The sequence below is a fragment of the Chryseobacterium sp. OV279 genome, from assembly GCF_900128945.1.
In the GTDB taxonomy this organism is placed as follows: Bacteria; Bacteroidota; Bacteroidia; order Flavobacteriales; family Weeksellaceae; genus Chryseobacterium.
Genome location: NZ_FQUD01000001.1, coordinates 1,036,933 through 1,082,215, shown reverse-complemented (window position 1 = coordinate 1,082,215; position 45,283 = coordinate 1,036,933). Strand labels below are relative to the sequence as shown.

The 45,283-nt window shown below is 38.2% G+C and carries 40 protein-coding genes and 2 tRNA genes; 27 read left to right on the top strand and 15 right to left on the bottom strand.

Annotated features, from left to right (window positions below; translation table 11 throughout):
- Positions 1 to 159: 159 nt before the first annotated feature.
- Positions 160 to 1,455 carry a hypothetical protein gene (locus BUA72_RS04875; RefSeq protein ID WP_072922007.1) on the bottom strand — a complete coding sequence of 432 codons (1,296 nt, stop codon included), beginning with the start codon at positions 1,453 to 1,455 and terminating at the stop codon, positions 160 to 162.
- A 280-nt stretch (positions 1,456 to 1,735) separates the two neighbouring features.
- On the opposite strand from BUA72_RS04875, the gene BUA72_RS04870 reads away from it, so the two are divergent.
- The 8 genes from BUA72_RS04870 (at position 1,736) to BUA72_RS04835 (ending at position 10,660) form a co-directional block, all read left to right on the top strand.
- Positions 1,736 to 3,073, top strand: a complete 1,338-nt coding sequence (locus BUA72_RS04870; protein WP_072922006.1) for a peptide-N-glycosidase F-related protein — start codon at positions 1,736 to 1,738, stop codon at positions 3,071 to 3,073.
- Between the two features lie 313 nt (positions 3,074 to 3,386).
- Positions 3,387 to 3,857 (top strand): DinB family protein, encoded by a 471-nt coding sequence (locus BUA72_RS04865; protein WP_034728833.1) that lies wholly within the window; start codon positions 3,387 to 3,389, stop codon positions 3,855 to 3,857.
- Between the two features lie 7 nt (positions 3,858 to 3,864).
- Positions 3,865 to 4,434, top strand: coding sequence for a hypothetical protein (locus BUA72_RS04860; protein ID WP_139259513.1), 570 nt, complete (start codon positions 3,865 to 3,867; stop codon positions 4,432 to 4,434).
- A 24-nt stretch (positions 4,435 to 4,458) separates the two neighbouring features.
- A complete protein-coding gene (rlmB, locus tag BUA72_RS04855) occupies positions 4,459 to 5,223 on the top strand; it encodes a 23S rRNA (guanosine(2251)-2'-O)-methyltransferase RlmB (RefSeq protein ID WP_410493279.1) in 765 nt (254 codons plus the stop codon).
- Between the two features lie 97 nt (positions 5,224 to 5,320).
- Positions 5,321 to 6,370, top strand: a complete 1,050-nt coding sequence (locus BUA72_RS04850; RefSeq protein ID WP_034728829.1) for a DUF6263 family protein — start codon at positions 5,321 to 5,323, stop codon at positions 6,368 to 6,370.
- A gap of 161 nt (positions 6,371 to 6,531) precedes the next feature.
- Positions 6,532 to 6,759, top strand: a complete 228-nt coding sequence (locus BUA72_RS04845) for a hypothetical protein (protein ID WP_047450362.1) — start codon at positions 6,532 to 6,534, stop codon at positions 6,757 to 6,759.
- A 31-nt stretch (positions 6,760 to 6,790) separates the two neighbouring features.
- Complete coding sequence (locus BUA72_RS04840) at positions 6,791 to 9,331, top strand: YfhO family protein (protein WP_072922003.1); 2,541 nt, start codon at positions 6,791 to 6,793, stop codon at positions 9,329 to 9,331.
- A gap of 27 nt (positions 9,332 to 9,358) precedes the next feature.
- Positions 9,359 to 10,660 carry a glycosyltransferase family protein gene (locus BUA72_RS04835; protein WP_072922002.1) on the top strand — a complete coding sequence of 434 codons (1,302 nt, stop codon included), beginning with the start codon at positions 9,359 to 9,361 and terminating at the stop codon, positions 10,658 to 10,660.
- 155 nt (positions 10,661 to 10,815) lie between these two features.
- Here BUA72_RS04835 and BUA72_RS04830 read toward each other — a convergent pair whose 3' ends face one another.
- Positions 10,816 to 11,460: a hypothetical protein gene (locus BUA72_RS04830; protein WP_072922001.1), complete on the bottom strand. Its 645-nt coding sequence runs from the start codon at positions 11,458 to 11,460 to the stop codon at positions 10,816 to 10,818.
- Between the two features lie 118 nt (positions 11,461 to 11,578).
- Between BUA72_RS04830 and BUA72_RS04825 the strand changes: the two genes are divergently transcribed.
- Entirely contained in the window at positions 11,579 to 12,556 is a 978-nt protein-coding gene (locus BUA72_RS04825; protein WP_072922000.1) for a YpdA family putative bacillithiol disulfide reductase, read from the top strand.
- A gap of 425 nt (positions 12,557 to 12,981) precedes the next feature.
- Here the strand turns inward: BUA72_RS04825 and BUA72_RS04820 are convergent, their stop codons facing one another.
- Positions 12,982 to 14,151 carry an MFS transporter gene (locus BUA72_RS04820; protein WP_083544153.1) on the bottom strand — a complete coding sequence of 390 codons (1,170 nt, stop codon included), beginning with the start codon at positions 14,149 to 14,151 and terminating at the stop codon, positions 12,982 to 12,984.
- Positions 14,152 to 14,468: 317 nt separating this feature from the next.
- Between BUA72_RS04820 and BUA72_RS04815 the strand changes: the two genes are divergently transcribed.
- From BUA72_RS04815 to BUA72_RS04805, 3 genes are all read left to right on the top strand, one after another.
- A complete protein-coding gene (locus BUA72_RS04815) occupies positions 14,469 to 15,347 on the top strand; it encodes a helix-turn-helix domain-containing protein (RefSeq protein ID WP_072921999.1) in 879 nt (292 codons plus the stop codon).
- Positions 15,348 to 15,435: 88 nt separating this feature from the next.
- Positions 15,436 to 17,376 carry an oleate hydratase gene (locus BUA72_RS04810; RefSeq protein ID WP_072921998.1) on the top strand — a complete coding sequence of 647 codons (1,941 nt, stop codon included), beginning with the start codon at positions 15,436 to 15,438 and terminating at the stop codon, positions 17,374 to 17,376.
- 325 nt (positions 17,377 to 17,701) lie between these two features.
- Positions 17,702 to 18,361, top strand: a complete 660-nt coding sequence (locus BUA72_RS04805; RefSeq protein WP_072921997.1) for a hypothetical protein — start codon at positions 17,702 to 17,704, stop codon at positions 18,359 to 18,361.
- A gap of 76 nt (positions 18,362 to 18,437) precedes the next feature.
- Here the strand turns inward: BUA72_RS04805 and BUA72_RS04800 are convergent, their stop codons facing one another.
- Positions 18,438 to 20,111, bottom strand: coding sequence for a glutamine--tRNA ligase/YqeY domain fusion protein (locus tag BUA72_RS04800; protein WP_072921996.1), 1,674 nt, complete (start codon positions 20,109 to 20,111; stop codon positions 18,438 to 18,440).
- Between the two features lie 157 nt (positions 20,112 to 20,268).
- On the opposite strand from BUA72_RS04800, the gene BUA72_RS04795 reads away from it, so the two are divergent.
- The gene (locus BUA72_RS04795) at positions 20,269 to 21,399 is read left to right on the top strand and encodes an alpha/beta hydrolase (protein ID WP_047449265.1); all 1,131 of its coding nucleotides are present in this window, start codon (positions 20,269 to 20,271) and stop codon (positions 21,397 to 21,399) included.
- A gap of 457 nt (positions 21,400 to 21,856) precedes the next feature.
- On the top strand, positions 21,857 to 22,036 hold the full coding sequence (locus BUA72_RS04790; protein WP_047449268.1) for a hypothetical protein: 180 nt from the start codon (positions 21,857 to 21,859) through the stop codon (positions 22,034 to 22,036).
- Between the two features lie 15 nt (positions 22,037 to 22,051).
- Here the strand turns inward: BUA72_RS04790 and menC are convergent, their stop codons facing one another.
- Both menC and fbp read right to left on the bottom strand, forming a co-directional pair.
- Positions 22,052 to 23,056 (bottom strand): o-succinylbenzoate synthase, encoded by a 1,005-nt coding sequence (gene menC / locus BUA72_RS04785; RefSeq protein ID WP_072921995.1) that lies wholly within the window; start codon positions 23,054 to 23,056, stop codon positions 22,052 to 22,054.
- Positions 23,056 to 24,072 carry a class 1 fructose-bisphosphatase gene (gene fbp, locus BUA72_RS04780; protein WP_034728811.1) on the bottom strand — a complete coding sequence of 339 codons (1,017 nt, stop codon included), beginning with the start codon at positions 24,070 to 24,072 and terminating at the stop codon, positions 23,056 to 23,058. The genes menC and fbp overlap by 1 nt, the downstream gene beginning before the upstream one ends.
- A gap of 325 nt (positions 24,073 to 24,397) precedes the next feature.
- Here fbp and BUA72_RS04775 point away from each other — a divergent pair, with 325 nt between their 5' ends.
- From BUA72_RS04775 to BUA72_RS04750, 5 genes are all read left to right on the top strand, one after another.
- A complete protein-coding gene (locus BUA72_RS04775) occupies positions 24,398 to 25,636 on the top strand; it encodes an aspartate kinase (protein ID WP_047449274.1) in 1,239 nt (412 codons plus the stop codon).
- 22 nt (positions 25,637 to 25,658) lie between these two features.
- The gene (locus BUA72_RS04770) at positions 25,659 to 27,500 is read left to right on the top strand and encodes a lysophospholipid acyltransferase family protein (protein WP_072921994.1); all 1,842 of its coding nucleotides are present in this window, start codon (positions 25,659 to 25,661) and stop codon (positions 27,498 to 27,500) included.
- A 107-nt stretch (positions 27,501 to 27,607) separates the two neighbouring features.
- Positions 27,608 to 27,680: transfer RNA gene (locus tag BUA72_RS04765), tRNA-Phe, on the top strand.
- A 433-nt stretch (positions 27,681 to 28,113) separates the two neighbouring features.
- Positions 28,114 to 28,998, top strand: a complete 885-nt coding sequence (locus tag BUA72_RS04755; RefSeq protein WP_072921992.1) for a tetratricopeptide repeat protein — start codon at positions 28,114 to 28,116, stop codon at positions 28,996 to 28,998.
- Positions 28,999 to 29,127: 129 nt separating this feature from the next.
- A tRNA-Phe gene (locus tag BUA72_RS04750) sits at positions 29,128 to 29,200 on the top strand.
- 49 nt (positions 29,201 to 29,249) lie between these two features.
- Here BUA72_RS04750 and BUA72_RS04745 read toward each other — a convergent pair.
- The 3 genes from BUA72_RS04745 to BUA72_RS04735 all read right to left on the bottom strand — a co-directional run bounded on the left by BUA72_RS04745 (position 29,250) and on the right by BUA72_RS04735 (position 32,228).
- Positions 29,250 to 29,918, bottom strand: coding sequence for a hypothetical protein (locus tag BUA72_RS04745; RefSeq protein WP_072921991.1), 669 nt, complete (start codon positions 29,916 to 29,918; stop codon positions 29,250 to 29,252).
- A 10-nt stretch (positions 29,919 to 29,928) separates the two neighbouring features.
- On the bottom strand, positions 29,929 to 30,948 hold the full coding sequence (locus BUA72_RS04740; protein WP_072921990.1) for an alpha/beta hydrolase: 1,020 nt from the start codon (positions 30,946 to 30,948) through the stop codon (positions 29,929 to 29,931).
- Positions 30,949 to 31,106: 158 nt separating this feature from the next.
- Complete coding sequence (locus BUA72_RS04735) at positions 31,107 to 32,228, bottom strand: helix-turn-helix domain-containing protein (protein ID WP_072921989.1); 1,122 nt, start codon at positions 32,226 to 32,228, stop codon at positions 31,107 to 31,109.
- 399 nt (positions 32,229 to 32,627) lie between these two features.
- On the opposite strand from BUA72_RS04735, the gene BUA72_RS04730 reads away from it, so the two are divergent.
- The 5 genes from BUA72_RS04730 (at position 32,628) to BUA72_RS04710 (ending at position 36,157) form a co-directional block, all read left to right on the top strand.
- Entirely contained in the window at positions 32,628 to 33,212 is a 585-nt protein-coding gene (locus BUA72_RS04730) for a Crp/Fnr family transcriptional regulator (RefSeq protein WP_047450371.1), read from the top strand.
- Between the two features lie 66 nt (positions 33,213 to 33,278).
- Positions 33,279 to 33,974: an alpha/beta hydrolase gene (locus BUA72_RS04725; protein ID WP_072921988.1), complete on the top strand. Its 696-nt coding sequence runs from the start codon at positions 33,279 to 33,281 to the stop codon at positions 33,972 to 33,974.
- Between the two features lie 173 nt (positions 33,975 to 34,147).
- A complete protein-coding gene (locus tag BUA72_RS04720) occupies positions 34,148 to 35,323 on the top strand; it encodes a thioredoxin family protein (protein WP_072921987.1) in 1,176 nt (391 codons plus the stop codon).
- Positions 35,323 to 35,946: a DUF3575 domain-containing protein gene (locus tag BUA72_RS04715; RefSeq protein ID WP_072921986.1), complete on the top strand. Its 624-nt coding sequence runs from the start codon at positions 35,323 to 35,325 to the stop codon at positions 35,944 to 35,946. Before BUA72_RS04720 ends, BUA72_RS04715 begins: the two co-directional genes overlap by 1 nt.
- Positions 35,947 to 35,950: 4 nt before the next feature.
- Positions 35,951 to 36,157 carry a hypothetical protein gene (locus BUA72_RS04710; protein WP_072921985.1) on the top strand — a complete coding sequence of 69 codons (207 nt, stop codon included), beginning with the start codon at positions 35,951 to 35,953 and terminating at the stop codon, positions 36,155 to 36,157.
- Positions 36,158 to 36,261: 104 nt separating this feature from the next.
- Here BUA72_RS04710 and BUA72_RS04705 read toward each other — a convergent pair whose 3' ends face one another.
- Entirely contained in the window at positions 36,262 to 37,458 is a 1,197-nt protein-coding gene (locus BUA72_RS04705; protein ID WP_072922488.1) for an exo-beta-N-acetylmuramidase NamZ family protein, read from the bottom strand.
- Positions 37,459 to 37,462: 4 nt separating this feature from the next.
- Here BUA72_RS04705 and BUA72_RS04700 point away from each other — a divergent pair, with 4 nt between their 5' ends.
- Together BUA72_RS04700 and BUA72_RS04695 are read left to right on the top strand one after the other, a co-directional pair.
- Entirely contained in the window at positions 37,463 to 38,692 is a 1,230-nt protein-coding gene (locus BUA72_RS04700; protein WP_072921984.1) for an ABC transporter permease, read from the top strand.
- A 223-nt stretch (positions 38,693 to 38,915) separates the two neighbouring features.
- Positions 38,916 to 39,899 carry a PLP-dependent cysteine synthase family protein gene (locus tag BUA72_RS04695; RefSeq protein WP_072921983.1) on the top strand — a complete coding sequence of 328 codons (984 nt, stop codon included), beginning with the start codon at positions 38,916 to 38,918 and terminating at the stop codon, positions 39,897 to 39,899.
- 65 nt (positions 39,900 to 39,964) lie between these two features.
- Here BUA72_RS04695 and BUA72_RS04690 read toward each other — a convergent pair whose 3' ends face one another.
- From BUA72_RS04690 to BUA72_RS04680, 3 genes are read right to left on the bottom strand one after another with little or no spacing between them, the layout of a single operon-like run.
- Positions 39,965 to 40,492: a hypothetical protein gene (locus BUA72_RS04690; protein ID WP_072921982.1), complete on the bottom strand. Its 528-nt coding sequence runs from the start codon at positions 40,490 to 40,492 to the stop codon at positions 39,965 to 39,967.
- Between the two features lie 44 nt (positions 40,493 to 40,536).
- Positions 40,537 to 40,839 carry a chaperone modulator CbpM gene (locus tag BUA72_RS04685; protein WP_047449309.1) on the bottom strand — a complete coding sequence of 101 codons (303 nt, stop codon included), beginning with the start codon at positions 40,837 to 40,839 and terminating at the stop codon, positions 40,537 to 40,539.
- 3 nt (positions 40,840 to 40,842) lie between these two features.
- Positions 40,843 to 41,760, bottom strand: coding sequence for a DnaJ C-terminal domain-containing protein (locus BUA72_RS04680; RefSeq protein WP_072921981.1), 918 nt, complete (start codon positions 41,758 to 41,760; stop codon positions 40,843 to 40,845).
- A 93-nt stretch (positions 41,761 to 41,853) separates the two neighbouring features.
- Between BUA72_RS04680 and BUA72_RS04675 the strand changes: the two genes are divergently transcribed.
- On the top strand, positions 41,854 to 43,053 hold the full coding sequence (locus tag BUA72_RS04675; RefSeq protein WP_072921980.1) for a dicarboxylate/amino acid:cation symporter: 1,200 nt from the start codon (positions 41,854 to 41,856) through the stop codon (positions 43,051 to 43,053).
- A gap of 202 nt (positions 43,054 to 43,255) precedes the next feature.
- Here the strand turns inward: BUA72_RS04675 and BUA72_RS04670 are convergent, their stop codons facing one another.
- Positions 43,256 to 43,639, bottom strand: coding sequence for a DUF779 domain-containing protein (locus BUA72_RS04670; RefSeq protein WP_034728787.1), 384 nt, complete (start codon positions 43,637 to 43,639; stop codon positions 43,256 to 43,258).
- Between the two features lie 317 nt (positions 43,640 to 43,956).
- Positions 43,957 to 44,991 carry an alcohol dehydrogenase AdhP gene (gene adhP, locus BUA72_RS04665; protein WP_034728785.1) on the bottom strand — a complete coding sequence of 345 codons (1,035 nt, stop codon included), beginning with the start codon at positions 44,989 to 44,991 and terminating at the stop codon, positions 43,957 to 43,959.
- Between the last annotated feature and the right edge of the window lie 292 nt (positions 44,992 to 45,283).

Below are 45,283 nucleotides of genomic sequence, written 5' to 3'. Positions count from 1 at the left end.
TTTCATGTCAATGGTCAATTTTGCTCCGCAAGTCAATGGTGAATGGTTCACTACTGGTAAAAATTCACTATTGACGATTCACAATTCACTATAAATTGTCAATGGTGAATGATTCTCTGCTGGTAAAAATTCACTATTGACGATTCACCATTCACCATACTAAAGCTTAGTAATCTTAATGGTAAAGACATTTTCCGGCATATCAACTGTTTCTTCATAAGCTCCGACGTTGATAAAATATTCAGTTCCTGCCGTCGTGGTGAAGGTATAGGTTTCTGCAGCTCCGCCACCACCGGCGTCTACCGCTTTCACACAGGTTAAACTGGTGCAGGTACCGCTATAAACATCCATCTGCGGATCATAAGTACTGCCTGAAGGCATTGTGATTCCCACGGTAAACTGACCGCCGTCTCCTGTAAATTTAAACCAGGTCCCGTCATTCATTGCATCGGCACATGAGGTTATGAATCCATTATTATTAGTAGCAGACATTCCATCACTTTGTGTGTATTCATAAGGGAAAGCAGCGGCTGCTAAGGCTCCCGAACAGGCATCATTGGCCGGAATCGGAGGAATGGTTTTAAATGTAATATCAGCACATCCTAAAGACTCAAGGCCGGCTGAAACGGCAGTCACTTTGAAATAATAGTTCGTATCACGGTTAAGGGCAGTGGATGGCGTAAAATTAACTCCTGTCACAGACTGCTGATTAATAATATCTGTTCCGCCGGGAGTTGTTCCCAGTGAAATTTTATAGGAATCTGCTCCTGAAACCGCTAGCCATCTTATATTCGGAAGCAGCGGTACAAACTGGGTTCCGTTTGTAGGATAATTCACAAAAGGACATGAAGGCCCCGGCTTAGGCGTTAGACCTGAAATAGTAACTGCAGATTTGTAATCCGCTCTTATTCCTCCGGGTGGCGTTGCAGGATCAACTACCGCACGGTCTCCCTTGTAATAAAGGGTAGAGTAAGGGATATGAGGATACACACGAAACGCTTCATCAAAATTATTAATATCGATACTCGGCGAATTTTCCTTAGCAGCGATCACTAAATTATCTGTGTTATTATAGGCAAATGGTGTTGTGAAAGCCACTTCTACTTTATTATTGGTTTTGGTCACAGTCCCTGTAAAAACCTGAGTCAGCTGTGCCGCCGGAATCCAGTCTGTACCGGATATAAACGCTGTTTTTGCGGTATGTCCTACATAAACGGTCCAGTCCGAGGAATCATTGATCGTGGCAGACGGATCCAGATAAAAGGTAAGACCTGTAATATTTCCTGCAGCTGTAGCATTTAACTCCTGTTTAGGGTAGATCTGCTGAACGTAGGAATAGGAAAAAAAACTGCTTATGGGTGCCGTTCCGACATTGGTGCTTGTGATGTTTAAATTGATCTGGGCATTAAACGCCGAAACTATCAATAACAAAGATAAAAGTAAAATTCTTTTCATAATTAATAAAGTCATCAATAACAATGATGCTAATTTAATAATAAAGTTTTGATATTTATAACAAATATGATTATTTCACTCATTGGATTAATTATTTAAATCATTATCACTAAAACAGTGTATAAAAACAATTCAATAAGAATATTTGATAAAAACAATTCACAAGCATTTGTAAATAATTTACACAATTAATAAAAAAATAGCGTATATTTTAAAATTAACCAACCAGAAAACAACTTTAAATAGATATTTTAATATATTTGTAACAAATGCCAATCATATGTATAAAAAGCTATTTTTTGCGGGTCTTTTTTTCGCCGGTCTTTTTAAATCACAGACAACCAACAGAATGAATCTGATTTCAGATGCCGTTTATTATGACGGTTATGCTGCTACGGTATCTGATCCGGTTCCTGCAGGTCTTATCAGGCTTGGAAACACCAGATATGCAAGGAAACTTACAGATGCTGAACTCAATTCCTTTAAAGCAAAAATTGCCATGAGGGTGAGCATAGGCGCTCTTTGTGACAACTATGACCGTCTGGGAAGTGTTTATTTAGCCATGGTTCCGAAAAACCAGCCTACTTATACGATGAATGATGCGAATGTAAAAAGAATTGAAGTTGGCAGATACATTACCCCATTCATGAGTAAAAACCGTACTCCTAATGAGGTTCCTTACACCTATGACTTAAGTAATATGTACAATGTATTTCATGATGCCGCATTACGCACAAGCTATGATATGTATATGGAACTGGATGTTTTCGGTGTTCCTTACGCAGCACAGACACAGGTTGCAGGATGCGCAGGAAGGATTGATGTTTTCTCAGGAAATCTTACTTTTTTTTCAACAGATTCAGGAGCTACCATCACCGACCACAACTCTATAGTTCCTATATTAACGTATAAGACATTAAATAACTATAACAGCACGGATGTTCCCGGTGAAACGGTCAGGATTGTGAATTTCAACCTTCCGAGTGCCGTTACCAATGCCCGTTTCTTTGTCATATCCACTCCTCATGGTGCCAACAGTGGCGGTGAAGAGTACGTAAGAAGACAGAATTATACGTATATGGATGACGTGCAAATGCTTACTTATACTCCCGGAGGGATTTCCTGCGAACCATTCAGAGTATACAATACACAGGGTAACGGAATCTATGGGGCAGCGGTGAAGTCATTTGCAGAATGGACTTCATGGAATAACTGGTGTCCGGGCAATTCAGTTCCGATCAGAGGATTCAGCATGCCTAATTTAACCGCTGGAAATCATACTTTAAAGCATACCATTCCGACAGCCGTTTTCAATCAGCAACAAGGAGATGTCTACTTATCTGTTTATATGCAGGGCAAAAGCAGTGCAGTACTGGATGTAAAAGATATCAAGACCTTGGATGTGAGCATTTATCCCAACCCTACTTCAGATTTTGTGAATATAAGATCCAAATCGGATGTAGCTTCAGTCACTGTTTTCAGTATTGAAGGAAAAAAATTAACCGAAACCCGCGGAGAAAATAAAATAGATATTTCAACCTATCCTGCAGGAGTCTATTTGCTGAATATTATTCTAAAAGACGGAATAACTTTCAAACATAAGATCATCAAAAAATAGATATACTTAATCTTATCTAAAAACATACATCTCCTTTGAATATTTTTCAGAGGAGTTTTTTTTCGGGATGCGGGTTTCGTGGTTCGAAGCACCCAACAACCAGTAACCGCCATTATCAAACTTCAACTTAACTCTCAAACCCAAAAACGCTCCGACTCTAAAACCCTCAAACCCTCAAACTCGAAACCCGCACCTAAAAACCCGCATTCACCTCTTTTTTCGCCATTTAAGAACATTTAATTTAATCCTTTATCCAAAAAATTGTCACTTCCAGTTTATTAGACTATTTTTGGTGATTAAAAAATTTTGTAAAATGAATTATCATTTTCAAGCACACAGACAGGTGAGAAAGAACCTTTTAGGCATCTTACAGAACACTTCGCACGAAGATCTTCTATTGATTCCTGATGGTTTCAACAACAATATGTACTGGAATATTGCACATACCGTTGCTACCCAGCAGCTGCTGCATTATTATCTGAGCGGAAATCCCTTCAGAATTGATAAATATTGGATCGAAACCTACAAAAAAGGTACTCTCCCTAACCTTAATGTACAGAAATCTGAAGTGGAAGACCTTGAGTTTTTACTCACTGAAACTTCAAAGATTTTGATGAAAGATTATGACAGTGATTTCTTTTCAGACTACACACCGTATACTACAAGTTTCGGGATGGATCTGAAAAGTATTCAGGATGCCATCATCTTTAATAATATGCATGAAAGCCTGCATTATGGCTATATCATGGCGCAGAAAAGAGCAATATTGGGCGAAAAATATTAGTATTTTGATGAAGAAAATTTTCTTTTTACGGTTTCTCCTTTTTGGATTACTCATCTTCAGTATGGTGAATTGTTCCCCTAAGAATGAGACAGTAAAAACTCAGTCTGCTGACAGCCTTACCAAGCCATCAGCCGATACAGTTTCAAAGATTCATCAACCGGAAATAAAAGCCCCTGAGAACTGGAAAGACATTTTCAAATCTGTTCCAAAAGAATGGACGATGCTTACCAAAAAAGACTCAGGATATATTATCTACATTCCATGTGATTATCAAAACCAAAAGATAATTTTGAGTCACGAAGGAAAATATGCATTGGAGCATATCATTGGGCAGGATGCTTATTATTTTGAGATCAAAAATATTACCAAAAAAGGAAGTACATACCTTTTTGAGCTGCATGAAGAAAGTGCAGAAAAAGGGCAGGAAAATGTAAATTATACATTGGATATAAAGGATAACAACCAGGCAGTATGGAGTGTTTATAATGACGCAAGAAAATTAACGGAGATCACGACTACGGATTCAGGCTTTGAAAACAAGTACAAAACAGTAGAAGAACCTCCCTGCCTTGACTAAGTTTAACAACAGAAAAAATAAATTTTGACAAACGAAAACAAAAAAGACGATTTCATTTTCGGACTTCGTCCTGTAATAGAAGCTATTGAAGCGGGAAAAACGATTGATAAGATCTTTGTGCAGAATGCACTTCAGGGTCCTATTTATGCTGAGCTAAAGACTATTTTAGCCAAACATAAAATTCGTCCTAACTATGTTCCGATTGAAAAACTGAACCGTTTTACAAGAAAAAATCACCAGGGTATAGTTGCTTTTATTTCAGATGTTCCGTTTCACAGAGTGGAAGATATTGTTCCGCAATTGTTTGAGGAAGGAAAAACGCCTTTCCTTTTAATTCTTGACAGACTTACGGATGTGAGAAACTTCGGAGCGATTTGCAGAACAGCAGAATGTGTTGGGATAGATGCTATTATTATTCCTGAAAAAGGAGGAGCACCTATCAATTCAGATGCTATCAAAACATCTGCAGGAGCACTTTACAATATCAAAATCTGTAAGGAACCAAATCTTGCCCATGCGGTAGATTTCCTTCAGCAAAGCGGTATTTCTGTATTTGCAGCGACTGAAAAAGCTCAGAAACTGATCTATGATGTGAACTTCACGGAGCCTTGTGCCATCGTGATGGGGAATGAAGAAACAGGAATTTCTAAGGAAGTGATGCACCATTCAGACGAAAAAATAAAGCTTCCGATCGAAGGAAAAACACAGTCACTGAATGTATCTGTAGCATGCGGAGCTATTTTGTATGAAGCGGTAAGACAGAAAATCGTAGCGGCTCCAAGTGTGTAATCAGTAAGGGCAGAAGTGTTTTATGATGTCGTTTATGGTATCGTTATTGATACACAGAACGGAAATATCAGTAAAATTTAAACTTAAAAAATTTCAAATGAAAAACGTAGCAGCATTAATGCTTATCTCATCTATAGCTCTAGTATCTTGTAAAAAAGAAACGGCAACCATCACTAAAGTAGATCCTAAAACAGGAAAAACAGTTACGGTAGAAGTTCCTGCCGATTCTGTAGCTAAAGTGGCGGAAAACCCGGCGATCAAAGATTCTGCAGGAGTTTTCACTCAGACGTTCAAACTGGAAAAAGGAAAGACTTATCCTCTTACCACTTACCAGAGAGACGTAAAAACGATGGAAGATCCTCAGGGAAAATCAATCACAGCAACGAGTGAGTCTACAGATGAAATGAATTTCACGGTAAACGATATCAAGGGAAATGTATATGACATGACGCTTAATCTTGTGGCTAAAAGAAATTCACAAAGTGCACAGGGTAAAACCATCATCGTAGATACCAAGCAGGCTATTCCAAAAGAAGATGACCTTAAAATGATCTGGAATATCAACAGAGCACTTACGGGTAACAAGCTTAACATGAAAATGGACACTAAAGGAAATGTGATCTCCATTACAGGTTTTGATGCGGTATACACAAAAGTAACCACTGCGGTAGGAACTCTTGTTAAAGATGCTAATCAAAAAGCAAGCGTTGTAGCCAGTCTTAAGGAAACTTTCAACGAAAAAGTATTGAAAGAGCAGCTTTCTAAAAACTTAACGATCATCCCTAAAAAAGGAGCGAAAATCGGAGAGAAATGGACGACTACTGAAAATGCAGATGCAAGCGGAACGATGAAGGTAACTTCAAATTATACATTAAAAAGTGTAGGAAACGGAACTGCAGAAATTTCTGTGACAGGAGGAATTCCTAAGAAAACAGAAAAGAAAACGCAGGGGCCTATTACGCACAGTCTTAGCAGCGAGCTTGCTCAGAACGGTGTGATTAAGTTTGACCAAAGCACAGGATGGATTGCCAACCAGAATATTGATGTAAAAACAACTCAGACCGAGACGATTTCAGACGGAAAACAGTCACAGTCTATGAAAAGCATCTCAAAATCTTCTGTGATGATCAATCCTTCTGCAAAATAATTGAATTAAAGACGTTTTAAAGTCTGAAGATTTAAGATTGAAAGGGTATTGGAGTTTGAGAGGCAGTTGTTATCATTGGTAATTACTTTCAGGATTATTTTATACCCTTGAATTTTAAACTTTATGCATTAAACCATACACTTGAATTTAAATTAGAAATTATGAAGTACATTCTTGAGTTAGTACTCTCAGCCATCGTTATTTTCTTTGTCTGGAATATCCTGAGAAGGGTGTTCTATAAATCTTTTTACAGTTATAGATTTAATAACAATAAGGATAACAGGCAGCAGCAGGATCTCAACAACTCGAATAAGAATAAACAGAATATCAACTGGGATGCAGAAACAGTTGACTATGAAGAGGTAAAAGAAAGTAAAGATAAAAGGTAAATATTCCAAGAAATAAAAGATAATAACCAGCATGGCTAAAAATAAAAACTTAATTTATATTGCAATTTCACTCGTTGTATTTATAGTTTTAGCATTTTTATACTCCACCCCTGTTTTTTCAGGAAAACAGCTTTTTCAGCATGATATCGTACAGTACAGAGGAGGCGCAAAAGAACTCCTCGACTACAGAGCCGATACCGGAAACGAAACCTACTGGAGTGATTCCATGTTTGGCGGAATGCCCACCTATCAGATGGGAAGCCAGTTCAAAGGGGACATCATCAAAAAGATCGACAGCAACCTGAACTTTCTGCCAAGACCGGTCAATTATCTTTTCCTCCTTTTTGCAGGATTTTTCTTCCTTGGAATGGTAGCCGTCAGAAACTGGAAATACGCTTTACTGGGCGCCACTTTCTTTGGCTTATCCACCTATTTTTATATCATTATTGCGGCAGGACACAACGGTAAGGTCAATACCATCGAGTATTTCGCACCGCTTCTTGCCGGAATAATATTGGTTTATATCCGCAAACAATATATCTGGGGATTCATTGCAACTACCCTGTTTATGGGACTTCAGATTGCAGCCAACCACCCGCAGATGACATATTATCTCTTCCTGGCCTTAGGATTTTTATTCCTTTCCGAGTTGGTAAGAGCAATCCAGAAAAAAATTCCGATGAAGCATTTTCTGATTTCATCCGGAATTATCGCGGCCTCATGTGCAATAGGGGTCGGGATGAACTCTCAAAGGATTATGGCCAATTCCGAGTACATCAAAGAAACGGTACGTGGAAAACAGATCCTTACCAATGACAGCCATACTTCAGGAGAAACAGGACTGGATAAAACCAGTATTCTGATGTGGAGCTACGGAAAACTGGAAACTCTGAATCTTTTCATTCCAAGATTGATGGGTGGCGGAAGCCAGGAACCTGAAGCTAAGGAAATGATGAATAGAGTTCAGGAACTTATTCAGGAAAATGTGGGCTCGCAGGCTGAAATGGACAGAATTTCAAAAGGATTCAACGGCGTTACCTATTGGGGAGACCAGCCGGGAACTTCAGGACCTGCCTATCAGGGAGCCGTCGTATGTTTCCTTGCTTTATTAGGATTCTTCTTCGCATGGAAAAAATACCGCTACTGGATTCTCGGAGCATCCATTCTGACCGTTCTGCTGGCGTGGGGAAGCAACTTTATGCCGCTGTCTGACTTCTTTATCGACTATGTTCCTTTTTACAGTAAATTCAGAGCACCATCCTCTATCTTAGTCGTTGTGGAATTATTATTCCCTCTGATTGCTATTATCGGGATTTACAGATTCTTTACTGATGAAAAATTAACGGAGGAATACAAAAAGAAAATCCTTCTCTATGTAAGCGGAGGAACTTTAGGGTTTCTTCTGATTCTTCTTCTTTTTGGAAAATCACTGCTTGGTTTTTATACAGACGGTGAGAAGACCTATTTCCCTCCTTTCCTTTTGGATTATCTATCTGAAGAGCGATTCAAATTATTCAGAATTGATGCGATAAAAGCATTGCTATATGTAGCTATAACGGCCGCAGTTCTTTTCATGACCATGAAGAAGAAACTGAGCCAGAATATCGCTTTGATCATCATCGGAGCGGTGAGTTTGTTCGATCTTTGGACGGTCAACAAGCGTTATCTGAATGATGAGAATTATGTAGATAAAGTATTCGCTGAAAATCCTTTCCAGACAGAAAGTTCAGATCTTCTGGCGGAAAAAGTTCAGGGAAATCCGAATTTAGAATCGATCGTGGCCAATGTGAACGTTAATAAAACGCTTGAAACCATTGCCGAAAGAGATAAAACACACTACAGAGTTTTCAATAACATTTTAGGAACATTCAGCGAGACAAATACGTCTTATTTCAAATCTTCAATCGGAGGCTATCATGCCGTAAAACTGAGAAGATATGATGACGTGATCAATGAATATTTCCAGGTTATGGATTCTGTGAAAGTACCGAATATCCTTAACCTTCTTAATGCAAAATACTGGGTAATGGGCGGTCCGGACAAGCCTCAGGCCATGCCGAATGCCAAAGCCAACGGAAATGCATGGTTTGTTAGCGATCTTAAATTCGTGAACACGCCGGATGAAGAAATCAAATCTATCGGGGTCATCGACAGTAAGAAAACAGCTGTGATGGCAGCAGAAGATAAAGCCTATTTCACTGGGAAAACAGTGCAGGCAGATTCAACGGCATTTATCAATTTAACGAAATATCAGCCGAACGAACTGGAATTCAAATCTCAGTCGAAAACCCCTCAGCTGGCTGTATTCTCTGAGATCTATTATCCTCATGGCTGGAAAATGTTTGTAGACGAAAAGGAAGTTCCTTATATCAAGGCAGATTATCTTTTGCGTGCCGTACACGTTCCTGCAGGAACTCACAACATCAGAATGGTCTTTGAACCGGAAGTAATTGAAAAAGGTAAATGGCTGTCGCTTCTATGCTTCGGACTGTTTATCGCACTGAGTGCATTCGGGATCTTCTGGACGAATAAAAATAAGAAAAAAGAACAGCTCGTTGAGAAAACTATTTAACGTTTAAAAGTTTATTGTTCAAGGTTAATGGAACAAAAAAAAATACTAATCATCACCTATTACTGGCCTCCTGCGGGAGGTCCTGGTGTTCAAAGATGGCTGAAGTTTGCAAAATATCTGCCCGAATCCGGCTGGAGTCCGGTGATCTACACGCCCGAAAATCCAAGTTATCCCCTACTCGATGAAAGTCTTTTAAAAGACGTTCCGCAAAATATAGAGATTGTAAAAACCAAAATCTGGGAACCTTATCAGCTGGCTGAAAAGCTGAACAAAAGCAATAAAAAGTTCAAAGCCGGTCAGTTTGACGTCGGTAAAAACCAAAACTGGAAATCCAGACTTTCGATCTGGGTGAGAGGAAATTTCTTCATTCCGGATGCCAGAGTTTTTTGGGTTAAACCTTCCATTAAATTTCTAGAACAGTATTTAAAAGAAAATAAAATAGATGTGGTCGTGACTTCCGGGCCGCCCCACTCTCTTCATATGATCGGTCTTGGCCTGAAAAAGAAATTCCCGGACCTGAAATGGATCGCCGACTTCCGTGATCCGTGGACAGAGATTTCCTATTACAAACATTTAAAACTCACCAAAAGTTCCGATAATAAACACCGTCAGCTTGAAAGTGCCGTTTTTAAAACTGCTGATATCACTCTGGCGACAAGCTATACCGATGCTGAAAACTTCAGAAAAGCGGGAGCCAATGCTGTTTGTATTACGAATGGATTTGATGAAAGTGATGCTTCTTCTTCACCTATTGAAACAGCGAACGGACAAAATAGTAAATCTTTCACATTAAGCTATATCGGAGTTCTCGAGCAGTTAAGAAATCCTGAAAATCTTTGGAAAGTTCTTGATGAATTAGTCAAAGAAAATAAAGAGTTTGCAGACCATTTTACTCTGAAATTTGCGGGAAGGGTTGACGATAAAATTCTTCAGTCCATAGAAGATTCAAGCCTGAAAAACCACATCCTGAATCTGGGCTATATCTCCCATGACAAAGCTGTGGAAGAAATGGCGAACTCCAATCTATTACTGATCACCAATTTCCCGAATGAGTCTTCCAAAGGCATTATTCCCGGGAAAATATTTGAATACCTGGCGACCGGAAAACAGATTATCTCTTTCGGTCCGGGCGAAGCAGATGTTTCGAGAATACTGGAAGAAACTGCCTCAGGAAAGCACTTCAGCTATGAAGACTCCAAGGCTGTTAAAGATTTTATCCTTGAGAAATATGAGCTTTGGAAAAAAGGAGATCTGCTTGAAAATACTCAGAATATAGAGCAGTTCTCAAGAAGAAATCTGACCAAAAAGCTTGCTGAGATTTTGGGTTAATCTGGAACAAAATAAGAACAAAAAATATAATAGATGCTTCGACTCCGCTCAGCATGACACTTAGTAAACTTTACCTTACATATTAGAGATGTCATGCTGAGCGAAGTCGAAGCATTCTTATGATAAACTTGCGTTATTTAATGATAATTAATTCACTAAATCGTCCACTGATCATTCACAACAGCCACCAGATACTGTTTCCCCTGAAATTCTTCAAAGACAAAACGGATGGTTTTCCAATCCATATCGCTATTCTTTTCAGTGCCTTTTATATAGTTTTCGGTGAAATCTTTGCCTGGATAAATTTCTTTTAAATTATTAAGTGAATTTCCGCCAGCCTGGAATTTGTTTAATGAATATTGTGATCCTGTAAAATCTTTGGAGAAGACCCATTTCGTTAGATAATCATTGATGCTGGCTTTATACGGATCTCCTGAACCGTCCTGAGCACCCCACGTAAATAAGGTCTTTGTCGGCTGGAATTTCTCGAAATCTTCTTTGGAAAGATGTTGATCTTCCTTAGGGTTTATAAATCCATACATTGAAAAACTGATTCCTTTTTCGGGATGAATGAAGGAGGCAAAGGTTTTATAATCTTTACTTTTTAAAGCCTGCAGAATTAAATCATTAGCTGCTTTTACAGCTGCTTCATCTGTTTTCTTCTTTTGTGCTGTGTTTTCAATATTCTTTTCCTTGGCCAGAGCCATAGAATCTACCACGTTGGGAACCGGTTTTTCCGGAGTTTTCTTACAGGCCGTCAACAGAGTTAATGCGAATATTGGAATAATAAGGTTCTTCATCTTTTCAATTTTTTAATGCTGAAGAAACACCAAAACTGGTGCCAATACAATCGTCTTCATAGATAAGTTCTGTTGTCTATTTTTCGCTTCATATCGTGGTTTTAAGTAAATTTGTTCTATGGAAATTTTAGACATCCTCATCATCGGAGGCGGCCCCATTGGTCTTAACTGTGCCCTTGAAGCCCAGAAAAATAATTTAACCCATCTTATTATAGAAAAAGGAACCATCGTCAATTCCTTATACAATTACCCTTTATATATGCGTTTTTTCTCCACTGCTGAAAAACTGGAGATAGATGGTATTCCGTTCATCTCTACAGCGCCAAAACCAGGCCGGCAGGAAGCTCTGGAGTATTATCAGGGAATTGCAAGGCAGAGGGAAGTCAATATCAACCTCTATGAAAGAGTGATGAAAGTTTCCAAAAGCGGGGATGTTTTTGATATTGAAACCTCAAAAGCGGCTTACAAGGCAAAAAATGTCGTTATTTCCACAGGATTTTATGATATTCCGAATCTGATGAATATTCCCGGAGAAGACCTTCCAAAAGTGAAACATTATTATACAGAACCTTATCCTTACGCAAAACAGAAGGTGGTTGTGGTAGGATCAAGCAATTCCGCAGTAGATGCCGCCTTGGAAACATACAGAAAAGGGGCTGATGTAACGATGATCATCCGTCATTCTGAAATTTCAAAAAGCGTCAAATATTGGGTAAAACCGGATATCGAAAACAGGATTGCAGAAGGAAGTATCAAAGCTTATTTTAATTCTGAAATAAAAGAAATCACAGAAAACACCGTCATTTTTAAAGATGAAAATGGGCAAACTAATGAAATTAACAATGATTTTGTCCTGGCACTAACAGGATATCTCCCTGATTTTGATTTCCTCAAAAACTCAGGCATAGAACTGCAGGGTGACTGCCTAAACCCACTTTATCATCCGGAAACCATGGAGACCAATGTCCCGAATCTATATCTGGCCGGGGTTGTTTGTGGAGGAAAGGATACGCATCTTTGGTTTATTGAGAACTCTCGTATTCATGCGGAAATGATTGTGAGGAATGTTGTTTTGGCGAGAGAACCAAGAGCCTAGAAACAAGAACTAAGATTTTATGTTTTAGATATCAGATGTCAGACGTCAGATTTCAGACATTTTTGTTATAGTATAAAAAGCTGTATAATTAAAAGAATATTACCACTCAAATCTAAAGTTAGCCTTGCTAAAATTCTTTGATTTTCTTGCGCCTTACATATTCGCATAGCTTAAAAACCTTGCGCCTTTGCGTTTCCAAAAAAAAGTTGAAATCGCAAAGGCGCAAAGACATTTAAATATATTACGATGTTAAGGCTCAAGGATTTTATCTCCGATAAAATTGATTGGCGATAGACACTTCGTTAACCATTATATATTAGATATGATTACAAAACAATCAGATATGGTATACTTGTTTACAGACCTTCACAACTTTCAGCTTCAGACTTCCAGCTTCCATCCAAAAACTCCAAAACTCTCAAACCCTAAGACTCTCCCACTCTCTTCTTCAGCATCCACGGGATTACAAAATAGAACCCAATTGCAATACCTATTGCCAATACACCGGTTGCTATCCATAGTGTATTGAAGCCTAGCTTATCTGCAGTCATCGTTCCCACATATGGCGTAATGATAAAGGCTATAGCAACGGATATTCCATTCATTCCCATGTATGCTCCTTTGTTGTTTTCACCGGAGCGTAATGCGGTTATCGTAGACATAAACGGCAGAGTCCAAATCTCCCCGATACACAGCAATGTCATAGAAACAATAAGAGTAAGGATGGAATAATCAAATGCTAACATGGCATACGAAAGACCACACAATACAGTTCCAATAAGCAGCGTAAAGGCCAGACTGAAATACTTCTCCGCGATCTGTACAAAGCCCATCTCAAGCAGCACAATAAGGAACCCGCTATAACCAAGAATATACCCGATATTTTGTTGACTTAAATGCGCCGTATCTTTATAGAAAATAGTCAACGTACTGAATAACTGAAAGAAACAGATGGCAAACAGCATACAGAAGAAACTGTAAAGCATGAATTTACCGTCGCGGTATGGGGAATTTTCTTTCTTTATAGCAATGGCTTCTTTTGCTTTTTTCGGTTTTAATGAAGCTTCTTTGTTCCGTTTTCCGAAGAACCGGATATACATTAAACCAGCCAGCAAGGCGGCCAGGGCGTTACTGAAAAATAAAAATTCATAAGAAATGGCAGATAATATTCCTCCCAGCGCCGGGCCTATGGAAAATCCAAGGTTGACAGCCATCCGGTTGAGGGAGAAAGCTCTGGTGATATTTTCAGGTTTAGCATATTTAGTGATCGCCACAGAGTTCGCAGGACGAAAAGTTTCGCTGACGATACTTTGAATCAGAATAATAGCAGCCAGCCCCACTTCTGTTTTAAAAAGCGGAATCAGACAGAACAGAGGCACGCTCAGCAGCAGACTTAAACTCTGCACACGGTATTCTCCGATTTTATCCGTAATCAAACCTCCAAGCCATGAGCCCAATACGGAACCTATTCCGAAAAAGCTCAGAATGATTCCTGAATTTTCTATGCTGAAATGGAGATGACCCGTCATGTACACTCCTAAAAAAGGAAGTACCATAGAACCTGCACGATTGATGAGCATCACCAGCGCCAACATCCAGCTCTCTTCTGAGAGTCCTTTGAAAGAACCCGTATATACGCTAATTAATTTCACAATATTATTTTTTGGGGGAGAAAACCTAGTAAGATGCAAATTTAGGGAAATTGGTCCGGAAAGCCCTTTAAAAGGTACTTTTTTTATCAATCACCTCAATAGAGGCAAGAATATGCCAGGTTGGGATAAAATCAGCAAATAATCCAGTATAATCGGGCAATCAACTTTTATAATTTTCGTAAATTGCAGTAACAATGGGATTTTTGACCTTAAAATTCCAAAATAATAAGTAAAATTTAAACCTAATCAATACGTAAAAAATGATAACCTACGAGAATTTACATGATACGCTATCATTTTACAGTATTGACTGCCGGCAGTCTTATTATATATCTTCCGGAAATCCTATTTTCAATTTCCCCGAGACACCATTCCGCATGGATTATTATGCTTTGTGCATTTGTACAGCCGGAGACATAAGCATTGAAATTGATAATAGGAAATATCATGTGGATGCCCATAGCTTTCTGGTTGCAGCTCCATCTACCATTGTCAAGTTTTTGGAAACCAGCGAAGATTTTAAAATGAAACTCCTCTTTTTTGACAAAAATTTCCTGATCAAAAACATTTCCAATCCTTTTATCATTGAAAAAATGAATCTGTTTTCAAACGGTTCTTACAGCATTGTCAAGACCAATGAGAAAAACTCAGCCCTATTGCAGAACCTTTTGGATTATCTGAAGAAAAAATCCAGAAAGCAGGGAAAATTTACCGAAGAAATTGTCCGTACCATTATTTTCAATCTGCTTCTGGAAACAGCGGATATTATGGAAACGGAAAATGACAGCTGTATTGAAAAAGAAGAAGGCAAAAAAGATATTTTTCTAAAGTTCAGTCAACTGATCCGGGAAAATATACGGAAGGACCGGACGGTTCAGTTCTATGCCGACCAGCTTTTTGTTTCCAGCAAATACCTTATTGAGGTCATTAAAAAGGCAAGCGGCAAAACCCCTCATCAGGTCATCGACGAAGCCCTGTTGAAGGAAGCTTACGTGATGCTGGGCAGCCCTGAAATAACGATTTCGGAGATTGCTTTTGAGCTGCAGTTTAATTCCGCATCAGCTTTCGGTCGCTTTTTCAAAAAACAGACGTCCATCTCTCCTTCCGAGTACAGAAACCGGGAAAATATTCAGTCGTAAGAATTTGGGGATAGTAATTCTGACATTAGGGATATATCTTGCATAATGAATAGAGGTACCTTTATACTGTTAATTAAAACAATACATAATGAGTACGATCAATTCAAAATTCGACCAGGTTTTAAATGCTTCTGAACAGTTCGGAAAAATAAACCACGAACCGGATTCCAGTAAAGAAGTTCAGATTAACACTCCTGAAAAGACGATGCCTTTTTCAGACCAAATCGGAAACTATCAGCGTAATAAAGGAATTCCCTTAAAATCCTATGAAAACAGTAAAATTTATATTGTAGGAAGTGGTATCGCAGGAATGTCTGCCGCTTATTATTTCATCCGTGACGGACGTGTTCCGGGAAAAAACATTATTTTCCTTGACCAGCTTAATGTTGAAGGAGGTTCACTGGACGGTGCCGGAAATGCAAAAGACGGCTATATCATCAGAGGTGGTCGTGAAATGGATATGACCTATGAAAACTTATGGGATATGTTCCAGGATATTCCTGCCCTTGAACTTCCCGCGCCATACAGTGTTTTGGACGAATACCGTCTGATCAATGATAATGACCCGAATTATTCCAAAGCGAGACTGATCCACAATCAGGGAGAAATCCAGGATTTCAGTAAATTCGGACTTGAGAAAAAGGACCAGCTGGCCATCGTGAAACTTTTATTAAAGAAAAAAGAGGAGCTTGATGACCTTACGATTGAAGATTATTTTGCGGAATCATTCCTTAACAGTAATTTCTGGTTCTTCTGGCGCTCTATGTTCGCTTTTGAAAACTGGCACAGTTTATTGGAGCTGAAACTGTATATGCACAGATTCCTTCACGCTATCGACGGAATGAAAGACTTCTCCTGTCTGGTATTCCCGAAATACAATCAGTTTGACACCTACGTTACGCCTTTAAAAAACTTCCTTGTTGAAAAAGGAGTGCAGATCCAGTTTAATACTTTGGTTAAAGATCTCGATATTCATATCAATACAGAAGGAAAAACAGTGGAAGGCATCATCACGGAACAGGATGGCAAAGAAGTGAAAATCCCTGTCGGAAAAGAAGATTACGTGATTGTCACCACAGGATCTATGACCGAAAGTACATTCTATGCCGACAATAATACCGCTCCCGAAATCACACTAGATAACAGCAGTGCAGGACAAGGCCCGGGATGGATGCTATGGAAAAACCTGGCCGCTAAGTCAGAAGTCTTCGGAAAACCTGAAAAATTCTGCAGTCACATTGAAAAATCCTCATGGGAATCTGCTACGCTTACATGCCGACCTTCTGCTTTTACGGAAAAATTAAAAGAATTATGTGTGAACGATCCGTATTCCGGAAGAACAGCTACCGGAGGAATCATTACAATCACGGATTCAAACTGGGTGATGAGTTTTACTTGCAACAGACAGCCGCACTTCCCTACTCAGCCGGATGATATCTTGGTAGTATGGGTATATTCCCTTCTGATGGACAAAGAAGGAAACTACATCAAAAAAACAATGCCGGAATGTACCGGAAATGAAATCCTTGCAGAGCTGTGCTATCATTTGGGAATCACAGATCAGCTGGATAATGTGGTGGAAAATACGATTGTCCGTATTTCATTTATGCCATACATTACTTCTATGTTTATGCCAAGAGCTCAGGGCGACCGTCCGAGAGTCGTTCCGGAAGGCTGTACCAATTTAGGACTGGTAGGACAGTTTGTGGAAACGAATAACGATGTGGTCTTTACTATGGAAAGCTCCGTAAGAACGGCTAGAATTGCAGTATATAATCTTCTTAACCTTAATAAACAGGTTCCAGATATTAACCCGCTACAATATGACATCAGACATTTATTAAAAGCTACCCAAGCTTTGAACGACTACAAACCATTCATTGGGGAAGGTCTTTTAAGAAAAGTATTGAAAGGAAGCTACTTTGAGCATATTCTGGTAGACCGTCCGGAAGAAAAAGAAGACCATGAATCTTTTATTATGGAACAGTTCGGTAAATTTCATGACTGGATCAAAGGAGTGAAAGGATAAGAGGCTGGAGGTTAGTATATGACATTAATTTTCAATAGTTTTTCGAAAATTTGATGAAACAGTCTTAAACAGTCAATAAAACCGGACAGATTATATCAGTCCGGTTTTTATGGGTCTAATATTTAAAATCGGAGCGTTATCAGCTTATTTTCATTCGGGGTATCTGTCTGGTGTAAGAATTAAATTAAATCTTGTTTCTTAATTTTATTGTTTTTAATTAGTCTAAATAAAGTGATATGTATCATATGCAAAACTATCTCCTTCCATTGGGATTTATACTCTTATGGACTACATTTGCGGCGTACATTTTTAAAACTATAGTCCCATGAAAAAAATTAAAATCATCTCACTTGCAGTTTCTGCATTCACTTTTTTATTTGTTGCTAATTCATGCAGCACAGACAGCGTAACGATGTCTGAAGACACCAACATTAATATGACATCACCATCCGCTTCAAAAAATGCAGGTGAAGGAAGTCAGATCTATTACTTGACCCCGGAAGATTTAGCAAAATGTCGTCTGGCTAATCTTACCAATACGCCTGTTTACAATAATCAGCTGCCGGTACATCACCCTACTATAACTACTCCAAAATGGTATTCGCAGACACCTAACAGCAATACTTCGTTGCCGGCAGACGATTGGTATTTTGTTGCCCTGCAGAAACACATCACCACTGAATATTTATTATCGCCGGATCTGATCAAATTCAATACCTCAAAGATTGTTGATCTTGAAAATGATCCTGCCATTAATAAAGCAACCATCAATATTTATCCTAACCAACCATATTACGATTTCGTTCCTCAAACCTATATCAGTGCTGCTACTGCTACAGCAGTAATGCATGTGCTGTTTTTGAGAATAGAAGAGTTTATGAGAGCCTACAAAAAACCTATGGTAGGTATTACTCTTTACATTGAACATACGATGTGCGGAGGATATGCCGGAATGAGTGCAAAACTGTATTACGGAGATATCTAAGTAACTGTACTGACAAATAAAAACCCAGCTGAACTATTTCAGCTGGGCTTTTTATGTTTTTTATTCCGGATAAAAATTATTCCGGTTTGAAAGAATCTTTCAACGTTACAGTACGGTTAAATACCAGATTAGAATCCGTAGAATCCTGGTCTTTTGTAAAGTACCCGATTCTCTGGAACTGAAGTGGCTCACCTATGGCTACATCTTTTAAGCTTGGTTCAGCAAATCCTTTAATCGTAGTTACAGATTCCGGATTAATGAAGTTAAGGAAATCTACATCCTTTTCTGCATCCGGCTGCTCTACTGTAAAGAGTTTGTCATAAATTCTCACATCTACCGGAATAGCATGAGTAGCAGATACCCAGTGAAGTGTACCTTTTACTTTTCTCAGACTTTCTTCCGTTCCGCTTCCTGACTTGCTCTTTTCATCATAACTGGCGTAGATCGTAGTGATCTCACCGTTTTCATCCTTTTCAACTCTTTCCGCTTTGATAATATATGCTGATTTCAAACGAACTTCTCCGCCTAATTTCAGTCTGAAGAACTTATTATTCGCTTCTTCCTTAAAGTCTTCTCTTTCAATATATAATTCTCTTGAGAAAGGAACTTCTCTTGTCCCTGCATTTTCCTGTTCAGGATTATTTTCAGTTTCAAGCCATTCTTCCTTGCCTTCAGGATAGTTTTCAATCACCAGTTTTACCGGATCTACCACTGCCATTACACGTTTCGCCACCTTGTTCAAATCTTCACGAACACAGAAATCAAGCAATTGGATCTCGATCAGGTTTTCTCTTTTCGCAACTCCTACTTTTTCAATGAAGTTTTTAATGGATGTCGGCGTGAATCCTTTTCTTCTCATTCCTGAGATCGTAGGCATTCTCGGATCGTCCCAACCTGTTACCGCATTTTCAGCAACCAGTCTCTGTAATTTTCTTTTAGACGTGATCATATAAGAGACATTCATTCTTGCGAATTCTCTCTGCTTCGGTGCTATTTTAGATTCATCATATACCTGCTCCAGATACCAGTTATAAAGTGGTCTGTGGTTTTCAAATTCCAATGAACATAATGAGTGTGAAACTTGCTCCAGATAATCGGATTCACCATGCGCCCAGTCGTACATAGGATAAATTTTCCATGTTGTCCCTGTTCTGTGGTGAGGTCTTTTCAGGATTCTGTACATCACAGGATCACGTAAGTTCATATTCGGAGAAACCATATCGATCTGCGCACGAAGAGACATTGCCCCTTCTTCAAATTCTCCGTTCTTCATTCTTTCGAACAGATCAAGGGATTCTTCTACCGGACGGTTTCTGAACGGCGACTCAATTCCAGGTTCTGCCGGATTCTTTCTCTGCTCAGTGATTACCTCAGACGGCTGCTCATCTACGTAAGCTTTTCCTTCTTTGATCATCTGTACGGCCCATTCATAAAGCTGCTGGAAGTAGTCGGATGCATATAGCTCTTTATCCCATTTGAAACCCAGCCATTCAACATCTTTCTTGATAGAATCTACGAATTCCTGCTCTTCTTTTTCAGGGTTCGTATCGTCGAAACGAAGGTTTACGGGAGCGTTGTACTTTTCACCCAGCCCAAAGTTGATGCAGATGGCTTTTGTGTGGCCAATATGCAGGTATCCATTAGGTTCAGGGGGAAAACGGAAACGAATCTGATCTTTATTCAGTCCGTTTGCCATATCATCTTCAATAATTTGCTCAATAAAATTGAGTGATTTTTTTTCTTCTTCCATTATTAAATTAGCTTTTATTGTATGCAAAAAAAGTTTTACAAAGTTAAGGAAAATTTAGGGCTTACGAAAATGATAATTTAAAAGCAAAACTGATGATAATTCAATATTTTTCATTAATTTAGTTAAAACTAAAAACCGTTTGTAAAAATTACTGAATATGGCTGTTTATATCCTAAGCAATCGTAAGATCGTCCGTCATAAGGGCGAAAAAGTAGACTCATTTTCTAATGATGAATACTCTATTCCCAATTTCAGAATCGCAAAATGTGATTTTGACACCTATAAAGAGCCTACTGCAGCAGCCAAAAAGAAGAAAGACTACACCAACAGGAATATTTTAAACTACAAATTATTCTCTGAGCCCGAAAAACAAGGCTATCAGGATGTCCTGGAAGTTTTACAGAACGAAAAAGGCATTAAGAAATCTACGCTTACAGCCAATAACCTCGGCGGAACCCAGCGAATGTTCTATGAACTCTATAAGAATATGTCGTCTACAAAAGACAGAAGTGATGTTTTGATCTTCATCCATGGTTATGCCTATGATTTTGATGATGAATTAAAAGCCATGATTGATCTTAAAAAACTGTTCATCGATAATCCGGCATCACCGGTAGAGCATATTCTGTTCGTAAGCTGGCCTGCTTCAAGCAGCATTGTTCCTCTGACTTATTTTGACGATAAGGCATCAAGCATCAATTCAGGATCTTCCCTGATGAGACTTTTCTATTTTTACACTCAGTTTTTAAAAGATATTTTTTCGAACCGTGATCTGGCTCCCTGCAATCAGAGGATACATCTGATGGCGCATTCCATGGGAAACAGAGTGCTTCAAAGTATGCTGTACAGCTTAAAAAAGGAAAATATTCTTCGCGTAATCGATCAGGTCCTTCTTTTAAATGCGGATGTCACCTATAAAGTGTTCGAAGATTCGGAAGACTCATTCAATAAACTTCCGCTGCTCGCCAATCGTGTTTCTATCTATTTAAACAGGAAAGATACGATATTGGGAATTTCACAGTTCACCAAAAATATTCTGACGCCGAGATTGGGTAAAAACGGACCGGGTGATATTGAAAAATTCAAAGATATTGTCTCCATTATTGACTGCACTTTTGTGGAGGATGATGTGCTCAACAGCTTTAAATATGAAGTAGGAAATCATTGGGGATACCTTTCCAGCTCAATGGTACAGAAGGATATTTACCAGAATCTATATGGTGTAGACCGGAACTTAATCACCGGAAGATCAAAGGATAACGAAAATACATTCACAATTATTTCTTAACAATATATTAAAAAACAGACCATGAAATGAATCATATGTTAAACTTTAAACTTGTGTTTAAATTGGCACAAAGATTGTAAATTTTCATTAAACAGAGAAATACAAATTTCATCATGAAAAGAATAAAAAGCAAGTTTTCTTATTTATTGAATTATATTAAGAAAGCAATTTTCGTAAAAGACGTGATTTAATTGACAAACATTAACCCTTTAAAAAACAAAAACTATCCGACCATAATACTACTTTAGACTATCTTCGAATACCTGTTGACTTCCATTTTCCCATATGGAAGCAAAATTATTTTTTATATACAATCTATGATTCTCCCTGTAAAGAAAATGATATCACATAATCAACAAGTCCCCGGAAGGTGAATTTAGTTAATTTAAGTTAAATTCTTGCGTAATAAAAAAAAGAGATTGAAATTTACTTCACTAAACAAATTAAAATCTTTATTATGAAAAAGTTAAGCGACAACATGAGAAAACTTGAAAAGGGAGAATTAAAAACAATTAAAGGAGGGCTTGTTCCACTGGGCTGCAACAGCTGGGATCCAAGAAAAAGATGCTGCAGATCATGGGATGCTGAACACTCAAGCAATCCAACTTGCGAAGACGCTCCTCCTCCATTTGCATAAATATCAATTCATCCATTATATTTTGAACCACAACAGCTCATTTCTGAGTTCCAAAACTGATTCAAAATTATTTACAAATAAAGATCCGGTGCCCAAACCTTGTGGCATCGGACTTTTTTTTGTGAAGGTATACTGTGCGATGGCATTCAGCCCAATATTACTTTCCAGGGCGGAAGTGATCCACCAGCCGATATTCTGTTCTTCTGCCAGAGAAATCCATTCGTCTGAACCTGCAAAACCACCAACCAATGCTGGTTTTAGAATAATATATTGTGGCTTGATGGTTTCCAAAAGTATTTTCTTTTCAACAAGATCTGTAATTCCGATCAGTTCCTCATCTAAAGCAATAGGAGTTGGCGTTATCGCACATAATGATGCCATATCAGCCCAATTACCTGCTTTTATCGGCTGTTCAATAGAATGAATATGAAGATCGGCAAGCTGCTGTAAAACAATCTCTGCCTCTGCCCTATTGAACCCGCCGTTGGCATCTACACGAAGCTCAAGCTGATCTTTTGAAAATTTCTCTCTTAATTTCTGAAGAACCTTATGTTCAGATTCCCAATCTACTCCGATTTTCAGTTTGATGCAGTGAAAACCGTTTTCAAGTTTTTCGCGGATCTGTTCTTCCATATACTGAACATCTCCCATCCAGATCAGTCCGTTGATGACAATCGCCGATTTTCCTTCCGTAAATTCACTTGGAAAATACAGATGATCTCCATGCTTTAAGTTCAAAACGGCCTGCTCATATCCAAACCATATCGATGGAAACTCTTTCAGCTCTTCTTTTAAATACAAAGCATCCTGATTGATATTTTCACAAAGCCACTGTAGTTTTTCCTCATAATCCGGCCGGTCATCAAAACTCAATCCTCTGAACACGGCACACTCTCCTGTTCCTTTTTCCCCGTTGTCTTCAACTTCGAGAATAAAGGTTTCCTTTACATGCAAAACGCCGCGAGATGTTCCGCTCGGGCGTTTGAATTCTAATAAATATCTGGAATATTTTGCTGTCATTATTTTACACTGTCGATCCTCATAAATTCCTCTGCTTTTTCCACCATGTTGATACTTCCGCAGAAAAACGGAATTCTCTGGTGAAGCTCTGTAGGCTCTACTTCAAGAATTCTTCTGAATCCGTCTGTAGCTTTTCCTCCGGCCTGTTCAGCAAGGAATGCCATAGGATTACACTCATACAGTAATCTCAGTTTTCCGTTTGGAGCCTGAGAATAAGAAGGATAAATATAGATTCCCCCTTTCAGCATATTTCTGTGGAAATCTGCCACTAAAGAACCGATGTATCTTGAAGTGTAAGGACGATCTCCTTCCTCCATCTGGCAATACTTTAGATAATTTTTTACACCCTGAGGAAATTTGATATAGTTTCCTTCGTTGATGGAATAAATTTTTCCGCTCGTAGGAAATGTCATATTCGGGTGGGAAAGATAATAGGTTCCCAGTGATGGGTCCAAAGTAAATCCGTTCACTCCATTTCCTGTAGTGTACACAATCATGGTAGAAGAACCGTAGATCACATATCCTGCAGCGATCTGGTTGATTCCTTTTTGAAGGAAATCTTCCAGCTGTACCGGAGTTCCCGGTTCCGTTACTCTTCTGTAAATAGAGAAAATAGTTCCTACAGAAACGTTGACATCGATATTTGAAGATCCGTCCAAAGGATCAATCAGTACTACATATTTACTTAAATGACCGTTTTCACCGCATTTAATGTCAATAAAATCATCATTTTCCTCAGAAGCAATACCACAAACCACCTCTCTCTGAGACAAAGCCGTAATAAAAATTTCATTGGCAATCACATCCAGTTTCTGCTGTTCTTCCCCCTGAATATTCTGGTTACCGGCAGCTCCTGTAATATCTACAATTCCGGCTTTATTTACTTCTCTGTTTACCACTTTCGAAGCCAATCTTATAGCGCTCAGAAGACGGGAAAATTCACCTGTAGAATACTGAAAATCGTCCTGCTTATCTATAAGAAATTCTCCTAAAGTCTGTAATGGTTGATTTGACATATTTTTCTTTTTACGTTTTCCCCAAATTTCGGAAAATTTATCCGAGAAATAAAGTTTTTATCAGAAAAGACCTTAATGACTGTATACCAATACAATACAAACACACATGAAAGGTACGCTTAAATTTTCCACTTCGATATTAATCCCCATTTGATGACAATAAATCAATAAAATTCTGATAATTCCCGTCAAGTCTCAATTTTAATAAAATCTTAATTCCTTCCAACGGCCGGATACTTTCATATCTCGTTGTAAATTTATAATTTTGACCTCCGTAAAAAACTCATGTAATTTTTAATCTAACAATTTTATTTTAAACAAATTAATGAAAATTTTCAAGTTTGGTGGAGCATCTGTGAAAGATGCCGAGAGTGTAAAAAATGTGTCTATGGTTTTACAAAGCCAGGGATTTGCCAAGTGTTTGCTGGTTATTTCAGCAATGGGCAAGACGACGAATGAATTGGAAAAAGTGGTAGAGCTTTATTTCAAGAAGGATAACTATCAAACTGAGATTGAAAAGATAAAACGAAAACACATTGAAATTGCGGACGGGCTGTTTCCTGAAAACCACGCCGTTTTTGCTGAGATCAATGTATTTTTCGATGACATCGATTCTTTTTTACGAAGAAACAAATCTCCTAATTACAGCTTCGTCTATGACCAGGTGGTAAGCTGTGGGGAAATGATCTCTACAAAAATCTTAAGTGAATACCTGAATGAAATTCAGTTTACCAATCAGTGGCTGGATGCCAGAGATTATATCAAAACCGATAATTCTTATCAGGAAGGTACGGTAGACTGGGCAAAAACAGAGGAATTTATCGCCACTTTAAATCCTGAAATATGTTATGTAACGCAGGGATTCATTGGGTCTGATGATAATAATTTCACGGTTACTTTAGGAAGAGAGGGTTCTGACTATTCTGCCGCTATTTTCGCCTATTGTCTGAATGCAGATGCCATGACAATCTGGAAAGATGTACCGGGAGTAATGACCGGAGATCCGAGAAAGTTCAGTGATGTGACCCTTCTTTCCAATATCTCTTACGAGGAAGCAATTGAATTGGCTTATTACGGAGCCAGTGTCATTCACCCAAAAACGCTACAGCCACTTCAGCAAAAAGCGATTCCTTTTTATGTAAAATCTTTCGTAGATCCTACCAAAGAAGGAACCAAAGTAGGAGCTTCAGACCACAATCAGCATGAAGAATCCTATATTTTAAAAGAAAATCAGGTCCTGCTAAAAATTTCAACCAGAGACTTCTCATTCATTGCAGAAGATCATATGAGTCTTATTTTCGGGTACCTTTCCAAATATAAAATCAAAGTGTCTCTGATGCAGAATTCAGCTATCTCACTGGCTTTGTGTCTGGAAGATAAATTTGACCATGTAGATGAGCTTAATGAAGAACTTCAAAAAATATTTAAAACCAAAGCGGTTAAAAATGTATCTTTATTCACAGTAAGAAATGCGAAAATGGATCATATTGACAAATTTTACCAGGAAAAAAATGTATTATTGGAACAGATTTCCAAAAATACGGTTCAAATGGTAACACAATAATTTTAACTGCGACTAAACACATATGAGTTTAATTTCGAAAAACGATCTTATCACAGCTTCCGGCTTAAGCAAAATCGGGTTCCTGAAAAACCCGGTAGCATCTGCCGTGATGAGCATTGCCAAAATAAATGAAGTTAATAGATTATACGATAAACTAAAAGATAAAGAAGGCAAAGACTTTTTCGACTCATTTGTAAGAGAAAGAAACTTAAGTTATATCGCTTTTGAGGAAGATCTTGCAAAAGTTCCCAAGACAGGACCGTTCATTCTGGTTTCGAATCATCCGCTGGGTGCCATCGACGGAATTTTAATGTGTAAAATCCTCTCAGAAGTACGTCCGGATTTTAAGGTCATGGGAAATTTTCTTCTGGAGAAGATCAAACCTATGGAACCGTATGTGATCTCTGTGAATCCTTTTGAGAACAGAAAGGAAGCGTACAGCAGTACTTCGGGAATGCGTGAAACCCTGAAACACCTTCAGAACGGAGGATGTGTGGGAATTTTCCCTGCCGGAGAAGTTTCCAATAAAAACAACCCTTACGGAGAAATCCTCGACAGAGAATGGGAAAAACCTGCGCTTAAGCTGGTCAGAATGGCCAAAGTACCGGTAGTTCCTTTGTATTTTCATGCCAAAAACAGCCGTCTATTTTATCAGGTAGCCAAGCTTCACCCAAGTTTACAGACGCTGATGCTTCCTGCCGAAATGATGAATGACAGGGAGAAACCTATCAGAATCAGGATTGGAAAACCCATCACGGTGAAAGCAATGGATGAAAGTGAAACCATTGAAGAACTCGGTGAGTTTCTGAAGCGTAAAGTGTATATGATGAAATCTTACTACGAAAAGAGAAAATCATTGGCACAGAGCATCAATCTTAAAAATTTAACGGTTAAATTTCCTCTTTTAAAAGAAGAAAACATCGTTCAGAATATCATTGACGAAACTCCAAAAGAAGACATTCTTAAGGATATCAACAGACTGAAAGGAACGGATAAAATGCTTTTCAGTAACGGAAACTACGAGATTTATTTCACGACTTATGAGGAAATCCCTTCGGTTATGAGAGAAATCGGGCGCCAGAGAGAGCTTACTTTCCGTGCTGTAGGTGAAGGAAGTAATCTACCCTTCGACCTTGATGAATACGACAAGCATTATCACCACCTTTTCCTTTGGGACAGCAGTGCGGAGAAACTTGCCGGAGCTTACAGAATGGCTTTGGGTAAAGAAGTCATGAAGAAATATGGTATCAAAGGATTCTATACAAGCTCTTTATTTGAGTTTGAGCAGGACATCCACCCGTTCTTCAAAAAAGTGATCGAAATGGGCCGTGCCTACATCTGTGAGGAATATCAGCAGAAACCACTTCCTCTTTTCCTTTTATGGAGAGGAATTGTGCATGTATGCTTAAGAAATTCCGATCATAAATTCCTGATGGGCGGTGTAAGTATTTCCAATAAGTTCTCAGAATTTTCCAAATCTCTGATGATTGAATTCATGCGTTCGAATTATTTCGATTCAGCAGTTGCTCAATATATCACACCTAAAAATGAATATAAAGTAAAACTGCGCGACAGGGATAAAAATATCTTTTTTGAAGAAATGGAATCTGATCTTAATAAGCTGGACAAGATCATTGATGACCTTGAACCGGAATTGAGACTGCCTGTTCTGATTAAAAAATACATCAAGCAGAACGCTAAAGTAATTGCTTTTAATGTAGACCCGAACTTCAATGATGCCATCGACGGATTAATGTACATCCGAATCAGTGATCTTCCGGAAAGTACGATCAAGCCTGTATTGGAGGAGATGAGCGATCATATCAGAAAAGAACAGGAAAATAATTCAGCTGAAAATCAGTAAGTTTTATTTTTATTAAAAAAAAGTACGGTGAATACTTGCTTCATATAAGAAAACTTACTACTTTTGCATCACTTTAAAACAACGAAGTAAGTCAACAAAAATATAATGGTTTCTTAGCTCAGTTGGTAGAGCAATGGATTGAAAATCCATGTGTCCCTGGTTCGATTCCTGGAGAAACCACTTTAAAACCTCTAATTCATTTTAGAGGTTTTTTTGTGCTTATTAATCATGAAATTTTTTTATTTTTTTGGATCACCTGCCATACCTGGGGAGCAAATAAAGTTTTTACCACGCAAAGAAAATGAGTATCCCATTTATAAAGGGAAGGGAAGCAAAGGAGGAATCAATTTTATTGATTCTGATGAAGAAAATGGGTACAGATTATATAATTTAAGAATCTCGCGCAGATTATGGAGATGATGCAAATTCTTACTTTGCAAACTCCTTTATCAGTATCATCTGTGGAAGCAAAAATTCAAACCATTAAGATTCTCTTAAGCCTAAAGAATATTAAGTTTTAGATGAGATTTCCACCTATAATACATTTCATACTTCGGAATGTAATATTTTTATACATTTACGCCACCACACTCATTAATCAAATTCAAAATATATGAACAAAAAGATTCACTTCCTGACTTTTCTTTTGCTCCTATTTGCCGTAAAAACATTTTCACAGGTCACTGACAACCCTGAACTTCAGAAAATGGCAGATGATGACCAGAATGCAAGGAAAACAAGTCCAATCAACTGGGAAGTCGTAAGTAAGGAAGACAGCCTGAGACGTGTCAGAATTTTCACCCTGTTAAAGGAAGATAAAGTAAAAACTGCAAAAGACCATTTTAACTCCGGTATCGTCTTCCAGCATGGCGGAGATACCATTTCTTCTGGAATGGCAGTCAAAAGCTTTGAAAATGCACTAAAAATGGATCCGAGTCTGAACAGATGGTGGTATGCCGCTGCAGTAGACAGAGATCTTATGTACAAAAAGAAGCCTCAGATCTATGGAACACAATTCTTCAAAGATAAAACCACGAATGGCAAATGGGCCAGATACAAGATGGATCCTTCAAAAATCACTGACGAACAGAGAAAATATTACCGCGTAGAAACCCTAAAGGAGCAGGAACAAAAAGAAAGGGAAATGAATCAGACTCCATTAAATGACGCTTACGCTTCTGAAAAATCTGTTGATAAACTCATTATTCTCATTAAATCAGAACATAAAAAAGGGATCCAGTCTGTATATAATGTCAGTGAAAGCCAGATAAATAGTTTCGGTTACCAGCTGATTCGTGAGAAAAAAACAGATGATGCCCTGAAGATCTTTAAATTAAATACTCAGCTCTATCCGAAAGCATGGAACACGTATGACAGCTATGGGGAAACGCTTTTACAAGTCGGGCAAAAGAAGGAAGCTTTGGAAAATTATAAAAAATCATTAGAATTGAATCCTGAAAATGAAAATGCAAAGAAAATTTTAAGTGAATCCAAATAACTGATGACCAAACCATTGAAAGATAAAACCACCCTACCCAAGGTGGTTTTTTAAAATAAATGATAAAAAAAGTTGCGCGGTATTGGAAAATATTATACTTTTGCACCCACGTTAAACAACGAAACAATTGGTTTCTTAGCTCAGTTGGTAGAGCAATGGATTGAAAATCCATGTGTCCCTGGTTCGATTCCTGGAGAAACCACAAACCGCCTTATTAAAGGCGGTTTTTTTATGCCCTTACATCAACGCTTCTACAATTTATAGTTATACCCGATCTGAACATAAAAAGGAATCAAAGGCTTCGTTTTAAAATCCTGCGAAACCAGATTTCCGAATTTTAAATAGATATCTTGATTTCCGAAAGAATATCCGCCCTGAGCACCATAATAAAAATTTCCACCTGTTGCCGGTTCATACCATCCATTTTTGACTTCAGGATAAATGTCTTTGTAATGTTTGGAATGCTTAAAGTGAGTAACAATCGCTTTATCAAACCCCACTTCCACTCCACCAAACCATTTGGGTCTGTAATAGCCTACGACTCCGGCCATATCCAGTCCGAAATTCGTTATGGCTGCATTCTCATTTTCAAACCGCCTGAAAACACCCTGAACTCTTGTGGAAAACTGAAAGTCATGAACCTTGATCCATCTTACATTAGCTCCGGCCTTTGTTTTATAATCATCCAGCAGTGTATTTCCGGAAGGAATAGAAAACTCAGCACCTACCATCACCGGAAACAATTTACAGTTCAATTTATAGGCATAACCAAGACCGAAAACCACTCCGTACTCAGCTCCAATATTGGCATTGAGAATATGTTTTTCTTTACCGGCATTAGCCCAATTGATAACCTGCGCATTTACAGTGTTTAGCATCAGGCCCAGAAAGAGGACTGTTTTATATATTGTATTCTTCATTTGTGTTATATTAAAGACCGTTGATAAGATTGATTATTTTTGGTTTTGTCTGATTGTTCCAGGCGCTGGAATTCGTAACGATCCCATCATGACCAACTCCTGATACTTTTACAATAGAAGGATTGTGATAACTTGCCGTAATTTTTTGAGCCCAGGAATCCGGATAAGCTTTATTTCGCTCACTGTAAAAGAATAAGACAGGCCCGTTGTAATTCTGAATTCCCTGAGAAAAATCAATATTGTATTGCTCACCAATATCAAAGAGCGCATCCATAATCACGGCTCCGCTTCTCCAGCTCATACTTGAATCAAAATCACCTTCTCCGGTGATATCATTTTTGGAGGCAAGCATCGACATTTTATAGTCCAAGATCTCATGCTGATCTTCTTTCCCTGAAATAAACTGATCCATATAAGCTGCATCATTGAGAATTTCACTCCACAGCTTGAATGATCTGGATTCTTTCACGTAATCTTCAATATCATTCCATTTAAGTCCGCCAGGTTCGCATAAAATCAGCCCCTGAATATCATCCGGATATTTTCCGGCGTATCCGGAAGCCAGTATCGCTCCCCAGGAATGCCCAAACAGAACTACTTTTTGTCCCGGCGTTTTGCGGTAATGGGCAATAACGGCATGCAATTCATTATAAATCAAATCCATTGCTCCTGCTCCCAGAGATGTATAAGACTTCTTGGAAAACCGCTGGGAAAGTCCTGAACCTCTCTGATCATAAAATACCACACGAAAACCTTCCGCAGCAAGGTCTTTTCCATTGAGAAGGTAACGGTAATCTCCGCCGGGACCGCCATGAAGGGCAATAACAATGGTTCCGTTTTTTGGACCGAAAGCCTCAGAATGAAGCATAGCACCATTAGCATAAATGGATGGTAACGAAGAATCCTGATCTACCGTTTTAGGAACCAGATTTCCGGGTTCGTCAATGGTCCGTCCGTCCGTGCAGGAAAATAACAAAGTAAAAATGGTGAAGGTGGCCAGAACGGCATTCCTTTTTTTAAAAGCTGTCATACTTTAAGGTTTAAAAATTATGATGCAAAGATTCACCATTCCCCACAGCCAATCGCCCCAACAGGAAGGTTGAGACCTATAAAACCAATTATACAATATATTGATTTAAAAACACTTATGAAATATGAAACCTTTCCCCTGAAAGTTGAACCCTGAGATCAGGGTGTTTTCTGGTACTCACTGGGAGTAACTCCTGTATATTTTTTAAAATTCCGGTTGAAAGATGTTTTGGAATTAAAACCGCATTCAAAAGCGATAGAAAGCAATGTATACTGTCTGCTTTCAGGTTGTGATATCCTGTTTAGAAATTCCTCTATCCTTTTTTCATTGATGAGCTCGTAGAAGTTTTTTCCTTCTTTAGAATTGATCACTTGTGAAAGATAATTCGGATGGGCATTCAGCATGGTTGCAAGCTCATTCAGTGTAAGATTCGGATTGATAAACGGCTTTTCACGATTCAAAAGATTTATTAACCTTACATGAATATCATCAATATTTTCTTCCGTCAAACTTGATTTCTGGTATTTCTTTTCAGTTAAAACTATCGCTTCTTCTTCATTATTATTTTCAAAAATAAGGTCTGAATTTACAGGACTACCCACTAAAACAGACGCCGACTGATTAAACACCTGAACCTGCTTAATCCCAAAATAGCCCAACCACAGAATAAATATGGTTACCGCCCCATAAATAACATTCACCTGTTCAGTAAAGAGCACAAGTCCCCAAATCACAGCAATCCAAATAATAAGATACAGCAGCCAGTTAAAGTTAATTTTTTCTGTGTTGGAAAACTGCTGAACCATATTTCTCCTGAAACGATACAAAGCCGAAAACGAAAGGACCACATAAACAATTCCCGAAAGATAAATAGAATACAGTTTCAGAAACATTTCCGTCTCAAACTCTCTTCCGTGATGTTTGAATATCTCTACCCTTTCTGCAAACGGAGCCATGTAAAATGACAGAAATAAAAGATTACACAAAATAAGCGGCACAAAATGCAGCAGATATTTCCACGAAAACGGCTTGGGAGAAGTCTGTCTTTTAATATACAGATATAAAAACGGGCCATACACCAAAGGAAGTGAAAATCCAAAAAAAACAAACGACGGATAAAGCGTATACTGATTCGTTAGAAGCATGTAATGCCCTGCCAGATTCAGTCCGATAGCCAAAAGCCAAGCTGACAACAGAAGATCTGCAGCACTTTTATTTCTCTTTGTAATCAAAAGAAAAGCTAAGAAGAAGGCTAGAAAAACTCCGGACAGAAAAAGCATAGAAAAGCTTCAGTATTTTGTTAAGTAAATGATGATTAATAGTGTTGCGACAAAAATAGATATTATTTTGAAGCAAATTCACTCACAATACATTTTAATGTGAAAAGTCAATCGTTACTCATAAACTGGTAGTAAAATTCAGAATTGACGATTTACTATTGACAATAGACCCCATGTGAAAAGTCAATTTTGCTCCGCAAGTCAATAGTCAATGATAGGCAGCTAGTAAAATTCACAATTGACGATTCACAATTGACAATTAATCGTTCACCAGCCCCTATTTTATAAAACTTCATATATTATTTTCTAATTTTCGTTTAGTTTTTAATAATTTAGTTGTGAAGTATGTTTGTTTTAATTAAAATATTCAAGCCTGCTCTCACATCATCCTTTGACAATATGAAAAACATTCTTAATGAATATTCTAAATATGGCCCTCTGTTTCTGGTAGACGAAGAGCACTATGAAGAATTCTGCAGCTATTTACATGAAACCGTTTACAAAAAAACTGATTTTTTCCTGAAAGAAGGTGAAGAATGTCAGTATCTGGGCTTTCTCAAAAGTGGTTTTATGCGAACATTCTATATTAATGAAGGCGGTGAGGATGTGAATTTCAATTTTCATTTTGATAATTATTTTTTCACAGACTATGAAAGCATTCTTTGTCATACCAGATCAAAGATGAATATCAAAGCGGTTAAAGATTCGGAGGTTCTTTTGCTTCATAAAGATGATCTTCAGAAACTTTATAAAAAAGATGCGTACTGGCAGGAATTTGGGAGAAAAATGACGGAAGTTATTTATCTGAATGCCAAAAAAAGAATCGAAGAACTTCTCTATTATTCTCCTGAAAGACGGTATAACAACCTGCTGACAGAGAATCCCAAGATCTTTCAATTGGTCGCCCAGAAGCATATCGCGAGTTATCTCGGAGTAAAACCACAATCACTGAGCAGAATCCGGAACAGAACTTTAAAACGTTAACTAAAGTGAACATTTTTTAGAAAGTATACTCCTAAATTTGTGATACAAAATGTAAAGAATAAAAATATGGAAAACAAAAATGTAACAATTATTTTAGTTCACGGAGCTTGGGGAGACGGATCTCACTGGAGACACGTTATTGAAAATCTTCACAGCGAAGGCTACAAAGTACGCAGTGTTCAGAATCCATTGACTTCTATGGATGATGATATTCAGAAAACAAAAGATCTGATTGACTTACAGGAAGGGAAAGTTCTTTTGGTAGGACATTCTTACGGAGGCGCCGTAATTTCAGGAGCTGGAAATCATGATAAAGTAGTAGGACTGGTTTATATTGCTGCCTTTGCTCCCGACAAAGGAGAAAGCTTAGGTGGTATTTTCGGACGCAGAGAACAGCCTGCGGGAGGAGCGAATATCGTTCCGGACGAAAAAGGATTTTTATGGATTAAGTATGACAAATTCCATGAAAGTTTCGCTCAGGATCTAAACCCTGAAGATTCAGTGGTGATGTCTTTATCTCAAAAACCAATTCACGGAAGCATTTTCGCTGCTGAAGCCGGAGAACCTGCATGGAAGACAAAACCAAGCTGGTACCAGGTTTCTGATAATGACAGAATGATTCCACCAGCTACGGAAAAGGAAATGGCAGAAAGAATGAATGCTAAGAAAATCATCCATCTAGACGCCAGCCACGCTTCATTGGCTACGCATCCAAAGGAAATCACAGAACTGATCAAGGAAGCAGTAGAAGCTGTTTCTTAGTGAGCTATTGATTTTAAAAGTAATAAAAAAACAGTAAACAGGTTTCGGCCTGTTTATTTTATTTTAAGAAAATCCCTGCAGTCTTAAAATTCGTTAATATAGAGCCTTCCGACACAAAATCGTCTTCTATAATTTGGAAAATAACTATCTTCGCCTACAAATCTAATTTGAAAATGAAGAAGATCATCTCCGGGGTATTTGTTTTCTGCTCTGCCGTTATCATGGCTCAGGAAGCTATACAGTTTCAGGAATTACCGTTCAAAGACGTCATAGCAAAGGCAAAAAAAGAAAAGAAACTTGTTTTCGTGGACGCCTATACGACATGGTGCGGACCATGCAAAATGATGGAAAAGAACGTATTTACTAAAAAATCTGTCGGAGATTATTTCAATGCCAACTTTGTGAATGCCCGATTCGATATGGAGAAAGGCGAAGGAAGAGAAATCGCTGCTAAGTACGGAGTGCGCTCCTATCCTACTTATCTGTTCCTGAATGGTGAAGGTGAACTGGTTTCCCAAAACACTGGATATATGGAGGAAAGTATGTTTGTGGCTATGGCTCAGGACATCAATTCTCCGGGGAATTCAAAAGGTTCTTTAAAAGAGCGCTTTGCCAAAGGAGAAAAAGATCCGGAATTCCTTACCAATATTATGAGGCTGAATTCTTCTTCAGATTATGATTTTGCTATAAAAGCTTCCGAGCGCTATTTTGAAAATAAAAAGAAAACTGAAGAAATTTCGAAAGATGAAATAGGCCTTCTTCTATTCTTTGTAAAATCTACGGAAGACAAAAACTACAGCACCTTTACATCCAGAAAAGCTGATATCATCAAATATCTGCCTGAGGAAACCTATAGTGAATTTGACAATCAGCTTAAACTTTCAAAAATCGTAGAGCAATCTATTGATGATAAAAATAAGAGAATCAACGAGGAGTATTTCATGAAAACGGCCGAGCCGTTAGTAGGAAAACAACTCGCTCAATCTAAACTAAACCAGACGAAACTCAGTTACTACGAGCAAAATGCCAATTTCCCTGAATTTGAAAAAGCAGCATTAGAGTATTACAAAAATTCCGATGCATTCGAGCCTAATGAACTGCTAAGAGCAGCATGGGTATTCGGTGATCACATCAAAAATCCTGCATCATTAAAGAAAGCCTCAGAATGGGCTGAAAAATCTGTGATGCGTGGTGAAACACCGGAAAATACTTATATTCTTGCAAAGCTTTATTTCCTGACCGGGAACAAGGAAATGGCCCAAAACTATGCTGAAATGTCCAGAAATATGGCCACTCAGACTGGAAAAGATTCCAAACTCGCAGAAGAATTACTGAAACAAATAAAATAATGCTGAAACACAAATTTCTTACGACCACTATCGCACTCCTTTCTGTAGGAGCCCTTACAGCTCAGGAACAGGAACAGGAAAAAAGTCTGTACATTAAAGGAAATGCACTTTTAGCTCCAATCGGAGTGATCAACGTGGGTGTTGAAAAACAATTAACATCAAAAATTACTCTGCAGGGTGACGTTCTGGTTTCTCCATGGAAATCTTTTGCCGGACATGAAATGCAGTATTACTCACTTTCCGCTGAAGGAAGATATTATTTTAATCAGGCATTCAAGGGCTTCTACGTTGGTGCAAACATAGCAGTCTCTGCTTTCAATGCTCAGAAATGGAGCTATTGGTCTGATAATCCTGTTACGGATGACCGTGGAAAAACTTTTATCACTTCCAACCTCTACCAAAAAGGATATTCTTTCATATTGGGCATCACCGGAGGGTACCAATTTAGACTGTCGGACCGTCTGAATATGGACATTTATGCTACAGTAGGTTCTTCTCAGGACTTCTACAAAGGATATGACCGTTCCACAGGTGACCGTTATGATTATGCACAAAAGTTCAACAAAAGTGGTGAGATTATCCCATACAGAGGAGGTATCATGATCTCTTATAAACTAAAATAACAGCATGAAACTGTTCGGAAAAAATCATATTATTATTTCAGTGATCACTTTTGTGATTCTTTTTTTAATGAATTATATCGGAAATGATTTGCCTGATAAGCTTGAAAGAGCTTTAATGACGGCTTTTGCCGGAGTTATAGGATTATCCCTGGGGCTTTTCATTCTTAATAAAGGTAAGAACGATAAAAATCCTCCGCAGAATTTCGACTGATAAAAAGTGAAGTGTGAATTGTGAATTTGACTTCGACAGTGAATTTTTATAAAATACAGATTCACCATTGACTGGCGAAGCCAAATTCACAATTGACTTTTTAATTAGTCCTGATACATAACATACTTATTACGAATCTTTTCAAATTTTTCAAGACCGCTTTTCCATGAAGCTTTAATTTCCTGACTAGATTTTCCGGCTATAATCTGTTTTCTGAATTCATCAGTTCCGGCCAGTTTATCAAAGAACAGGTTTTCAAGGAAGAATCCCTGTTGCGGATTTTTATAGTTTTTATATGATTTAATTAACCATTCAAGATTCATTGCTCTCAGGTCATTCGAATAGGTTGAAAGATCTTCACCGTAGCACAATTTTCCGTTCAGGAAAGGATCTTTAGCTCCAAAATTAGGTTTTGGTGTAAACTGATAAGGCAGCCCCTGCGTCCATGGAGATCCGTAGATCTGAAACGGAAGATTCGTTCCTCTTCCTACAGAAACCTGAGTTCCTTCAAAGAAACATAAACTTGGATATAAATTGATTGATTTATCGTTAGGAAGATTCGGAGAAGGTTTATCTAAGATCGGATAACGCTGTTTTTTGTGGTAATTTTTCATCGGGATCAGGGTATATTTTGCCTGAACTCCATTTTTCAGCCACTTTTCACCATTCACCATTTTTCCGTACTCTCCTATCGTTAATCCATATACTACAGGAACTTCGTGCATTCCTACGAAACTGGACCATTTCTTATTTAAAACCGGTCCGTCTGTGTAGCCATCATGCGGATTCGGACGGTCCAGTACCATTATTTCTACATTATTTTCAGCTCCTGCTTCCATTAAATAAGCTAAAGTTGAAATATAAGTATAGAATCTCACCCCTACATCCTGAATATCAAAAACAATAATATCAATTCCTTTCAGCTGTTCAGGTTTTGGTTTTTTATTGTTTCCATATAAAGAAATAATCGGGATTCCTGTTTTGGTGTCTACTCCGTTTTTTACTTTCTCACCCGCATCTGCATCTCCTCTGAAGCCATGTTCAGGAGCGAATATCGCTTTGATCTTAATATTGTTTTTAACTAAAAAATCTACGACATGGTTTTTATCGCTCATCAACCCGGTTTGGTTGGTTACTACACCTATCGTTTTATTTTTCAACAGAGGCAGATAAAGTTCGGGTTGGTCTGCGCCGGTTTTAAAATCCGGTTTAACTTGAACCTGAGAATAATATTGGTTGAATACTCCTAAAAAAATTAGGCAAATCAGAAGTAAATTTTTAATTTTGAAATCTAAATTCATAAGCTTGAAATTTCCTTTATATTTCTCTAGAAAAATAGCGTTTTCCAAAGATAACAAAAATAACCTTTCAAGAGTGATCATCTTCATCGGCAGGCTTTCTGTAGCTTTGGGGATCATTGTTTCTCTGATTACTGTATCTACGGGCTTCGGTTCAAAAAAAGCCATCAAAGAGAGACTGGCAGATTTCAGCGGACACATTACAATACGGTCTACAAGATCAAATTCCTCGTACAATACTTCAGTGCTCGACAATCAGGGTTTAAACATTCAAAAGATTAAAGAACTTCCTGATGTAGAAAGTGTTCAGCGGTATGCTACGGTAACCGGAATTATGCGTAATGAGCACAATTTTTCAGGCATTATATTTAAAGGAATCGGAAAAGATTTCGACAGCCTGAGGTTCAAAAAATTCCTTGTAGCCGGAACCACTCCAAAAGTAACGGAAAATGGATATAATAATGATGTAACGGTTTCACAGAAGATCGCCAATGACCTTCATCTTAAAGTGAACGACAGCATTGTCACAGTATTTTCAAAAGCTGATCAGAAACCGATCTACCGTAAATTCAGAATCATCGGGATTTACAAAACGGACATCAAGATGATTGATGAACAGTTCGTCATCGGCGGAATCAATCACGTAAGAAAAATCCAGGAAATGAAACCTGATGAAATAGGTGGTATTGATATATTCTTTAAAAATGTCAATGACATCGATAAAGACTTTCCGGACATTGAAAAACTGATCGGCTATAAAAACTACGCCGAAAAAGCAACAGACAAATTCCCACAAATCAACGACTGGATCAGTATTTTCGACACCAATATCGCCCTGATTATCATCATTATGCTGATCGTTGTGGTGATCAATATCATCATGGTTCTTCTGATTCTGATCATTGAAAGAACGAATTCTATTGGTCTTTTAAAAACCTTGGGAGCAAGCAATTCACAGATCAGAGCGACTTTCATCAACTATACCCTGATCATCATGATCCCGGGACTTCTGTATGGAAATGCCATCGGTCTAGGCCTTATTTTACTTCAGAAATTTTTCGGTATTATTAAACTTAATCCTGAAAACTACTATGTAAGTACGGTTCCTGTAGATTTAAATCCAGTGGCCATTATTTCTATTTCATTGGGAATTCTTCTTATTTCCGGGCTGGCTCTGATTATTCCGAGCTACCTGATCAGTAAGATTTCTCCAGTGAAGGCGATTAAGTATAACTAGGGGAAAGATGTCAATAGTCAATATTGCTTCGCAAGTCAATGGTAAATTGTGAATTTTTTAATGACACTTTGAAACATCAATATGCCTATGCAGGTCAACAGCCAATATCCCTCCGTTAATAAAATTCGCCACAAATCTTTGTCCATTGACTTTATAAATCATAATCTTTAATTTACGCAGCTAAATTTTAAAGCATTATCTTTGCACCGCTTATAAAACATTTATGAAATACGCAAAAAATATTCTTGAAACGATAGGGAATACACCTCTTGTAAAACTTAACAAAGTATTGGGAGAAGACTTTCCTGCATTAGTTTTAGCAAAAGTAGAAACATTCAATCCTGGAAATTCCGTAAAGGACAGAATGGCTCTTAAAATGATAGAAGATGCCGAAAAAGACGGCAGATTAAAGCCCGGAGGGACCATTATTGAGGGAACTTCAGGAAATACAGGAATGGGACTGGCACTTGCAGCCATCATCAAAGGCTACAAATGTATCTTTGTAACCAATTCCAAGCAGTCTAAGGAGAAATGTGACATCCTTCGTGCTGTAGGAGCAGAAGTTATTGTCTGCCCTACCGATGTGAAGCCTACCGATCCGCGTTCTTATTACTCGGTGTCTAAAAGACTGGCTAAGGAAACAGAAAACGGATGGTATGTGAACCAATACGACAACTTATCCAACAGAACAGCTCACTACGAATCTACAGCGCCTGAAATCTGGGATCAGACAGATGGAAAGCTTACCCATTTCGTGGCAGGTGCCGGAACGGGAGGTACAGTGACTGGTTGTGGTACATTCTTCAAGGAGAAAAATCCAAATATTAAAGTAATCGGTGTTGATACATACGGTTCTATTTTGAAGGAATTCCATGAAACGGGTGAACTTCATTATGATCATGCTTATACGTACATTACGGAAGGAATCGGGGAAGATATTATTCCTGAGAACTACGATATGTCTGTTATTGATCATTTCGAAAAAGTAACGGACAAAGATGGTGCTGTCTATGCAAGAAAGCTGGCTAAGGAAGAAGGAATCTTCTGCGGATATTCTGCAGGAAGCGCTATTGCTTCTCTGATCCAGATGAAAGATCAGTTCACGAAAGATGACGTTATCGTAGTGCTTTTCCATGACCATGGATCAAGATACGTAGGAAAAATCTACAATGACGAGTGGATGAAGGAAATGGGTTGGTTAGACTAATCAAAAAAACAGAAGGATAAATTCTTTTATATAAATAGAAAATCAGAGCAGTTGCTCTGATTTTTTTATTGTTTTATATTTTTCTTTGCTACCTGTTTCAGCGTATCATAATCTGCTTTACTCATGGATTTCTTTGGGAACATATAATTGAACTTTCCTTCTAATGAAATAAATTCATCGTTGGCATCAAAGTACTTAAAATCTTCCCATTTACTTAATTCTTCCTGATGATTGAGATTTACATTAAAAATTTCACTGTTAAACCTGATTTCATAAATCTCAGAATCTTCCAGAGACTTTAAATACCTGTTCACTTCTTTTTTCCAGCGGGAAACTTTATTAATGCTCAACGAAAGATATACCGTACACAGCAGGAATAAAAAGCTTACAAAATATAAAATCCCGAATTTTTCTTTGCTTAAATCATCTTTAAAACAGAATAAAATCAATAGAATTAATCCAACAACTACAGTCGTAACGGTTTTTCCTTTGGTTGTCTGTGAAAAAAATAAACTTCCCTGATTACCACTGAAATAAATTTCTTCAAAATCCTTTCTGTTTACATGTAATTTAATGACTTTCTCTCCATTCATTTTTTAGAAATATTTAGTTTGTTTTAAAGATGTACAAAACTAAATTAAATATCTTCATATTGGTCATTTATTGCAGAAAGTTTATTCATCAGATCACGGTTTCTGCGTTTTAAATCCTCCATTTTCCGGAGCATATCACTTATGACCTCCAACCCGGGAAGATTGATTTCCAGATCGTAATGCCAGTTGGTAAATCTTTCGAAAACGGGTAGATCTTCATATAACAAATACCGGATTTCATTCTCCGTTTCCACGTTCAGTAAACCAACATCTACCAGTTCATCAAAAAAAGTGATCTCTATATTGTATATTTTTACGAGTTCTTCTCGCGATATTCTTTCACTCATGGCTTAGGAATTTTTAAGTTGTTCAAAAAGTTCTTTCTGCTTGTCTGTAAGATCCGTCGGCAGTTTCACCTCGTAGGTCACGAAAAGATCTCCCGACTGGCCTTCTTTTTTATACACCGGGAAGCCTTTTCCTTTAAGTCTTACTGTTGTTCCGCTCTGAGTTTCAGGTTTTACTTTAAGGTTGACACTTCCGTCCAGTGTATTCACTTTTACATCGCCACCTAAAAGAGCAGTATACAGATCAATGGATACTTTGGTTTTCAGATCATCCCCGATTCTTTCAAAATTGGGATTTACCGGAATATTGAATGTGATGTAGAGATCTCCATTTGGGCCTCCATTAAATCCGGGACTTCCGTGGCCTTTCAGTTTGATCTGCTGACCGTCGTATACACCAGCAGGAATAGTAATTCTTACTTTCTTACCATTGATCTCAAAAGTCTGCGGGTGAGTCTGTGCGGCATCTTTTAAATTTAAGTTCAGTTCAGCATTCACATCCTGCCCTTTAAATTTCCCGGAAGAACTTCCTCTGGAACTTTTCCCAAAGCCACCACCTGTACCGCCAAACATATTCTGGAAAAAATCTGAAAAATCTTCGCCTTCGCCGAAGTCAGCGCCGGAAAACCCTCCGCCACCGCCATAGTTCTGCTGCTGATATTGCCTTTGCTGCTGCTGGGCTTTTTCATATTCTTCACCATGTTTCCAGTTTTCACCGTATTTGTCATACTTAGCCCGGTTTTCGGGATTGCTGAGGACTTCGTTGGCTTCATTCAGTTCTTTGAATTTCTTTTCCGATTCTTTATCGTCCGGATTGAGATCAGGATGTAATTTTCTCGCCAGTTTTCGGTAAGCTTTTTTGATGTCATCCTGAGTTGCGCTTTTATCTACGCCTAAAATTTTATAATAATCTATATAAGCCATAGAAATGAGGTTTACTCAAATTTATGAAATTTACACCTGAAAATTGTATAAGACAATGTTAAAAATAAACCTATCTTTGATAAAAAGCGTTGAATGAAAGAGGTACTGAACAACTACTCAGGAATTATACTTTTACTTTTAGGAATTGTTGCAGGAAGCATTATAGGCATTACTGCACCGGGTATTGTAGAATACATTAAGCCACTGGGGGATATCTTCCTGAACCTTCTTTTTGTGAGTGTAGTACCTTTAGTATTTTTTGCCGTTTCCAATTCCATTGCCTCTCTGGAGCAGCAGTCTAAGTTTGGAAAAATCATTCTGGTGATGTCTTTCACTTTTCTGTTTTTTATTTTGACAGCGGCAGTTTTCACGATTTGTGCCGTTTATGTATTTCCTGTTTCGGGAGTTTCCGGCAGTTCGGAAATGATTTCTGAAACCGCCAGTGAGGACAGTTGGGGGAATAGAATCGTAAGTTTCTTCACCGTTGGAGAATTTACCCAGCTTTTTTCAAGACAGAATATGCTGGCTCTATTAATTTTCGCTTTTATGACAGGGGTTGCAGCCCGAAAGTCCGGAGAAAAAGGTCAACCGTTCAGGCTTTTTATCGCTTCTGGATATGAGGTCATGAAAGAACTTCTTCTATTGATTATGAAGCTGGCTCCTATTGGTCTCGGGGCTTATTTTGCTTATCAGGTTGCCACATTGGGGCCACAGCTTTTTGGATTCTATACTAAACCATTAGGGCTTTATTATATTGCAGGAATCGTTTATTTCTTTGTTTTCTTTTCGCTGTACGCTTTTATGGCAAATGGACAAAAGGGAATTAAAAGTTTCTGGACGAATGCAGTCTATCCTACTCTAACTGCCCTGAGTACGTGCAGCAGCTTTGCCACAATGCCAGCAAATCTTCAGGCTGCCTCTAAAATCGGTATTCCGAATTCTATAGCGAATCTGGTAATCCCTATCGGAACTACGTTACATAAGAATGGCTCTTCTATGTCATCCATTATCAAGATATATGTTGCTTTTCTGATTATTGGAAAAGATTTTTTTGATCCGGCAAACTTATTACTTGCTTTAGGGATTACCGTGTTTGTAAGTATAGTAGCCGGTGGAATTCCAAACGGTGGATATATTGGTGAAATGCTGATGATTTCGGTATATAAATTACCACAGGAAGCAATTCCTGCTGTGATGATTATTGGAACATTGGTAGATCCTTTAGCAACTGTTTTGAATGCTGTAGGAGATATTGTGGCAGCGATGTTTGTGAACCGGTTTGTCAAGGTGTGATGGGAAAAGAATAAAGAACCAAGAGCCAAGAATAAAGAATAAAGAATAAAGAATAAAGAATAAAGATAGAAAAATCAGACGTCAGACATTAGAAAAAAAGGGTAAGAGTCATTTTTTACCCGGTTGTTTTTCAATGTTATGTTTAATTTCACTATGGCTTTTCACAAGTCATCATATCAAAGAATATGAGACTACGTCCATTTTATTCACTGCGTTTTACAGGTTCCAGATTTTCATATTCTTCTTTGGTGAAAAGTCTGTAATTGACTTTGAATGTTTTTCCTAAAGGTGTTTCCAGGGAAAAACCTCCCGGCCCGAAGCCATCTGTAACATCCAGTGTAAAGTGAGAATATTTCCAGTATTCGAATAAATCGCGGTCAATCCAGAATTCATGGCCGTTGATGGTTCCAATCATAGCATCATTCATCCGGGGGAAAAATCCACCTTTTTCGAAACATTGCGGTTGGGTACCTTCACAGCATCCGCCTGCCTGGTAAAACATCAATGCGCCGTATTTATCTTCCAGCTGATAAATGACATCAAGTGCTTTTTCTGTTGCTGATAGTCTGGATATTGTGGTTTCCATTTTTTTTCTTTTAATTAAACAATTAAGATACAAAGATTTTGATTAGCAATTATTACCTATTTCTGTGTGTTTTATTCGCAAAGGCGCTAAAGTTTTTTACCCTCATTCTGTTTTAAGGCGCGAAGATTTTATCTCCGATAAAATTGTATAGCGCTGTCATGCTGAGAAATGCAGTTTGCGTATTTATGCTGATGAAACTCAGCAGATTTATATTCTCGCAGATTACACAAATGACGCAGATTTTTCCTTACTACCATTGTAATATCAGGAAGAAAAAAGCCCGGCAGATCATTTTGCCGGGCACATTAATCCATTATTTAATTTGAGCCGGCAATATCGAGAACGATTCTGCCGTCTATCTGTCCTTTCTTCATTTTATCAAAAACATCATTGATATCTTCCAGTTTTGCAGAGGTTACCGTTGCTTTTACAAGGCCTTCATTGGCAAAATCCAGCGCTTCCTGAAGATCTTTTCTTGTTCCGACAATAGAACCTCTCACGGTTATTCTCTTTAATACGGTTTCAAAGATTGGGAGTTCAAAAGAACCGGGAGGAAGTCCGTTAAGCGCAATGGTTCCTTTTCTTCTCAGCACATCTATTCCCTGTTTAAATGCAATGGGGGAAACTGCTGTAATGAGTGCACCGTGCATTCCTCCGACTTCTTTATGTAAATACTGTCCGGGATCTGTAGTTTTGGCATTAACAACCAGATCTGCTCCTAATTTTTTCGCAAGTTCCAGTTTATCATCTGCCACATCAATAGCCGCCACATGCATTCCCATCGCTTTGGCATACTGAACTGCCACATGTCCCAATCCTCCTATTCCGGAAATGGCGACCCATTCTCCGGGTTTTGTTTCGGTTTCTTTCAACCCCTTATAAACGGTTACTCCCGCGCATAAAATAGGGGCAATCTCTAAAAAGTTGACATCAGATTTTAAATGTCCTACATACCTGGAATCCGCAATAACATATTCTGCAAATCCTCCATCCACACTGTAGCCACCATTTTTCTGAGCTTCACACAATGTTTCCCAACCGGTAATACAGTAATCACAACATCCGCAGGCACTGTACAGCCATGGAACTCCTACAGCATCACCTTCTTTCACCTGTGCTTCCGGTCCGCACGCAACTACGATTCCTACTCCTTCATGTCCGGGAATCAGGGGCATTTTGGGTTTTGCCGGCCAGTCGCCATCTACAGCATGTAAATCTGTATGGCATACTCCACAGGCGATTACCTTGACCAATACTTCATATCTTCCAGGTACTTTTACCGGAACTTCTTCTATTTTGAGTGGTTGCCCGTAGCCCTGAACTACGGCGGCTTTCATTGTTTTTGGAATCATATTTTTTTGAGTTTAGCTTTGGTTATTTTTTGTGAATTGTCAATGATGAATTTTATTATCAGTCCATCATTCACTTTTGACTTGCGAAGCAAAATTGACTTTTCACATTTAAATTTTTGTGAATGGTGAATGGTCAATTGTGAATTTATTAGCGGTCTATCATTCACTATTGACTTGCGAAGCAAAATTGACCTTTCACATTAAAAGTTTTGTGAATGGTGAATGGTGAATCGTCAATGGTGAATCCTACTATCAGCCTATTATTCACTATTGACTTGCGAAGCAAAATTGA

What these genes read in the sequence shown, in the direction of transcription:
- BUA72_RS04870 (WP_072922006.1), top strand. Translation starts at nt 1,736, where the DNA reads ATGTATAAAAAGCTATTTTTTGCGGGTCTTTTTTTCGCCGGTCTTTTT.
- BUA72_RS04815 (WP_072921999.1), top strand. Translation starts at nt 14,469, where the DNA reads ATGATAACCTACGAGAATTTACATGATACGCTATCATTTTACAGTATT.
- BUA72_RS04720 (WP_072921987.1), top strand. Translation starts at nt 34,148, where the DNA reads ATGAAGAAGATCATCTCCGGGGTATTTGTTTTCTGCTCTGCCGTTATC.
- menC (WP_072921995.1), bottom strand. Translation starts at nt 23,056, where the DNA reads ATGACAGCAAAATATTCCAGATATTTATTAGAATTCAAACGCCCGAGC.
- fbp (WP_034728811.1), bottom strand. Translation starts at nt 24,072, where the DNA reads ATGTCAAATCAACCATTACAGACTTTAGGAGAATTTCTTATAGATAAG.
- BUA72_RS04800 (WP_072921996.1), bottom strand. Translation starts at nt 20,111, where the DNA reads ATGGAAGAAGAAAAAAAATCACTCAATTTTATTGAGCAAATTATTGAA.
- BUA72_RS04685 (WP_047449309.1), bottom strand. Translation starts at nt 40,839, where the DNA reads ATGAGTGAAAGAATATCGCGAGAAGAACTCGTAAAAATATACAATATA.
- BUA72_RS04875 (WP_072922007.1), bottom strand. Translation starts at nt 1,455, where the DNA reads ATGAAAAGAATTTTACTTTTATCTTTGTTATTGATAGTTTCGGCGTTT.
- BUA72_RS04705 (WP_072922488.1), bottom strand. Translation starts at nt 37,458, where the DNA reads ATGAATTTAGATTTCAAAATTAAAAATTTACTTCTGATTTGCCTAATT.
- BUA72_RS04730 (WP_047450371.1), top strand. Translation starts at nt 32,628, where the DNA reads ATGAAAAACATTCTTAATGAATATTCTAAATATGGCCCTCTGTTTCTG.
- BUA72_RS04850 (WP_034728829.1), top strand. Translation starts at nt 5,321, where the DNA reads ATGAAAAACGTAGCAGCATTAATGCTTATCTCATCTATAGCTCTAGTA.
- BUA72_RS04710 (WP_072921985.1), top strand. Translation starts at nt 35,951, where the DNA reads ATGAAACTGTTCGGAAAAAATCATATTATTATTTCAGTGATCACTTTT.
- BUA72_RS04840 (WP_072922003.1), top strand. Translation starts at nt 6,791, where the DNA reads ATGGCTAAAAATAAAAACTTAATTTATATTGCAATTTCACTCGTTGTA.
- BUA72_RS04810 (WP_072921998.1), top strand. Translation starts at nt 15,436, where the DNA reads ATGAGTACGATCAATTCAAAATTCGACCAGGTTTTAAATGCTTCTGAA.
- BUA72_RS04725 (WP_072921988.1), top strand. Translation starts at nt 33,279, where the DNA reads ATGGAAAACAAAAATGTAACAATTATTTTAGTTCACGGAGCTTGGGGA.
- BUA72_RS04820 (WP_083544153.1), bottom strand. Translation starts at nt 14,151, where the DNA reads ATGTTGGCGCTGGTGATGCTCATCAATCGTGCAGGTTCTATGGTACTT.
- BUA72_RS04835 (WP_072922002.1), top strand. Translation starts at nt 9,359, where the DNA reads ATGGAACAAAAAAAAATACTAATCATCACCTATTACTGGCCTCCTGCG.
- BUA72_RS04830 (WP_072922001.1), bottom strand. Translation starts at nt 11,460, where the DNA reads ATGAAGAACCTTATTATTCCAATATTCGCATTAACTCTGTTGACGGCC.
- BUA72_RS04735 (WP_072921989.1), bottom strand. Translation starts at nt 32,228, where the DNA reads ATGCTTTTTCTGTCCGGAGTTTTTCTAGCCTTCTTCTTAGCTTTTCTT.
- BUA72_RS04680 (WP_072921981.1), bottom strand. Translation starts at nt 41,760, where the DNA reads ATGGCTTATATAGATTATTATAAAATTTTAGGCGTAGATAAAAGCGCA.
- BUA72_RS04845 (WP_047450362.1), top strand. Translation starts at nt 6,532, where the DNA reads ATGAAGTACATTCTTGAGTTAGTACTCTCAGCCATCGTTATTTTCTTT.
- BUA72_RS04805 (WP_072921997.1), top strand. Translation starts at nt 17,702, where the DNA reads ATGAAAAAAATTAAAATCATCTCACTTGCAGTTTCTGCATTCACTTTT.
- BUA72_RS04790 (WP_047449268.1), top strand. Translation starts at nt 21,857, where the DNA reads ATGAAAAAGTTAAGCGACAACATGAGAAAACTTGAAAAGGGAGAATTA.
- BUA72_RS04695 (WP_072921983.1), top strand. Translation starts at nt 38,916, where the DNA reads ATGAAATACGCAAAAAATATTCTTGAAACGATAGGGAATACACCTCTT.
- BUA72_RS04670 (WP_034728787.1), bottom strand. Translation starts at nt 43,639, where the DNA reads ATGGAAACCACAATATCCAGACTATCAGCAACAGAAAAAGCACTTGAT.
- BUA72_RS04860 (WP_139259513.1), top strand. Translation starts at nt 3,865, where the DNA reads ATGAAGAAAATTTTCTTTTTACGGTTTCTCCTTTTTGGATTACTCATC.
- BUA72_RS04825 (WP_072922000.1), top strand. Translation starts at nt 11,579, where the DNA reads ATGGAAATTTTAGACATCCTCATCATCGGAGGCGGCCCCATTGGTCTT.
- BUA72_RS04740 (WP_072921990.1), bottom strand. Translation starts at nt 30,948, where the DNA reads ATGACAGCTTTTAAAAAAAGGAATGCCGTTCTGGCCACCTTCACCATT.
- BUA72_RS04690 (WP_072921982.1), bottom strand. Translation starts at nt 40,492, where the DNA reads ATGAATGGAGAGAAAGTCATTAAATTACATGTAAACAGAAAGGATTTT.
- BUA72_RS04715 (WP_072921986.1), top strand. Translation starts at nt 35,323, where the DNA reads ATGCTGAAACACAAATTTCTTACGACCACTATCGCACTCCTTTCTGTA.
- BUA72_RS04675 (WP_072921980.1), top strand. Translation starts at nt 41,854, where the DNA reads ATGAAAGAGGTACTGAACAACTACTCAGGAATTATACTTTTACTTTTA.
- BUA72_RS04755 (WP_072921992.1), top strand. Translation starts at nt 28,114, where the DNA reads ATGAACAAAAAGATTCACTTCCTGACTTTTCTTTTGCTCCTATTTGCC.
- BUA72_RS04775 (WP_047449274.1), top strand. Translation starts at nt 24,398, where the DNA reads ATGAAAATTTTCAAGTTTGGTGGAGCATCTGTGAAAGATGCCGAGAGT.
- BUA72_RS04865 (WP_034728833.1), top strand. Translation starts at nt 3,387, where the DNA reads ATGAATTATCATTTTCAAGCACACAGACAGGTGAGAAAGAACCTTTTA.
- BUA72_RS04745 (WP_072921991.1), bottom strand. Translation starts at nt 29,918, where the DNA reads ATGAAGAATACAATATATAAAACAGTCCTCTTTCTGGGCCTGATGCTA.
- adhP (WP_034728785.1), bottom strand. Translation starts at nt 44,991, where the DNA reads ATGATTCCAAAAACAATGAAAGCCGCCGTAGTTCAGGGCTACGGGCAA.
- BUA72_RS04770 (WP_072921994.1), top strand. Translation starts at nt 25,659, where the DNA reads ATGAGTTTAATTTCGAAAAACGATCTTATCACAGCTTCCGGCTTAAGC.
- BUA72_RS04795 (WP_047449265.1), top strand. Translation starts at nt 20,269, where the DNA reads ATGGCTGTTTATATCCTAAGCAATCGTAAGATCGTCCGTCATAAGGGC.